The sequence below is a fragment of the Micromonospora sp. NPDC048169 genome (assembly GCF_040652815.1).
Taxonomy (GTDB): Bacteria; Actinomycetota; Actinomycetes; order Mycobacteriales; family Micromonosporaceae; genus Micromonospora.
Window position 1 is genome coordinate 1 of sequence record NZ_JBEZMS010000025.1, and the last position, 55,976, is coordinate 55,976.

Sequence of the window (55,976 nt, forward strand, 5' to 3'; positions counted from 1 at the left end):
GGTCGCGGTTGGCCAGTTCGAGGGCGTCGATCAGGGCTTCGTCCTTGCAGGGGACCTCGCGGGTCTTGCCGTGGTCGTCCTTGCCGTCCTTGCCGCCCTTGTCCGGGCCCCACTCGCCACGGTCGCGGCCCTCCTGGCCACGGTCCTCGCCGTCCTTGCCGTACCCGTCGTCGCCCTTGCCGCCCTCGGCGCGGGAGCCGTCGCCGGCGCTCTGCGGCGCCGCGGCGTGGTTGTCCGCCACCGGCTCGGTGCCGGACTTGTCGTCGCGGGCGGCGAGACCGCCGAGCGCCGCCAGCCCGACGACGCCGGTCAGCCCGGCCACGCCGGTGGCGACCCAGAGCGCCCGCCGCCTGCTCGTCCGCGGCGGAGGCGCCATCGGAGCGCCGCCGTCCGGTGTCGTTACGTCGTTCGACATGAGAGCCCTTTCGGTTCTTCCCAAACGGGTCGCACCGCCCCAGGTCGGGCGACCAGCTACAAACCGGTTGTAGCCTCTGATCGACACCGTATGAGAAGGGTCCTCGCGAAGAGGACGTATCCGAGAAAAGCCCGCATTCCTCCCACTAATGGCGGTCGGTGAGCAACCACGTGTGCGGGACCGCAACGGCCCAGACGGCGGCGGGCCCCGTCACCGGACCATGGAGGCGCGGTGACGGGGCCCGACGAAGATCGCGGCCGCGGGATCAGCCGGGCAGGCGGGGGCCCGCCTCACGCTGCTCGGCCAGCCAGGTCTCCACCTCGGCGGAGGCGCGCGGCAGGCCGGCCGACAGGTTCACCGGGCCGTCGGCGGTCACCAGGATGTCGTCCTCGATCCGCACGCCGATGCCCCGCAGTTCCTCCGGGACCAGCTCGTCCTCCGGCTGGAAGTAGAGGCCCGGCTCGACGGTGAGCACGTACCCCTCGCCGAGCGGCCCCTCGCGGTAGTTCTCCTTGCGCGCGTTGGCGCAGTCGTGCACGTCGATGCCGAGCATGTGGCTGGTGCCGTGCAGCGTCCACCGCCGGTAGACGGTGGAGGCCGGGTCCATCGCCTCGTCCACGCTCACCGGCAGCAGCCCGAGATCCTTCAGCGCCTCCGCGAGGACCCGCATCGAGGCCAGGTGCACGTCCCGGAACGCCACGCCGGGACGGCACATCTCGATGCCGGCCTGCTGCGCGGCGTACACCGCGTCGTACACCTGGCGCTGCAACGGCGTGAACCGGCCGTCGACCGGGAACACCCGGGTGACGTCGGCGGTATAGAGGTTGCGGTTCTCCACGCCCATGTCCATCAGCAGCAGGTCACCGGGACGGGTGGCGCCGTGGTTGTGCACCCAGTGCAGGATCGTGGCGTGCTCGCCGGCCCCGACGATCGAGCCGTAGCCGACGTCGTTGCCGTCGTGCCGGGCGCGCAGCGCGAAGACGCCCTCCAGCAGACGCTCGGAGACCCCCCGGTCGGCCGGCAGCGCCCGCGCCACGTCCTCGAAGCCACGCACCGTGGCGTCGCACGCCTCCTGGAGCTGCGCGATCTCCCACTCGTCCTTGACCAGCTTCAGCTCGGCGATCGCGATCGCCAGCTCGCGGTCGCGGCCGGGCTGCCCCTCGGCGCGCGCGCCGTCGTACCGGCGCACCGCCGCGTCCACCCGGGCGTCGAAACCGCGAAGCACCCGGGTACGCCCCGGCGCCAGCTCGGCCAGCGCCGCGTCCAGCTCGCTCAGGTCGGCCGTCGGCAGGCCCAGCTCGGTGGACTTCTCCCGCAGCGTCGGCCGGCGGCCCACCCACAGCTCGCCGTGGCGGCTGCGGAAGAACTCGTCGGTCGCCCGGGACGACCGGGGCCGCATGAACAGGGTGGACTCGCCGCCCGGCCGCAGCACGAGGACGCTGTCCGGCTCCAGGTCGCCGGTCAGGTACGCGAAGTCGCTGCCCGGCCGGAACCGGTGGTCGGTGTCGTTGGCGCGTACCTTCTCGTTGCCGGTGGGGATGACGAGCGTCTCGCCCGGGAAGGCCTCGGCCAGCGCGGCCCGCCGCTTGGCGTGGTTGGGCACCTCCGGACGCGGGGTGACCGGCAGCTCGGTGTCCCGCCAGCCCTGCCGCATGAACGACAGGAACGCCTCCGGGAAATCCGGGTCGTGCGACTCCGTGCCGTCCGCCGGTTTGCCCTGCCGGGTCCGCTCCTCGGCCATGATCCGCCCTCCCTGAGCCTCATCGCTGGTCCCGACGGTACCGCGCGCACGACAGCGGTAGGTGCCTGCGGTGCCGCGACGACGGCTTCCGGCGCGTGGAAAGATGGCGGCCATGTGCGGACTCCTGGCCTTCTTCAGCGCGCGCGGCGACGCCGCCGCCCACCGCGACCACATCGCCGGCGCACTGGAGTGCCTGCACCACCGTGGCCCGGACGAGACAGGGGTCGAGGTGGTCGGCGACGCCTCCGGCCGGTACGCGGACGGTGTGTTCGCGCACAAGCGCCTGGCGATCATCGACGTGGCGCTGAGCCACGAGCCCCTGCCCTACGCGGGCGGGCGTTACCTGCTCACCTTCAACGGCGAGATCTACAACTACATCGAGCTGCGCGAGGAGCTGATCCGCGACTACGGCGCCCAGTTCGCCACGAACGGCGACGGCGAGGTGATCGTCGCCGGCTACCACTACTGGGGTGAGCAGGTGCTCACCAAGCTGCGCGGCATGTTCGCGTTCGTGATCTGGGACCGGCAGGAGCGGCGGGCCTTCGGCGCGCGGGACTACTTCGGCATCAAGCCGCTGCACTACCTGGAGACCCAGGACGGCCTCTACCTCGCCTCGGAGAAGAAGGCGTTGCTGCCGTTCGCGCACTCGGCGTACCAGGGCGACGCGGGCATCGACACCGCCAACCTGAGCCACTACCTGACCCTGCAGTACGTGCCCGAGCCGGGCACGCTGCACAAGGGGATCAGCCGGATCGGCTCGGGGGAGTACCTGACCTGGACCCCTGGTGGCCGGATCGAGGTGCGCCGCTGGTACCGGCCGGTGTTCCGCCCGGCCCCGGTCTCCGACGAGCAGCGGCTCTACCACGACATCCGGGAGACGCTGCGGGAGAGCGTCCGGATGCACATGCGCTCGGACGTGCCGGTCGGCTCGTTCCTGTCCAGCGGCATCGACTCCACCGCCGTGGTGGCGCTGGCCCGCGAGTTCAACCCGAACATCCTCACCTTCACCGTCGGCTACGACGTGCCCGGCTACTCCGAGATCGACGTGGCCCAGGACTCGGCCCGGCACCTCGACGTGACCACCATCCCGACCAAGATCGGGCCGCAGGACATGATCGACGCGCTGCCGAAGATCGTCTGGCACCTGGACGACCCGGTGGCCGACCCGGCGCTGGTGCCGCTCTACTTCGTGGCGAAGAAGGCCGCCGAGCACGTCACAGTGGTGCTCTCCGGCGAGGGCGCGGACGAGTTCTTCGGCGGCTACACCATCTACCGGGAGCCGCTGTCGCTCAACGCGGTGAACAGCCTGCCCGACGGCGTGCAGAAGGGGCTGCGCGCGGTCTCCAAGGCGATCCCGCAGGGAGTGAAGGGCAAGAGCTTCCTGGAACGCGGCACCACCCCGATCGAGGAGCGCTACTACGGCAACGCCCGGATGTTCACCGAGGAGGAGAAGCAGCGCCTGCTGCGCCGCTACGACCCCTCGGTGCGCTACACCGACGTGACCGCGCCGATCTACGCCGAGTGCACCGAACTGGACGACGTCACCAAGATGCAGTACGTCGACCTCTACACCTGGCTGCGCGGCGACATCCTGGTCAAGGCCGACCGGATCTCGATGGCGCACTCGCTCGAGGTGCGGGTGCCGTTCCTGGACCGGGAGGTCTTCAACGTCGCCGCCGGCATCCCGGTCGACCTGAAGCTGCCGCCCCGCTCCGAGGCCACCAAGTACGCGATGCGCCAGGCGCTGCAGGGCGTGGTGCCGCCGGCCATCGTCAACCGCAAGAAGCTGGGCTTCCCGACCCCGACCCGGGTCTGGCTGCGCGGCGAGATGTACGAGTGGGCGCGGCACGTGCTGTCCACCTCGGGCGCCGGTGACCTGATCGACCTGTCGTACGCGATGCGCCTGCTGGAGGAGCACAAGCGGGAGGAGGCGGACCACTCCCGCAAGGTGTGGACCGTGCTGATCTTCTGCATCTGGCACGCCATCTTCGTGGCCAAGACGCTCGACCCGGGCATCCAGCGCAACCAGTCCGCGCTGCTCACCAAGCCGGTCGTCGGCAGCATGGTCCGCTGACCCGAGCGTGACGAGGAAGGGCCCCCGGGGTGTTCCCCGGGGGCCCTTCCCGTTACGGGATCAGCGACCGGTGCAGGTGACCGTCGGCAGGGAGTTGGTGCCGGAGAAGTTCGCCGTGAAGCCGAACGTGGTGGTGCCCTCCGGCGGGACGCTGCCGTTGTAGGCGGCGTTGGAGACGCTGACCGACGCCCCGCTGCCGCTCAGCGTGCCGTTCCACACCTGGTTGATGGTCTGGCCGCTGGGCCAGGTCCAGTTCGCGGTCCACCCGGAGTAGGTCCGGGTGCTGTGGTTCATGATCGTCACTTCGCCCTGGAAGCCGCCACCCCAGGCGGTGACCACCTTGTACACCGCCATGCAGGAGCCGGCCGGCATGGTCGGGCTGGTCGTCACCGGCGGGGGTGAGGTCGGCGGCGCGGTCGTCGGGGGAGCGGTCGTCGGCGGCGCGGTGGTCGGCGGCGCGGTCGTCGGGGGGGTGCTGCCGCCCGAGCCGATCCCGGTCACCTCGCCGTTACCGCCGTCGAACGTCACGTCCGAGCAGCCGAAGAAGTTCTCCTGGCTGTCCGAGCGGACCCAGCGCGAGTAGATGATGTGCCGGCCGCTCTTGTTCGACGGCAGGTTGCCGGTGAAGTAGTAGTGACCGTCGTTGGTGCCGACCGCGCCGCGCTGCGGCGGGTTGGTCACCTGCAGGAACGGCTGCTCCTCCAGGTCGCTCCAGGCCAGCGGGCGGTTCGGGCTCCAGCTGTCCTTCGTCACGTAGAAGTAGAACGTGCCCGGGTGGTGGGCCCAGTTGCTGTACCGGAACTCCATCGACCGGCCCGCCGTCAGGTGGGTGATCGGCCAGTCGTTGCGCGCCGCGTCGTACCCGCTGAAGTTGGGGTTGCCGCCGCTGCAGAGCTTGCCGTCCGGGATGAACCCGACGGTCCGCCCGCCGGCGTCGGAGCGCAGCACGCTGAACCAGTTGTACAGCGAGTTCGCCCCGTTCGCGGCCACCGCCGACGAGCAGGCGGGGTTGTTCGGCCGGATCTCACCGGTTCCGGTGAGGCCGTCCTTCCAGCACAGGTAGGTGCGGGCGCCCGGCGTCATGGCCGCGCCGTGCGCGGCCGCCGGTCCGGAGTTGGTGGCCAGGGCGAACGCGCCCAGGGCCAGGGTGGCGGCCGCGGTGAGCAACGCGGCCGTACGGGATCGGTGCACGGGGATCTCCTGACTCGCGGAGCGTGGCCTGGTTCGGCCCGCTCCGCTGGGACGAGCGGATGCGGCGATCGCGGTGCCCGCGCCTGCGCGGCCGGGGCCGTCGGCGGGCGCGCACCGTCTGCGATCCGTTGCCCACGGACCGCGTGGATGCCCTCGCGTCGGCTCGACCCGGCGGCCGGTGACGCGGCAGCCCCCGCGTCGTTACCCGGCACCGCCATCCCACCACGTCCGCTCCCCGCCCGCAATAGGCGCTGCTCGATGCCCGGGTCCCGGCGCGGCGTGGCGCCGGCATGCGCCAGGATCGGGGGAGACGACGAGAGGAGCCAGGATGGGGTACGCGGTGGTGCTCGGCGAGGCGCTGGTGGACCTGCTCGACGCCGAGCACGACGGAGAACCCGTCTACCGGCAGGCGATCGGCGGCGGTCCACTGAACGTCGCGGTGGCGGTCGCCCGGCTCGGCGGGGACGCGCGGTTCGTCGGGTCGCTCGGCGACGACGCGCTGGCCGGACGGATCCGCGCCTTCCTCACCGACGCCGGTGTGGACGTGAGCGGGACGGTCACGGTGCCGGCTCCGACCGCGCTGGCGGTGGCCACCTTCGCCGGGCCCGAGCCGGATTTCCGCTTCTACGGCGAACCCCGCTCGTACGCGCTGCTCGGCCCGGACGACCTGGACGTGGCGCTGGTCGAGGGCGCGGACGTGCTCTACTGCGGCTCGATCGTGCTGCTCGACCCGCCGGTGCTGGCCGCCGCCCGCCGCGCCTGGTCGATCGCGGGCGGGTTGCGGGTGTTCGACCCCAACGTGCGGCCCCGCCTGCTCACCGCACCGGGCGCGCTGGACGGGCTGCGGGCGGTCGTCGCCGAGTTCGCCTCCGCCGCGCACCTGGTCAAGCTCAGCAGCGCCGACGCGCGGCTGCTCTACCCGGACGAGCCGGTCGAGGGCGTCGCCGCGTACCTGCGGGAACTGGGCGCGGGCACGGTCGTGGTCACGCTCGGCGCGGACGGTGCCCTGGTCGCCGCCGCCGACGACGTGGTACGCGTCCCCGCCCCGAAGGTGGACGCGGTGGACGCGACGGGCGCGGGCGACTCGGTGATGGGCGCGCTGATCGCCGACCTGCTGGTCGCCGGGGACCCGGCCGACCCGGCCGGGTGGCGGGAGCGGGTCGCGTTCGCGCTGCGGGTGGCGGCTGTGGTGTGCGAGTCACCGGGCGGCGCCACCGCCATGCCCACCCGCGCGCGGGTGTCCGCCCGCTTCCCGTGAACCCGCCGGGGTCAGGCGCGCCGGCGGGTCATCGTCAGGACGGCGGTCAGGGACAGCAGCGACCCGCCGGCCAGGACCACTGCCATCGGCAGCGCGCTGCCCTCGCCGCCCAGCCCGACCAGCGGGGCGGCCAGCGCGCCCACCACCGACTGGATGCCGCCCATCAGCGCGGCGGCGGTGCCCGCGTGCCGGGCGTGCGCGTCCAGCGCCAGCGCGGTGCTGTTCGGCATCACCATGCCGATCGAGCCGACGAAGACGAACAGCGGCACCGCCGTCACGACCAGGCTCCCGGCCAGCGCGCCGGTCAGCACGCCGGCCGCCGCCACCAGGCCGACCACGAGCATGGTGACCAGCAGCCGGCGCGGGGAGAACCGGTCGAGCAGCCGGGCGTTTGCCTGCCCGAGTGCCACCAGGGCGAGCGCGTTGACCCCGAAGATCACGCTGTACACCATCATGGAGACACCGAAGACGTCCTGGAACACGAAGGACGACCCCGAGATGTACGCGAACAGCCCGGCGAACGCGAAGCCCTGTGTCAGCGCGTACCCGAGGTAGACCCGGTCGGCGAGCAGCGACCGCATGGTCCGGAGGGTGCCCCCGAGACCGCCGGTGCTGCGCCGCTCGGCCGGCAGCGTCTCCGGCAGGCGCAGCGCGGCCGCGACCGCGAGCATCGCCCCGATGACGGCCAGGACCAGGAAGACGGCCCGCCACGAGCCGAACCGCAGCACGAGGCTGCCCGCGGCCGGCGCCGCCACCGGCGCCACGCCGAAGACCAGGATGAGCCGGGAGAAGTACTTCGCGGCGGCGCGGCCCGCGTAGAGGTCGCGGACCACCGCGCGGGCGACCACCACACCCATGCCGCCGGCCATACCCTGGGCGAACCGGGCGACGGCGAGCAGCGGGGCGTTCGGCGCTGCGGCGCACGCCAGCGTCAGCACCGTGTACGCGACCAGGCCCACCAGCACCGGGAGGCGGCGCCCCCAGCGGTCGCTCAGCGGTCCGGTGACGAGCTGGCCGAACGCCAGGCCGATCAGGTAGGTGGTGAGCGAGAGTTGGATGCCGGCCTGGTCGGCGCCGAGGTCGCGGGTCATGGCCGGGAACGCCGGCAGGTACATGTCCAGCGACAGCGGGCCGACCGCGGTGAGCCCGCCGAGCAGGAGCAGCAGCGTCACGCCGCCGGTGGGTGCGGTGGACGCGGTGGTGCGATCGGTCGGGCGCGCGGCGGCGGGCGCGGCGTTGCTCACGAGTGGGTACCCCCTGATCCGGTGCTTCGGGGTACCTTACCTCTGTAGTCAGAACTATTGCGATGTGAGGCGGGTGACTCCGTGGCGACGAACGAGCAGGTGGCGCGGTTCGGCGCGGCGCTGGGCGAGGTGCACCGGCTCCTGCGCCGCCGAGCCATGGCGCGCGCCGGGCGGGACCCGCTGCCCGAGGCTCAGGTGGAGGTGCTCCTGCTGGTCCACCAGACGCCGGGGATCAGCGGCAAGGAGGTGGCCCGGCGTCTCGGCACCGCGCCCAACACGGTGAGCACGCTGGTCCGCGACCTCACCGACGCCGGGCTGCTGGCTCGCGACCGTGACCCCGCCGACCGCCGGGTGGTCCGGCTGCGCACCACCGACGCCGCCCGGGCGCGGATCGCCCACTACGCGACCCACCGCGCGGCGCTGCTCGCCGCCGCCCTGGACGCGCTGGACCCGCCGGCGCGGGCGGCGATCCTGGCCGCCGCCCCGCACCTCGACGCGCTGCGCGACGCGCTCGCCGGACCCGTCCGGCCCGAGGGGTCCGAACCCGCGGCGGGAAACCCGGTGGCCGCCGTACCGCCCCTCGGCACATGATCGCGGGGTGCTGCACCAGGACGAGATACCGGTGGACGAGGGCGTGGTCCGCGCGCTGCTGACCGAGCAGCGCCCCGAGTGGGCCGCCCTGCCGGTGACGCCCGCCGGTGGCGGGACCGACAACACGATGTACCGCCTCGGCACCGACCTGCTGGTCCGGCTGCCCCGTACGGCGGAGAAGTCCACTGCCCTGCGCAAGGAACAGCGGTGGCTGCCCCGGCTCGCGCCGCTGCTGCCGGTGCGCGTGCCCGAACCGCTGTACGCGGGCACGCCGGGCGCCGCCTTCCCGCTGCCCTGGTCGGTGCTGCGGTGGATACCGGGCGACGAGGTCCGGCCCGGCACCGTCGGGGACTGGGCCGCCCTCGGCACCGACCTGGCGACGTTCGTCCGGCACCTGCACGCGGCCGACCTGCTCGGCGCGACCCGGGCGGGCCCGCTGGGTGGATACCGCGGCGGCAGCCTGCGTCCCTGCGACACCTGGATCTCCCCGGCGCTCGACGACTGCCGGACCCTGATCGGGGAGGAGGCGGACGTCGGCACGCTCCAGCGGCTGTGGCGCGAGGCCCTCACCCTGCCCGAACCCGCCGGGCCGCACGTCTGGCTGCACGGCGACCTCAAGCCCACCAACCTGCTGGTGCGCGACGGCCGGCTGCGGGCGGTCATCGACTTCGGCGGCCTCGCCGTCGGGCACCCCGACGCCGAACACGCGCCGATCTGGGACCTCCCGCCACCCGCCCGGCACGCCTACCGCGAGGCGCTCGGCGTGGACGACGTGACCTGGGCGCGGGCCCGCGCCTGGGCGCTCGGCGTGGCGGCCAGCGGCGTCTCCTACTACTGGCACACGTTCCCGGCGTTCGTCGCCGAGTGCCGCAACCGTCTCCGCGAGATCCTGGCCGACGCCGGCTGACTTCGGCCTCCGCCGCCGGTCAGGCCGTGCCGTCCAGCTCCGCGTAGCCGCGCCGGGCCGCGATCAGGCCCGGCCGGGCGCCGAACGGCGACTCGGCCGCCACCCGCTCCGGCGGCGCGCCGCCGGTGTGCCCGGCGCGGATCAGCCACGCCTGCCGCGCGAGCTGCGCGTGCTGCTCGCGGACGAAGTCCGCGCCGACCGGCTCGCCGTGGCCGGGCACCACCACCGTCGCGGGCGTGGTCAGCCGCAGCAGGTCGGCCAGCGCGTCCGGCCACTTCAGGGGGTACGACTCCTCGAACGCCGGTGGCCCGCTCTGCTCCACCAGGTCGCCAGCGACGAGCACGTCCGCGTCCGGCACGTGCACCACCAGATCGGCGTCGGTGTGCCCGTGCCCGGGATGGCGCAGCACCACCCGCCGGCCGCCCACGTCGAGCACCGTCTCGGAGACCACCTCGCGCGTCGGCGCCCGCAGCTCGGTCCGCGCCAGCTCCTCGGCCAGCGCCGGATGCCCGGCGCGCATCTCCTCGTACGCGGCCCGGCGCACCGCCTCGGGGCGGTCCCGCAGCGCCGCCGCGGCCTGGGCGTGCGCGTAGATCGCGGTGTCCGGCCCGGCCAGCGTGGCGTTGCCGAAGCAGTGGTCGAAGTGGTGGTGCGTGTTGACGATCGTCCACGGGTGAGGCGTCACCGCCCGCGCCGCCTCCGCCAGCTCCCCGGCCTGCGCGGCGGTGGAGAGCGTGTCCACCAGCAGCGCCGCGCCGTCACCGGCCACCAGCACCACGTTCACCGCGAGCACCGGCTCGCGTCTCACGTACACCCCGGTGGCGACCTCGGTGAACCCGGCGGTCATGACGGGCCGAGAGCCCGCTCGACGAAGCGCTGCCGGTCGACGAGCGCCCGCTCGACCCGGCCCCGCGCCGCCACAGTGGGCCCGTCGGTGACAGTCACGTCGAAGACGAGTCGCTTCCCGTCGACCTTCACCAGCTCGGCGTGGGCGGAAACGGTACGCCCGACCGGGGTGGCCGCGCGGTGCTCCAGCTCGACCCGTACGCCGACGGTGGTGGACCCCGGCGGCATCCGGGTCGCGGTGGCGGCCACCGTGGCCGCCTCGGCCAGCGCCAGCACCCGTGGGGTGCCGAGCACCGGCACGTCCCCGGAGCCGACCGCCTGCGCGGTGTCGGCGTCGGTCACTGTGAGCTCGACCCGGGCGGTCAGGCCCGGCGCGAAGGGCGGCTCCGGCTGCTCCTGCATGCGGCCGAGCCTAGTGCAGCCGGCCCGGGTCCGTCCGGCGTCCGAGCCGCCGCCCCCGCGTCGTTCCCGCCCGCCCGCAGGCCCGCCCGTCGCCCGCCGTTAACCTTGTCCGCGATGGCCGAGCAGACACAATCTCCGACCCCCGCCCCCGACGCGACCACCGAATCGCCCGACGGCGGGCGTCGCCGTGTGATCGCGATGACCATCTGGGGCGTCGCGTTCGTCGCCGCCTGGCTCGCCATCGGCCTGCCCACCGACCCGGCGTACGCGTTCCTGTGGATCTGGGCCGGCACCATCGCCTGGAACTCGGACCGCCCGTGGCGCAGCCACCTGCGCTTCGCCCGGGACTGGATCCCGGTGGTGCTGCTGCTCGCCGCGTACAACCTGTCCCGTGGGTTCGCCGACAACGGCGCCACCCCGCACGCCATGGAACTGATCGTCGCCGACCGGTTCCTCACCGGATGGCTCACCGGCGGCGAGGTGCCGACGATCTGGCTCCAGGAGCGGCTGTACGACCCGGCCGAGGTGCGCTGGTGGGACGTGCTGGTGAGCTGGATCTACTTCTCGCACTTCGTGGCGACGTTCGCCGCCGCGGCGGTGCTGTGGATGCGCAACCGGCGGCGCTGGATCGCGTACATGTCCCGCTGGGGCTTCCTGTGCGCGGCCGGGCTGGTCACCTACTTCGCCTACCCGGCCGCGCCGCCGTGGTGGGCGGCCCAGAACGGCCTGCTCACCGAGGTCGCGCGGATCTCCACCCGGGGCTGGAAGGAGATCGGCATGCACGGCGCGGGCAACCTGCTCAACGCCGGGCAGATCGCCTCCAACCCGGTCGCCGCAATGCCGTCGCTGCACACCGCGTTCGCGCTGTTCGTGGTGCTGTTCTTCATGCGCTCGGTGCGCAAGCGCTGGTGGCCGCTGATGCTGGCGTATCCGCTGGCCATGACGTTCACGCTGATGTACAGCGGTGAGCACTACCTGATCGACGTGCTGGTCGGCTGGGCGTACGTCGGCATGACGTTCCTGGTGGTCGGCCTGGCCGAGCGCTGGTGGGCGGCGCGGCGGGCCCGGCGTGCCGGCGAGCCCGCCGTCGCCGCCGGCGAGCCGCCCGCCGTCGGCGACACCACCGACACCCCGGACCGGGCCGCCGACGACCGGGACGCGGTGCCCGCCGAGCGCCGGTAGGCCCGGCGGGTCAGCGGTCGGTACGGCGGGCGGCCCGCGAGCGCTCGGTCAGCTCCGCGGCCAGCGCCCACGCGTCGGCCAGGTCCCTGTCGACGGCCGCGGCCCCGGCCCCACCGGCGGTGTCCGCGTGCACCGTGGCCAGCCGCAGCAGCCGCTGCACCGGACCCCGGGTGACGCGCACGCTCTGGATCCGGGCGTACGGCACCAGCGTCAACCGGCGGGTCAGCAGCCCGGAGCGGGCCACGAACACCCGATCGTCGAGGCCGGCGCCGACCACCTTGCGGCTCAGCGGGCGCAGCCACCGGGCCCGTGCCGGCGGCGGCGTGGCGGGCAGCGCGTCCAGCCGGACGCCGGGCAGCACCTCCGCCACGACCCGCGCGCCGGTGTCCGCGTCGCCGACCGGCAGCAGGCGGTCCGGGCGGTTGCGGTCGTCCGGCTCACCGGCCGAGTAACCGGCCACCTCCAGCCGCAGCCGCAGCCATCCCTTCATCCGCCAGAGCAGCGGCCAGGTCGCCCGTACGGTCTGCACCCGGTGCAGCGGCACGGTCTGCACCCGCGTCTCCAGCAGCCCGTTGTGCACGCGCAGCGTGCCGTCGTCCCGGTCGAGCCGGAAGCTCCAGTCGTCGAGCACCCGGCGGATCGGTTGCAGCACCACGCCGGCCATCGCGGTGAGCGTGCTCGCCACCGCGATGAACGACCACGAGTCCTCGGAGAGGAACTGCGCGCCGACGAAGACCAGGCCCAGCGGCAGCAGGAACGCCTGCGGCGTGAGCAGCTGGCTGACCAGCAGGTCCTGGTTGCGGACGGTGTGCAGCCGGCGCCCCTCCGGCGCGGGCACGGCCGGGAGGCCGGGTTCGGCAGCCGGTGCGGGCGCCGGACCTGAGCGACCGGCGACCGCGAGCAGCCGCTGCCGCAGCGCGGTGGCCTCGGCCACGCTGAGGTAGGCCAGCGGCGCCTCGGTCTTGCCCCCGCCGACCACCTCCAGCCGCAGCTCGGCCAGGCCGGTGAGCTGGGCCAGCAGGGGCCGGACCACCTCCACCGCCTGCAACCGCTCCAGCGGGATGGCCCGGGTACGCCGCCACAGCAGCCCTTCGTGGACCCGCAGTTCGCGGCCCACCAGGTGGTAGCCGGTGTTCCACCAGCTCACCACGGACAGCACCGTGGCGCCGAGGACGAAGACCGTGACCAGCACCGCGAACCAGCCGAACCCGACCCGCGACAGCGTCGACCAGGAGAGCCCGGCGATCACCACGACAAGCGACTTCGCGCCGTGCAGCGCCGGGCTGAGCGGATGCAGCCGCTGCCGGGGCTCCTCGCCACCGACAGGTCCGGCGGCCGGACCCCACAGTCCCGGGTACGGCGGCAGCGGCGCGGGCCACGGCCCGGGCGCCGCCGGATCGGGGCCGGGCGACGGCCCGTGACCGGGTGCCGCCGAGCCGGGCGGCCCGTAGCCGGGCGGTGGCCCGTAGCCGGGCTGCGGCGGTCCGTATCCGGGCGGCCCAGGGGCGGGCGGCGCGGCGGGCGGACCGTGGCCCGGCGCGGGCGGGCCGGGCGTCGGCTCGGACCGGTCGTCGGGGGGCGGCGGGGCGCCGGGCTCGCTCCGGTCGCTCACAGGCCCTCCGCCCGGTCCTCGCCCAGCGCGGTCAGCCGGTCGCGCAGCCGGGACGCCTCGGCCGGGCGCAGACCGGGCACCCGGGCGTCGCTCGCGGCCGCCGCCGTATGCAATTGCACTGTGGCGAGGTCGAAGGCGCGCTCCAGCGGACCGGCGCTCACATCGACGAACTGCATCCGGGAGTACGGCACGATGGACAGCCGCCGCACCAGCAGGCCGTGCCGCACGAGCAGATCGTCGTCGCGCTCGGCGTACCCCCAGGCGCGGACCGCGCGCACGATGGTGACGGACCGCCAGACGCCCAGCAGCAGCGCTCCGCCCACGGCGGCGCCGAGCAGCCAGTGCCCGGCCAGCGCCCAGGCGGCGCCGAGCACCACGAGCGTCACCGCCAGCCCGATGCCGAGCCGGATCAGCTCCACCCAGATCAGGTCGCGGGAGATCGGCTGCCAGCGGACCGTGTCCGGCCAGGGCTCCAGCGCGCTGCGCGCGGCGGGCGGCGGGCCGGCGGGACCGTCACCGCTCATCGGGGAGACCTGCCGTGTTCGCCGCCGGTACGGGCTCGGATCATCTGCTCGCTCACGCTTCGAGCGTAGGCGATCAGGGCAGCGGGACCACCTCGCGGAGGAAGCCGCGTGCGTCGAGGAAGTCGCCGAGGGACCCCCGGTGCTCCGGGCAGGCCAGCCACGTCTTGCGCCGGTCCGGCGCGTGCAGGCGGGGGTTGTGCCAGCGGAGCTGGTACGCGGCGGGTGCGCGACATCCCCGCGCCGAGCAGATCAGCGTTTCGTCCGGGCTGGTGGGAGTCGTCACCGGGGCGAGTCTAGAGGCCGCACGCCGGGAGTTTTAGCGCCGGGCGGCCACGGGGGGAGCCGCCCGGCGACGGGGTGAATCGTACACACTGCGGACCCCTCGTTGTCCACCCGTGTTCAGCGTTTTCCGCACGCCGGGACGGCGTGGCCGGACGGCGCGGCGAAAATCGTGCCTCTCCCACCCTCGGCTCTCAGGGAGGCATGACAGTCTTGGTACGCACCACGCCGCGACGACGACCCTGCTGTGGAGGACCGGTGGCCCAGCCGACCACACCCGACGTGCCGAACCCGACCGAGGCGGCGCCGGACGCGCCGCCCCCGGCGGGCACCACCCCGGCCCAGGACGCCACGCTGCTGGAGCGGGCCCTGTTCGAGACCAAGCGGGTGATCGTCGGCCAGGACCGGATGGTCGAGCGGATGTTCGTCGCGCTGCTGGCGCGGGGCCACTGCCTGCTGGAGGGCGTGCCGGGGGTGGCGAAGACACTCGCCGTGGAGACCCTGGCGCGGGTCGTCGGCGGCTCGTTCGCCCGGGTCCAGTTCACCCCCGACCTGGTGCCCGCCGACATCATGGGCACCCGGATCTACCGGCAGTCCAGCGAGAAGTTCGACGTCGAGCTGGGCCCGGTCTTCGTCAACTTCCTGCTCGCCGACGAGATCAACCGCGCGCCGGCCAAGGTGCAGTCGGCGCTGCTGGAGGTGATGAGCGAGCGGCAGGTCTCCATCGGCGGCGAGAGCCACCGGGTGCCGGACCCGTTCCTGGTCATGGCCACCCAGAACCCGATCGAGCAGGAGGGCGTCTACCCGCTGCCGGAGGCACAGCGGGACCGGTTCCTCATGAAGATCGTCGTGGGATACCCGACCGATGCCGAGGAGCGCGAGATCGTCTACCGGATGGGCGTGACGCCGCCCGAGCCGGCCCGGGTGTTCGACACCCCGGACCTGGTCGCCCTCCAGCACAAGGCCGACCAGGTGTTCGTGCACAACGCGCTGGTCGACTACGCGGTGCGGCTGGTGCTCGCCACCCGGGCGCCGGCCGAGCACGGCATGCCCGACGTCGCCCAGCTCATCCAGTACGGCGCCAGCCCGCGCGCCTCGCTCGGCCTGGTCCGGGCCACCCGCGCGCTGGCGCTGCTGCGCGGCCGGGACTACGCGTTGCCGCAGGACGTGCAGGACATCGCGCCGGACATCCTGCGCCACCGGCTGGTGCTCAGCTACGACGCGCTCGCCGACGACGTGCCGGCCGACCACATCGTGCACCGGGTGATGTCGACCATCCCGCTGCCCGCCGTCGCGCCCCGCCAGCAGGCCACACCACCGCCGCCGGCCGTGCCGCACAACGGGTGGCCCGGGCAGCGGCCGTGACCTCGCCCACCCCGCTGAGCGCCGCCGGCGACCGCTCGGGGGCCGTGCTGGCCCGGCTCCAGCTCATGGTGACCCGCAAGCTGGACGGCCTGCTCCAGGGCGACTACGCCGGGCTGCTGCCCGGACCGGGCAGCGAGGCGGGGGAGTCCCGGGAGTACCGGCCCGGCGACGACGTGCGCCGGATGGACTGGCCGGTCACCGCCCGCACCACCATGCCGCACGTTCGGCGTACGGTGGCCGACCGCGAGCTGGAGACGTGGCTGGCGGTGGACATGTCGGCCAGCCTGGACTTCGGCAGCGGACGGTGGCTCAAGCGGGACGTGGCGGTGGCCGCCGTCGCCGCGCTGGCCCACCTCACCGTGCGGGGCGGCAACCGGATCGGGGCGGTGGTCGGCACCGGCGGGCCGGGCACGATGCTGCGGCTGCCCGCCCGCTCCGGCCGCAAGGAGGCCCAGGGGCTGCTGCGGGCGGTCGCCGGAGCCGAGATCCGGCCCGGCCGCAGCGACCTCGGCGCGCTCGTCGACATGCTCAACCGGCCGCCCCGGCGGCGCGGCGTCGCGGTGGTGATCTCCGACTTCCTCGCGCCGCCGCAGCAGTGGGGCCGTCCGCTGCGTAAGCTGCGGGTCCGCCACGACGTGCTGGCCGTCGAGGTGGTCGATCCGCGGGAACTGGAACTGCCCGACGTGGGGGTGCTGCCGGTGGTCGACCCGGAGAGCGGGGAGCTGCACGAGGTGCAGACCGCCGACCCGGGCCTGCGCCGCCGGTACGCCGAGGCGGCGGCCGCCCAGCGCGGGGCGATCGCCGCCGAACTGCGTGCCGCGGGCGCGGCCCACCTGCGCCTGCGTACCGACCGAGACTGGCTGCTGGACATGGTGCGTTTCGTCGCCGCGCAGCGGCACGCCCGCACCAGAGGGACGACTCGATGATCCGTTTTCTGCAACCGTGGTGGCTGCTCGCCGTGCTGCCGGTGCTCGCCCTCGCCGCCGCGTACGTCTGGCGGCAACTGCACCGCCGGCAGTACGCCCTGCGGTTCACAAACGTCGACCTGCTGCGTACCGTCGCGCCCAAGGGACTGGGCTGGCGGCGGCACGTGGCGGCCACCGCGTTCCTGCTCTGCCTGCTGGTGCTGGCGACCGGGCTGGCCCGTCCGGCGATCGACACCCGGGAGCCGCTGGAGCGGGCCACCGTGATGCTCGCCATCGACGTGTCGCTGTCGATGCAGGCCGACGACGTGTCACCGAACCGCCTGGAGGCGGCGCAGGAGGCGGCCAAGCAGTTCGTCGGCGAGCTGCCGCAGAGCTACAACCTGGGGCTCGTCTCGTTCGCGAAGTCGGCGAACGTGCTGGTGCCACCGACGAAGGACCGGGCCGCCGTCACCACCGCCATCGACGGGCTGGTGCTGGCCGAGGCAACCGCCACCGGCGAGGCGGTCTTCACCTGCCTGGAGGCGATCCGCTCGGTGCCGGCCGACGGCGCCGCCGGCATCCCGCCGGCCCGGATCGTGCTGCTCTCCGACGGCTACCGCACGTCGGGCCGGTCGGTGGAGGAGGCCGCGGCGGCGGCGCAGGCGGCGAACGTGCCGGTGTCCACCATCGCGTTCGGCACCGACTCCGGGCAGGTCGACATCGGCGGGCAGCTCCAGCGGGTGCCGGTGGACCGCACCGCGCTGTCCCAGCTCGCGGAGACCACGCAGGGCTTCTTCTACGAGGCGGCTTCGGCCAGCGAGCTGAAGCAGGTCTACCAGGACATGGGCAGCTCGATCGGCTACCGCACCGAGCCGCGTGAGATCACCCAGTGGTACGCGGGGATCGCGCTGCTGCTGGCCCTGTGCGCGGGCGGGCTGAGTCTGCTCTGGACGTCCCGGCTGGTCTGAGCCGGGAACCGGCCGGCGGCGGTCAGTGACCGCCGCCGACCAGCACGAACAGGACGGCCACCCAGACGGCGGCGAGGGTGAAGCCCAGCGGGGCGACGTAACGGCTCATGGGTGTGCTCCGTGGCGACGGGCGGCCCGGTGCGGGCCGTTGGGGGTCGGGGCGTACGCGCACGAAGTCGTGACCGGGTGCTCCGCCGCGCGGCAGGCCACACCCCGGCGTGGTCGCCGGAGAGCGAATGCGGTGCGGAGGGCGGGAAGCGGGTCAGCCGCGTCGGCAGAGCCGTGGCTCAGCGGGGCTGACGGTGGGCCCGGCCACGACTGGGAGGATCGCTATCTCGCACAGCGATCACCTCCTGCGGTCGGCGGGGCCCGGCGCGGGCGCAGACCGGCCCGCGAACGCGATCATCGTACACCCGGGGGTGTGGGTGTCGCGCGCGCGGCCGCCGGTCCCGCGGACCCCGGTTGGAGCGGCGCTGTGACCTGCGCGGGTTAGCGCTTACCTGTCGGTAACCCCTAGGCTCCGACCGACCGAGAGATCACTGAGCAGAGGGGGATCCGTGGCCCGAACCGTGCTGGTGACCGGCGGCAACCGGGGGATCGGCCTGGCCATCGCGCAGGCGTTCGCCAAGCAGGGCGACCGGGTGGCGGTGACGTACCGGAGCGGCGAAGCCCTCGAGGGCCTGTTCGGCGTGCGGTGCGACGTGACCGACGCCGAGTCGGTCGACGCCGCGTTCACCGCGATCGAGGCGGAACTCGGCCCGGTGGAGGTGCTCGTCGCGAACGCCGGCATCACCGACGACACGCTGATCATGCGGATGTCCGAGGAGCAGTTCGCCCGCGTCCTCGACACCAACCTGACCGGCTCGTTCCGGGTCGCCAAGCGGGCCTCGACGAAGATGCTCCGCGGCCGCTGGGGCCGCATGATCTTCATCTCCTCGGTGGTCGGCCTCTCCGGCGGCGCGGGCCAGGTCAACTACGCGGCCAGCAAGGCCGGCCTGGTCGGCGTGGCCCGCTCGATCACCCGCGAGCTGGGCGCCCGCAACATCACCGCGAACGTGGTGGCGCCCGGCTTCATCGACACCGACATGACGGCGGGCCTGCCCGAGGAGCGCAAGGCGGAGATCCGCAAGTCGATCCCGGCCGGCCGGATGGCCACCCCGGACGAGGTAGCCGGTGTCGTCACCTGGCTCGCCTCGGACGCGGCCGGATACGTCACCGGCGCCGTCATCCCGGTCGACGGCGGCCTCGGCATGGGTCACTGAGCGAAGCACACGGAGGAGACACGCAATGTCCGGACTTCTCGCCGGTAAGCGGCTGCTTGTCACCGGCGTCATCACCGACGCGTCGATCGCCTTCTCGGTGGCGAAGCTCGCCCAGGAGAACGGCGCCCAGGTCGTGCTCACCGGTTACGGCCGGCTCTCCCTGGTGGAGCGGATCGCCAGGCGGCTGCCCGAGCCGGCGCCCGTGATCGAGCTGGACGTGACGAACGAGGAACACCTGGCCGGGCTGGCCGACAAGGTACGCGAGCACGTCGACGGCCTGGACGGGGTGGTCCACTCGATCGGATTCGCGCCGCAGAGCTGCCTCGGCGGCGGTTTCCTCGACGCCCCCTGGGCGGACGTGGCCACCGCGCTCCAGGTCTCCACCTACTCGTACAAGTCGCTGGCCATGGCCGCGCTGCCGCTCATGTCCGCCGGTGGCGCCGTGGTGGGCCTCACCTTCGACGCCACCAAGGCGTGGCCGGTCTACGACTGGATGGGCGTGGCCAAGGCCGGGCTGGAGTCCGCCTCCCGCTACCTGGCGCTGCACCTGGGCAAGCAGGGCATCCGCAGCAACCTGGTCGCGGCCGGCCCGCTGCGCACCATCGCGGCCAAGTCCATCCCCGGCTTCGACCAGTTCGAGGACGCCTGGACCGAGCGGGCCCCGCTGGGCTGGAGCCTCACCGACCAGGAGCCGGCCGCGCGGGCCTGCCTGGCGCTGCTGTCCGACTGGTTCCCGGCCACCACCGGCGAGATCGTCCACGTCGACGGCGGCTACCACGCCATCGGCGCCTGAGAGGTAAGGAAGGGCCCCTTCTTAACGCCTCGTGCAGCGGAAGGGGCCCTTCTTAACACGCCGCCGCCCGGGTGGTCACCACACCGACCAGGGGGCGTCGCCACGCCGTGACGGCGGGCGAGGAAGAATGGCCCCATGGCGTACGACGCGTTGGTGCTGGTCTCCTTCGGCGGCCCGGAGCGGCCCGAGGACGTTCTCCCGTTCCTGCAGAACGTGACCCGGGGGCGGGGCGTGCCGCCGGAGCGGCTGGCCGAGGTCGCCGAGCACTACCTGCACTTCGGCGGGGTGTCGCCGATCAACCAGCAGTGCCGTGACCTGCTCGCGGCGATCCGCGAGGACTTCGCCGCAAACGGCGTCGACCTGCCGGTCTACTGGGGCAACCGCAACTGGGATCCGATGCTCGCCGACACGGTGGCACGGATGCGCGACGACGGGATCACCCGGGCGCTGGCGTTCGTCACCAGCGCGTACGGCGGCTACTCCTCCTGCCGGCAATACCAGGAGGACATCGCCTCGGCCCGCGCCGCTGTCGGCCCGGACGCCCCGCTGATCGAGAAGCTGCGCCAGTTCTGGGACCACCCCGGCTTCATCGAGCCGCACGCCGACGCGGTCCGGGCCGCGCTGGCCCAGCTCGACCCGGCGAAGCGGGACAGCACCCGGCTGGTCTTCACCGCGCACTCGGTTCCGATGTCCGCGGCCGCCACCGCCGGCCCGCACGGCGGCCGGTACACCGCCCAGCTGGAGGAGGTCGCCCGGCTGGTGCACGCCGCGGCCGCGCCCGACCTGCCGTACGACCTGGTCTGGCAGAGCCGGTCCGGGCCGCCGCAGGTGCCGTGGCTGGAGCCGGACGTCAACGACCACCTGGCCACCCTGCCCGAGCAGGGCGTGACGAGCGTGGTGGTCAGCCCGATCGGCTTCGTCTCCGACCACCTGGAGGTGGTGTGGGACCTGGACACCGAGGCGCTGGAGACGGCCAAGCAGCTCGGCCTCGACTTCGTCCGCGCCGGCACCCCCGGGGTCGACCCGCGATTCGTGGCGATGGTCCGCGAGCTGGTGCTGGAGCGCACCGCCCCGGACGGCGAGCGGCTGCGCCGCCGCCTCGGCGAGCTGCCCGCCTGGGACACCTGCCCGGCGTTGTGTTGCGTACCCCCGGCCCGCCGGCCCTGAGCCCGACCCGACGACACCCCTGGGGACGACACGATGCTTGACCGCAAGCCGGTGCAGAGCTGGCTCACCGACATGGACGGCGTGCTGGTGCACGAGGGGCAGCCGGTGCCCGGCGCTCCGGAGTTCGTCAAGAAGCTGCGTGCCTCCGGCAAGCCGTTCCTGGTGCTGACGAACAACTCCATCTACACCCCGCGCGACCTCCAGGCCCGGCTGGCCCGGATGGGGCTGGACGTGCCGGAGGAGGCGATCTGGTCCTCCGCGCTGGCCACCGCCCAGTTCCTGGCCGACCAGCGGCCGGGCGGCACCGCGTACGTCATCGGTGAGGCCGGCCTGACCACGGCGCTGCACGCGGTGGGTTACGTGCTCAGCGACTTCGCCCCGGACTACGTGGTGCTGGGGGAGACGCGTACCTACAGCTTCGAGGCGATAACCAAGGCGATCCGGCTGATCAACGACGGTGCCCGGTTCATCTGCACCAACCCCGACGCCACCGGCCCGTCGATGGAGGGCGCGCTGCCGGCGGCCGGTTCGGTGGCGGCGATGATCTCGAAGGCGACGGGTGTCGACCCGTACTTCGTCGGCAAGCCCAACCCGATGATGATGCGCTCCGCGCTGAACACCATCGACGCGCACTCCGAGTCGACCGCGATGATCGGCGACCGGATGGACACCGACATCCTGTGCGGGCTGGAAGCCGGGCTGGAGACGATCCTGGTGCTCACCGGCATCAGCAGCCGGACCGAGGCGGAGCGGTACCCGTACCGTCCGTCGCGGATCGTCGATTCGGTGGCCGACCTGATCGACGAGGTCTGAGCCGGGGGTCTGCGGTGTTAGAGCCGCAGCGGCGCGTTGCAGGCGGCCACCAGGGCCTGCCGGCACGCGGTGGTCAGCGGCCGCAGCGCCGCGTCGCGCTGCTGCGCCTCGTAGGTGTTCACCGCGCCGCCGGGCGCGCTCTCCCCGGCCAGCGCCAGCACCCGATCGAGTACGGCGGCGCGCGCGAACAGCCGGCGGGCCCGCGGGTCGAAGCCCGGCGGCAGGTCGGTGCCGCCGTCCGGGCGGCGCAGCGCGGCGAGCGCGCCGGCCAGCTCGGGCCGCCACTGCGCGACGTCCAGCCGGGTCAGCGTGGCGGTGGTCTCGGCCAGCACGGCGGCGAGTTCGGCCTCGGCCTCCGCCGCGCCGGGCGTGGCGAGCGACGCCTTCGGCGCGTCCACCGGCAGCGGGTGGACCCGCCACAGCACCGTCTCCCAGGTCATCCCGGAGCCGGAGGTGTGCGTGCGGACCTCGGGCACCAGCCCCATCCCGCTCGCCACCACCGCCTCGCCCGCCACCAGCGCCGCCCCGGCGAACGCACCCGGGCCGGGCAGGCCGCGCGGGTCGCCGGGCGCGGGCAGCACCAGGCGGATGTCGTCGGGCGAGTGCTTGGCGAGGCTGGGCAGCGCCTCCCGCAGTGACACGTCGGTCCAGGTGCCGGGGGCGTCGGCGACGAGGTGCTCCTCGTCGCCGGTCACGGCGTCGGCCACCTCGTCGAACGGCACCAGGCCGGCTCGCCAGGCACGCACCCAGGCGACGAACCGGCTCGACCGGCGCGGAGCCAGCGTGGCCGCGCCCGCTGCGGGGGAGGACATGCCGAAAGGGTACGTGCTCCGCGCCGCTGCTGTCTCGGCTGCCGCTCCGGCGGCGCTACCTGGTCCCAACTACCCGCTTCGCACCGTTTCGTGCCGACGGATGATCACGCGGTCGGCGCGTCGCCGGGCGGCACTCCGGGACGCTGGTTAGCGTTTCCGGCATGGCGGGGCGATATGACGGCGACGTGCTGGCCGGCGACTGGCGGCGACGGAAGGTGACCCCCGAGGTCGCCGCCGAACCCGACCTGGTGGTCGAGGACGCCGACTCCGGGTTCTGCGGCGCCGTGGTCGGCTTCGACTCCGGCGCGGTGGTGCTGGAGGACCGGCACGGGCGGCGGCGCAACTTCCCGCTGCTGCCTGCCGCGTTCCTGCTCGACGGCAGGCCGGTCACGCTGCGGCGGCCCGCCCGCGCCCCGGTGCCCGCCGCGCGACGCCGTACCGCGTCCGGCTCGATCGCTGTGGACGGCGTCCGGGCGCAGGTCGCCAAGGCCAGCCGGATCTGGGTCGAGGGCGTGCACGACGCCGCGCTGGTCGAGCGGATCTGGGGCGACGACCTGCGCGTCGAAGGCGTGGTCGTGGAGCCGCTGGACGGCATCGACGAGCTCGCCGACGAGGTGCGCGCGTTCGCGCCCGGCCCGGGTCGCCGGCTCGGCGTGCTCGTCGACCACCTCGTGCCCGGCTCCAAGGAGAGCCGCATCGTGGCGCGGGTGAACTCGCCGCACGTGCTGGTCACCGGGCACCCGTACGTCGACGTGTGGCAGGCGGTACGCCCGGCGGCGCTCGGCATCTCCGCGTGGCCTGTGGTGCCACCGGGGCAGCCCTGGAAGGAGGGCGTCTGCGCGGCGCTCGGGGTGGCCGAGCCGGCCGACATGTGGCGGCACATCCTGTCCCGTGTGGACAGTTTCGCCGACGTCGAGACGCCGCTGATCAACGCCATGGAGCGCCTGATCGACTTCGTCACCGAGCCTGGGTGACCGGTTGGGCCTCTGTAGTGGTTGCGGTTGAGGGCCGGGGGCGACCGTGCCCGGCTCCGGGCGGTCAGGCTTGATCCCTGCGCCGGTCACGGTCGCCCCCGGCCCCGCCGTGCACCGGCTCCGCCCGCCCTCAGATCTCCTGTCCCCGCCTCGGTCTCCCTTCAGTCTCCCGTCCTCGTGCCCCTGGCACCCCTCGCCTGGTTGATCAAGGAGTTTGTGGGCGTGCTGGAGATCAACGCCGACACAAACTCCTTGATCACCGGGGTGAAGGGTGGCCGTGTGCGTCGATCATGGAGTTGTGGTCCCAGTGGATCGGGGCATAGCGGGGCGAAAGGGGGGCCACAAGTGCAAGATCGGCGGGGCGGGGGTGGGGGCGAGGGCTGTCAGGGGAGGTCGTCGGGGGTGCGGGTCAGGAGGAAGGTGGCTATGTCCAGGGCTACCGGGGTGCCGGAACGGTCGCGGATCACCGTCAGGATCTCGCCGTCCTGGGGGCCGGAACGGCCGCGCCACCGGTCCGGGCCCTCGGGAGTGAACCGGAGCAGCGGCCTGCCCACCTGACCGCCGACCAGGTCCCCGGCGGCGTCGACGCGGAACTCGTACTCGCCGCCCATCCACCACCAGCGGCCGGTGAGCGCGGCGAGGTCGGCGGCGGGCGGGTCGGCCGGGTGCCAGGGGGCGGGCGCGGCCGGTTCGGCGTCCAGCACCAGCGTGAGCGCCTCGCGGCCGAGCGCGCCGATGTGGTGGCCGCGCATCCCGTACGCGTTGGCGAAGTTGACCACGGCGGTCCGGGTGGGCCGGTGCACGGCCAGGCCGGCGACGTAGCCGGGCATGGAACCGCCGTGCCCGGCGTACACGCGGTCGCCGACCCGGTAGAGCTCGATGCCGAGGCCGTGCCCCCCGGTCCACGAGTCGAGGTCGTTGATCACCAGCGGGGCGCACATCTCGGTGAGGGTGGCGGGGGAGAGCACCGCCGGGTCCGGGTCGGCCAGGAACGTCGCCCAGCGGCCCAGGTCCTCGACAGTCGACCAGAGTTGCCCGGCCGGCGCCATCGCCCCGGTGTCGGTACGCGGCTCCTCCCGCAGCGTCTCGTGCCAGGGGTGGACGACGTAGCCGTGGGCGTACGGCTCGGCCGGGTGGTACGTGGTGCGGCGCAGGCCCAGCGGCGCCAGCAGCCGCTCGGTGAGCAGGTCGGCCCACGGCGTGCCGGTGATCCGTTCCAGCAGGCCGCCCAGCAGCCCGTACGCCAGGTTCGAGTAGTGGTAGACGAAGTGCGGCGGATAGGCGATCTTGCCCGGCGTCAGCCCGGCCAGCAGCGTGTCCAGGTCCATGCCCTCGGCCCGCTCCCACCACTGGCCGTCCGGCTCGCGTTGCAGCCCGCCGGCGTGGCTGAGCAGCTGGCGCACGGTGACCGCGCCGACCGGGGTGCCGGGCAGGTGGGCGTCCAGCGGGTCGTCGAGCGCCAGCCGGCCGGCGTCGCGCTGCTGCATCACCAGCACCGCGGTCATGGTCTTGGTGATCGAGCCGACCCGGTACTGCAGGTCGCCGTCGGGCGGGGGTGTCGCACCGGCCACCGCCAGGTGCGCCAGGTGACCGTCGCGGACCACGCCGAGGGCGAGCGAGGGCGCCCGCCCCTCGGCCTGGGCCCGGGCGACCAGCAGGTCCACTTGACGCGCGGTCTCGGGCAGCAGGGGCATGTCGTCCTCCTCGTCGGCGGGTGACGCGGTACGCCGCGCCGAGCCTAGCGATCATGACAGTTCGATGACACGTGCGTTGACGTGTCAGGATTGTTCTCGTGGACGCCGTGTTCTGGATCGTTCTAGGTGTGGTACTAGCGGTCGCCGAGATCTTCACGACGACGCTCTTCCTGATCATGTTCGGGGTCGGGGCGTTCGCCGCCGCCGGCGCCGCGGCGCTCGGTGCGCCGGTGGCGCTCCAGGTGGCGATCTTCGCGGTGGTGTCGGCGCTGTCGGTGGTGGTGGCCCGTCCGGTGGTCCGGCGGCACGCCCGGCCGGCACTGGAGACCGGGGAGCAGCCGTTCGGGGTCGAGGCGCTGGAAGGGGCCACCGCTGTGGTCCTGGAGGCGGTCGACGCCGAGCGGGGCATGGTCAAGATCGATGGTGAGCTGTGGACGGCCCGCTCGTACGACGCGACGCGCGCGTACGCCGAGGGTGAGCGGGTGCAGGTGATCAAGGTCCGGGGCGCTACTGCCCTGGTGTGGCAGGACGACATTTCCACCCCGGGCGAGCTGCCCGAAGCGAAAAGGTGAACGGTATGGAGTTTCTGGCGATCCTGATGATCGCGGTGGCGTTGATCGGCGTGGTGACGCTGTTCAAGGCGGTGCGGATCGTGCCGCAGCAGCGTCAGGACGTGGTGGAGCGGCTCGGTAAGTACAAGCGCACGCTGAACCCGGGCCTCAACCTGCTGGTGCCGTTCGTCGACGCGGTGCGCACCAAGGTCGACATGCGCGAGCAGGTGGTCAGCTTCCCGCCCCAGCCGGTGATCACCTCCGACAACCTGGTCGTCTCGATCGACACTGTCCTCTACTTCAAGGTGGTCGACTCGGTCCGCGCCACCTACGAGATCTCCAACTTCCTCCAGGCCATCGAGCAGCTCACGGTCACCACGCTGCGTAACGTGATCGGCTCGCTCGACCTGGAGCGCGCGCTGACCAGCCGCGAGGAGATCAACAGGCACCTGTCCGGCGTGCTGGACGAGACCACCGGTCGCTGGGGCATCAAGGTGACCCGGGTCGAGATCAAGGCGATCGAGCCGCCGCCGAGCATCCGCGACTCGATGGAGAAGCAGATGCGCGCCGAGCGGGACCGCCGTGCCGCGATCCTCAACGCCGAGGGCCACAAGCAGTCGCAGATCCTCACCGCCGAGGGTGAGAAGCAGGCCGCGGTGCTGCGCGCCGACGGTGACCGGCAGGCCCGGATCCTCCAGGCGGAGGGCCAGGCCAAGGCGATCCGTACCGTCTTCGACGCGATCCACACCGCCAACCCGAGCCAGAAGGTGCTGGCCTACCAATACCTCCAGGCGCTGCCGCAGATCGCCAACGGCACTGCAAACAAGGTCTGGATCGTCCCGACCGAGCTGACCAGGGCTCTGGAGGGCATGGGCGGCGCGCTGGGCGGGCTCGCGAACATGGTCGGCGACCAGCCGTCGCCGGAGGCCGCCAAGAGCGCCGGCGAGGTCGAGCGGGAGGCCGCCGAGGCCGCCCAGGCCGCGGCCATCGCGGCCCAGGAGATCCACGACGAGGTACGCGTGGCGGAGGCGCAGGCCACCGGCGGTAACACCCCGCAGGGCCTGCCCGCGCCGGAGCCGGTGTCGCCGGCCAGCCTGGTGAACGACCCGGCGGACCAGCGCGAGCGGGGCTGACCGGAAACCCGAGAATCCCTCATACGGCGCTCCGGCGGCTGCCACCATCGGTCTGAGGACTGGTGGTGGCAGGGCCGGAGCGCCGTCGCGCGTCCCGGGCCGCCCGTGGCGCGAACGAGGTGAGGCATGAAGGACCCGGCTAACCGGTTGTTCTCCCGTACCCCCGTCCCCGGCGCGCACGACCCCGCCGGACCGATCGGCTCCCGGCGTACCGGAGGGGGTTTCGGGGTCCTGCCGTTCGTCTCCGAGCCGGGCCCGGGGGCGCCGGCCACCGACGCGACCTGGGCCTGGTCGATCCGCCGGTTCGCCCGCGCGGCGGTCTGGCTGCTCCCGGCGTACGCGGTCCTCTACGGCCTGGTGGCGATGGCCAGCGACGGCGGCGTGGGCAACGACCCGTATCCGGCCGACGGCCGGCCGCTCTACCTGGTCGGCTGGGTCGCGGCGGTGTGGCTCGGGCTGCTCGCCCTGCTCGCGCTGACCGGCCTGCTCGCCGCCACCCGCTGCCGCCGCGTCGCACTGGCCGGGCTGCTCGCGAGCATCGGCGGGATGGTGCTGATGCTGCCGTTCGCCGGGCTGGCCGAGCAGACGCCGGTGTTCGGGGTGACCGCGCGCGGCATCGTGCTGTTCGGCGCCACCCTCTACAGCGCCGGCTGGTTCCTCACCGGCTGGTCGGTCGCCCGGTCCGGGATGTTCTCCTACGGCGACGGGACCATGCTGATGATCGCCGCCCCGCTGCTCGGCCTGGGCGGCGCGCTGATCGGCTCGCTCCAGACGTTCGGTGCGATCTTCGTGCTGGTCGCGGGCATCGGCATCGGCTACCGCAGTGGCCGGCTGGTGCCCGAGACCATCGCCCGGGACGCGGCCGCGGCGAGCGTCGCCGCCGCACCCGTGCCGCCCGCGTCACCGAAGGGCCCACTCGGTGCGGGGTGACCGGTTCTCCAGCTGAACGGTCGCCGTGAGGTAACTGACAGTTGCCTGGCGAGGTGGCCCGTAGGCGGCTTTAGTGGCAATCCTTGCGTCCATGCCGTCTCCCAGGTCGCCGCTGTCGCGGCTGTTCACCGTGCTGCTGGCCGGCCTGCTCGCCGGGCTTGTCCTCGCGGTCGCCGCGCTGCCCGGCGGCCTGCTCGGCGGGTTCGCCGCCCGGGCGGCGCTGGGCGCGTACGCGGACCTGCCGGACGCGCTGCGCACCCCGGTGCAGCCGCAGCGCTCCTACCTCTACGCCAACGACGGCACCACGCTGATCACCACGTTCTACGACGTGAACCGCACCGACGTGCCGCTGGCCGAGATCGCCCCGGTGATGCGGCAGGCGATCATCGCGGCCGAGGACCGGCGGTTCTACTCCCACGGCGGCGCGGACCCGCGCGGCATCGCCCGCGCGCTGGTGGCGAACGTCAGGGGCGGCGGCACCGAGCAGGGCGGCTCCACGCTCACCATGCAGTACGTCCGCAACGTGCTCAAGACCGACCCGAACCGCACCCCGGAGGAGCGGCAGGCCGCCACCGAGCAGACCGTCGGGCGCAAGCTCCAGGAGATCCGGTACGCGAACGCGCTGGAGCAGTCGCTGTCCAAGGACGAGATCCTCAACCGCTACCTCAACATCGCGTACTTCGGTTCCGGCGCGTACGGCGTCGCCGCCGCCAGCCAGCGCTACTTCGGCAAGGCCCCGGCCGACCTGACGCTGGGCGAGGCGGCGCTGCTCGCCGGCCTGGTGCAGTCGCCGGACGCGTACAGCCCGATCGACGGCGACAAGGACCAGGCGCTGGCCCGGCGCGGGTACGTGCTCGACGCGATGGCCGAGACCGGCGCGATCACGGCGCAGCAGGCCGCCGCGGCGAAGACCGAGGCGCTGACGCTGCGCCCGACCGCCCAGCCCAACGGCTGCACCGCCACCGCCCAGGGCCACGACGACTGGGGCTTCTTCTGCGACTACCTGCGCCGCTGGTGGCTCACCCAGCCGGCCTTCGGCAGCACCCCCGAGGAGCGGGAGCAGGCGCTGCGCCGGGGCGGCTACCGGGTCGTCACCACGCTCGACCCGGCGATCCAGCAGACCGCGCAGGAGCAGGCCACGAAGGTCTACGGGTACGGCAACAAGCGCGCGCTGCCGATCGCCGCGGTCGAGCCCGGCACCGGCCGGGTGCTCGCCATGGCGGTGAACCGGCACTACAGCCTCGACGCCAACCCGGACGGGCAGGCCAACCACCCGAACACGGTCAACCCGCTGATCTCCGGCGGCGCCAGCGTCGACGGCTACCAGGCCGGCTCGACGTTCAAGATGTTCACCATGCTGGCCGCGCTGGAGGCCGGCAAGCCGCTGTCCACCGGCTTCGACGCCCCGAGCCGGCTGCCCACCCGGTACGCCTCGGACGACGAGGGCAACTGCGACGGCACGTGGTGCCCGGCCAACGCCAACCCGCAGTGGATGGACGGCTACCGGATGATGTGGGACGGCTTCGGCCGTTCCGTCAACACGTACTTCGTCTGGCTCGCCGAGCAGGTCGGCGAGGACAAGGTGGTGGAGATGGCCCAGCGCCTCGGCATCACCTTCCGGGCCGACTCCGACGCCGCGTTCGCCCGCGACAACGCCGCGAACTGGGGTGCCTTCACCCTCGGCGTCGCCGCCACCACCCCGCTGGACCTGGCGAACGCGTACGCCACTGTGGCCGCCGAGGGCACGTACTGCACGCCGCTGCCGGTGGTCTCGGTGACCGCGCCCGACGGGGACGCCGTCGACGTGGCGCAGCCGTCCTGCAAGCGGGTGCTCGAACCGGACGTGGCCCGCGCCGCCACCGACGCGGCCCGCTGCCCGGTCGGCCAGCAGTCCTCGGTCGGGCAGTGCAACGGCGGCACCGCCACCGCCGTCGACCGGATCGTCGGCCGCCCGGTGGCCGGCAAGACCGGCAGCTCGGAGCGGAACGCCACGGAGACGTTCGTCGGCTACACCCCGCAGATCGCGGTGGCGGGCATCGCCGCCAACCCGGACGACGTCAACGACCTGGTCGGCTCCGCCGTGCAGGCGAAGGTGATCGACGCGGTGGCCCGGACCATCAGGACGGCGCTCACCGGCAAGCCGGTGGCCGGCTTCACCGCGCCGAGCCGCGCGCTGGTCGGCGACCCGCAGCGCCCGCAGCCGCCCCGGCGGACCGAGCCGGACAACCGCCGCGAGCAGCGCCAGGACAGCGAGCTGCCCGCCGACGTGCTGCGCTGGCTGCGCGGCCGCGGGTAAGGAAGGGCCCCTTCTTAACGCCTCCGGTAGAGGAAGGGCCCCTTCTTAACGCCGCGCCCCGCGTCCCGCGCCGCGCCCACGACGGCGCCCACTACCGCGTCGAGGGCGGCGGCCACCTCGTCCGGGGTGCCGTCGCCGTCGAGCGTGACGAACGAGCCGAACTCCGGCAACGCCCGGTAGGCGGCGTCCAGCGCGCGCAGGTGCGCCAGCTCCTCGGTGTCGATGCCGCGCGCTGCCACCCGCCGCTGGGCCACCGCCGGCGAGGTGGACAAGAAGCACACCACCGCCGGGCGGGGGAAGACCGCGTAGACCACGCGCACCACGCGCCGTCCCCGGTCGCCCCGGGCCGCCATGATCACGTCCTGGCACCAGGTCCACCGGTCCAGCACCGCCACCCGGCCGGTCAGGCGGGCCACCGCCACGGTGCGGGTCATCGCCACCGCGCGCACCGTCGCCTCCAGGACCGGATAGAGGGTACGGCCGAACAGCGCCACCCCGTCCGGCCGGCCGAGCGCCCGCGCCAGCCGGTTCCACAGCGGCCGCCCACCGGCGTTCTCGAAGTACCGCGCCCGGACACCCCGCTCGCCCAGCCGCGCCGCGAGCGCCCTGGCCTGGGTGGTCTTGCCGGAACCGTCGACGCCGATCAACGCGATCAGCAGAGGGCGGGCCACAGCCCCGGACGCTAACGCACCCGGGCAACGACGTGTCGGGTCCGGGCCGGCGGCTCCGACCCACCGGTGAGCGCGCCAGACCGGGACGCGCCGCGACGCGGAGGAACACATCATGGGCACTGTCATCTACGGGGTGCACACGTCGGTCGACGGCTTCATCGAGGGGCCGGACGGCGAGTTCGACTGGCCGCAGATGGGGGAGGAGCTGTCCGCGTACTCGATCGGGCTGGCCGCGCGGGCCGACGCCTTCGTCTACGGGCGGCGGGTGTGGGAGATGATGTCCTCCTACTGGCCGCAGGTCGAGTCGATCTCCGACCACCCGCACGACCTGGCGTTCGCGCCGGTCTGGCGGCGTACCCCGAAGGTCGTGGTCTCCCGCACGCTCGCCGAGGCTTCCCACGGCGCCGTGGTGGTCGGCGGCGGCGACCTGGCGAAGGAGTTCGCGCAGGTCCGCGAGCGGTTCCCCGGCGACCTGCTGGTCACCGGCGGCACCGGCGCGGCAACAGCGCTGGCCGCGCTGGGGCTCGTCGACACCTACGAGGTGATCGTGCACCCGGTGGTGCTCGGCGGCGGGCGGCAGGTGCTGCCCGGCCTGGCCCGGCAGCACCTGCGGCTGGTCGAGACGCGCGCCTTCGACGGACGGTCGGTGCTGCTGCGCTACGCGCGGGCCTGACGGCTCAGCGGCCCCGGCGGCGGGGCCGGTACGTGGCGAGCGCGGCCGGCACACCGCGCCGCACGATGCCGGCCCGGTCGCTGTCCCCGCGCAGCACCGCGGCGGCGGTCTTGCGGGCCTGCTCGGCGGTGAAGTGCGGCGGCAGCATCAGCTCGGCCGGGTCCACCACCGCGTTGACCACCACCGGACGGTCCGCGTCGAGCACCCGCTGCCACAGGCCGTCCACCCCGGCGGGGGAGTCGACCAGCTCACCGCCGAGACCCAGCACCTCGGCCCACCTGTGGTACGCCACGTCCGGCAGGTCCTGGCTGTCCGGGAACATCGGCGTGCCCTCGCCGGAGCGCTGCTCCCAGCTGACGAACGCCAGCTGGCGGTTGTTGAGCACGAGCACCACGAACCGGGGGTCCGGCCACTCCCGCCAGTACCTCGCCACCGTGATCAGCTCGTTGACGCCGTTCATCTGCATCGCCCCGTCGCCGAGCAGCGCGATCACCGGCCGGTCCGGGTGGGCGAACTTCGCCGCCAGCGCGTACGGCATCCCGCCGCCCATGGACAGCAGCGTGCCGGAGAGGCTGGCCAGCATGCCGGGGCGGACCCGTACGTGCCGGGCGTACCAGGCGGTGACGGTGCCGCAGTCCACCGCCAGCATGGCGTCGTCCGGCAGCGCGTCGTCGAGCGTGGTGAACAGCGACTGCGGGTTGACCGGGTCGGCCGGCTGGGCGGCGACCTCGCGTTGCGCGGCCCGCCACTTGCCGGTGGCGTCGGCGAGGGTGGCCCGCCAGGCGGTCGGGCCCGGCCCCGGGCCCAGCTCCTTGAGCAGCGCGCGCAGCGTCGGCGCGGCGTCGCCGGTCAGGTTCACCTCGGTCGGGTAGCGCAGCCCCATCCGGGTGCCGTCGATGTCGATCTGCACCGCCCGCGCCTGACCCTCCGGCGGGTAGAACTCCGAGTACGGCATCTGGCTGCCGACGATCAGCAGCCTGTCGCACTCGCGCATGAGCTGCCAGCTCGGGCGGGTGCCGAGCAGGCCGATCGCGCCGGTCACCCAGGGCTGCCGGTGGTCGACGGCGGTGAAGCCGAGCAGCGCTGTGGTGACGCCGGCGCCGAGCCGGTCGGCGATCCGGCGTACCTCGTCCTCGGCGCCGAGCGCGCCCTGCCCGACGAGCATCGCCACGCGCTCGCCGCCGCGCAGCACCTCGGCCGCGCGGCGCACGCCGGCCTCCGGCGGCACCGTCGGCTCGCTGCTCGGCACCACGCTGGTGTGGTAGTAGCCGTGCGCGTGCGGCGGGTCGGGCACCGCCGGCAGGTCCTGCACGTCGGAGGGGAGGACCAGGGCGGTCACGGTACGCCGGGCCAGTGCCGTGCGGCAGGCCCGGTCGACCAGGTGCCGGGCCTGGGACGGGTCGTCGAGCTGGGCCAGGAAGGCCGACGCCACGTCCTTGTAGAGCGCGAGCAGGTCCACCTCCTGGTAGTAGCCGCCGCCCTCGGCGGGCAGCGCGGTGTGCCCGAGCAGCGCCACCACCGGCTGGTGGTCGAGTTTCGCGTCGTAGAGGCCGTTGAGGGCGTGGATCGCGCCCGGGCCGCTGGTCACCACCACGCAGCCGAGCGGACCGCCGCCGTACTTGACGTGCGCGCCGGCCGCGAATCCGGCGGTCTCCTCGTGCCGTACCTGGATGAACCGGGCCCGTCCCTCGGCGCGTTGCAGCGCCGAGGTCATGCCGTTGATCCCGTCGCCCGGGTAGCCGTAGTAGCGGTGCACGCCCCACTGGGCGAGCCGGGCCACCAGGTAGTCGGCGACGGTGGCGTCGCGGGGGAGGTTGCCGTCGTGATCCGCGCCCATCGTGGTCCCCTCCGTCGCGTCGACCTCCCGGCTTGCTTCCCCGCCCGGGGCGGCGGAAACCCGGCCCGTGCCGGGGCGGCCGGGTGGGCCGGGCAGAATCGCCTGGTGCCCGTCCACGAGATCACCGACCCCGACGACGACCGGATCGCCGACTACCGCGCGCTCACCGACGTGGAGCTGCGTACCCGCTGGGAACCGCCGCACGGGCTGTTCATCGCCGAGGGGGAGCTGGTGCTGCGGCGGGCGCTGCGGGCCGGTTACCCGGCCCGGTCGTACCTGGTCGACGCCAAGCGGGTCGACCAGCTCGCCGACCTGGACACCGGCGACACGCCGGTGTACGCGGCCACGCCGGACGTGCTCCAGCGCGCCACCGGCTTCCACGTGCACCGGGGCGTGCTCGCGTCGTTCCACCGCAAGCCGCTGCGCCCGGCCGACGAGGTGCTGGCCGCCGCCCGGCGGGTGGTGGTCCTGGAGGACGTGAACAACCACACCAACCTGGGCGCGATCTTCCGGGGCGCCGCCGCGCTCGGCGTCGACGCGGTGCTGCTGTCGCCCACCTGCGCCGACCCGCTCTACCGGCGCAGCGTACGGGTCAGCATGGGCGAGGTGTTCGCGGTGCCGTACGCCAAGCTCGACAGCTGGCCCGAAGGGCTGGACCAGGTCCGGGCGGCCGGTTTCACGGTGCTCGCGATGACACCGGCGCCTGATGCCGTACCGATGCAGCGGCTGACCCCGGCGCAGCGGGAGCGGGCGGCGCTGCTGCTGGGCGCGGAGGGGCCCGGCCTGACCGCCGCGGCGCAGGCGGCCAGTGACGTGCGGGTGGTGATCCCGATGCGGCGCGGCGTGGACTCGCTGAACGTGGCCGCCGCGGCGGCGGTGGCGTTCTGGGAGCTGGGACGCGAGGACGCGCTCTGACCAACGGGCTTGCATGACCATGCGAGACCGTGCATAATCTTCCTTGTGTCCAAGGTTCTCACCTCCCTGCCCATCGGCGAACGTGTCGGCATCGCCTTCTCCGGCGGCCTCGACACCTCGGTAGCCGTCGCGTGGATGCGCGACAAGGGTGCCGTCCCCTGCGCCTACACCGCCGACATCGGCCAGTACGACGAGCCCGACATCGCCTCGGTGCCCGGCCGCGCGCTCAGCTACGGCGCCGAGGTCGCCCGCCTGGTCGACTGCCGCGCCGCCCTGGTCGAGGAAGGGCTGGCGGCGCTCACCTGCGGCGCCTTCCACATCCGCTCCGGCGGGCGGGCCTACTTCAACACCACGCCGCTGGGCCGCGCCGTCACCGGCACGCTGCTGGTGCGCGCGATGATCGCCGACGACGTGCAGATCTGGGGCGACGGCTCGACGTTCAAGGGCAACGACATCGAGCGGTTCTACCGGTACGGCCTGCTGGCCAACCCGCAGCTGCGGATCTACAAGCCGTGGCTGGACACCGACTTCGTCACCGAGCTGGGCGGGCGCACCGAGATGTCGGAGTGGCTGCTGGAGCGCGGCCTGCCCTACCGGGACAGCACCGAGAAGGCGTACTCCACCGACGCCAACATCTGGGGCGCCACGCACGAGGCCAAGACGCTCGAACACCTGGACACCGGCATCGAGACGGTCGAGCCGATCATGGGCGTCAAGTTCTGGGACCCGTCCGTGGAGATCCCTGCCGAGGACGTCACCATCGGCTTCGACCAGGGCCGCCCGGTGACGATCAACGGCAAGGAGTTCGGCAGCGCCGTCGACCTGGTGCTGGAGGCCAACGCCATCGGCGGCCGGCACGGCCTGGGCATGTCCGACCAGATCGAGAACCGGATCATCGAGGCCAAGAGCCGGGGCATCTACGAGGCGCCCGGCATGGCGCTGCTGCACGCCGCGTACGAGCGGCTCGTAAACGCCATCCACAACGAGGACACGCTGGCGAACTACCACAACGAGGGCCGGCGCCTCGGCCGCCTCATGTACGAGGGCCGCTGGCTGGACCCGCAGGCGCTGATGCTGCGCGAGTCGTTGCAGCGCTGGGTCGGCACGGCGGTCACCGGCGAGGTCACGCTGCGGCTGCGCCGGGGCGAGGACTACTCGATCCTGGACACCACCGGCCCGGCGTTCAGCTACCACCCGGACAAGCTGTCGATGGAGCGCACCCAGGACTCGGCGTTCGGCCCGGCCGACCGGATCGGCCAGCTCACCATGCGCAACCTCGACATCGCCGACTCGCGGGCCAAGCTGGAGCAGTACGCCTCCGTCGGCATGGTCGGCGGCGGCACCCCGCAGCGGGTCGTCGGCGCCGCCCAGGCGGCCTCGACCGGGCTGATCGGCGCCATGCCGCAGGGCGGCGCGGAGGCCATCGCGTCCCGGGGCGTGCCCACCGCCGAGGACGAGGCGCTCGACCGCGCCGCGATGGAGTTCGGCGTCGACTGACCGCCGCTTGTGTCTGACCGCCCGCCGGTCCCGCCTCTCCGGTGGGCCGGCGGGCGGTGTGGCTTTCGGCGACGGTGGTGACGCAGGGTAGCGTATCGCCCGTGTTCCCTACCGTGCGTGAGGTGCTGGACCTGGTGCCCGTGCGTCACGGCGCGCCCCGCCTGGTCGCCGGGAACGCCGGACTGGACCGGTCGGTGCGCTGGGTGCACATCGCCGAGGTGCCGGACATCGCCACCCTGCTCGGCGGCGGGGAACTCGTCCTGACCACCGGGATCGGGCTGCCGGCCGACGACGCCGGTCTCCGCGAGTTCATCGGCACCCTGGCCGACGTCGGGGCCTCCGGGCTGGTGGTCGAGCTGGGCCGCCGCTACCTCACCGGAGTGCCCCGGGTGATGGCCGCCGCCGCCGAACGCCGCGGCCTGCCCCTGATCGAGCTGCGCCGGGGCACCCCGTTCGTCCGGATCACCGAGGCGGTGCACGCGCTGATCGTGGACGCCCAGCTCACCGAGCTGCGCGCCACCGAGGAGATCCACCAGCGGTTCACCGAGCTGTCGGTGGAGGGTGCCGAGCCGGCCGAGGTGCTGCGGCAGGCCGCCGAGCTGGCCGGCTGCCCGATGGTGCTGGAGAACCTCTCCCGGCAGGTGCTCGCGTACGACCCGGCGGGGGAGAACGCCGAACTGCTGCTGGACGGCTGGGAGCGGCACTCGCGGCAGATCCGCCCGCCCGGGCGGACCGCGTACGACCCGGACAGTGGCTGGCTGGTCACCACCGTCGGCGCGCGGGGACAGGACTGGGGACGGCTGCTGCTGCGCTGGCCGGCGACCGAGTCGCCCCCGCCGACCCGGCTGACCATCCTGATCGAGCGGGCCGCCTCCACGCTGGCCCTGGGCCGGCTGATCCGGCGCGACGCCGAGGGCCTGGAACGACAGATCCACCGCACGCTGCTGACCGCCCTGATCGACCACACCCGCCCGGTGGACGAGGTGGCGCTGCGGGCCAAGGCGCTCGGCGTCGTTCTGGACCGACGGCACCTGGTCGGCGTCGTGGTCCGGCACCGCGCCGACGAACTCGCCGGTGATCCGGGCACCCCCGACGACGAGGCCACCCCCGCCCGGCGCGGCACGCGCCGCGACGCCGACGCCGAAGGTCCGCAGGCCGGCCCGGCCCGCCTGCGCGACCTCGCCGAGGCGGTCAGCCAGGCCGTCCGGGACGCCAAGCTCACCGCGCTGACCAGCCCGCTCGACGACCAGGCGGTCGGCGCGCTGCTGGCGCTGCCCGACCCGGCCGCCGAGGAGAAGGCCCTCGCCGCGTTCGCCACGGCGTTGCGCCGGGTACGCCTCGACGCCGTCCCCGCCGCCCGCTCGGCTCGACCGGCCGACGCTACCGACCGGCCCGGCGGTAGGGCTGTGGCGTCCGGGAACGGGCGGCCCGTCGACGCGCCGCCCCGGGCGGCGATCGTGGTGGCGGCCGGGTCCGGCGTGGGCAGCCTGCGCGAGGCACGCCGGTCGCTGATCGAGGCGCGGCAGGTCGCCGAGGCGGCCCGGCGGGATCCCCGGGATCTGCCCTGCTACCGGCTGCCGCACGTCGGGCTGGCCGGGCTGCTGCACCTGCTGCGTGACGAGCCCCGGTTGCAGACGTTCGTCGAGCGTGAACTCGGGCCACTGCTCGCCCACGACGCCCGGCATCCGCGGGAGCAGTTGCTCGGCACCCTGCGGGCGTACCTGGAGCAGGGGCGCAACAAGTCGGCCGCGGCGGCTGCCGCGCACCTGTCCCGGCCGGCGTTCTACGAGCGGCTGGCCCGCATCGGCCGCATCCTCGACGCCGACCTCGACTCGGTCGACAGGTGCCTGTCCCTGCACGTCGCCCTGCTGGCCCTGGACGCCGTCCGCACCCCCTGACCCCGCCCACCCTCCTCGCCCCGTCGGGCCTGCCCGCGTCGATCATGAAGTTGACGGTGCCGATCCCGGACAAACCGCCGGTCCAACCTCATGATCGACGCGGCTGGGTGGAGCGGGGTGGGGTGGGAGGGGGAGGGGTCAGGTCAGGACGGTGAGGGTTTTGGCGTACAGGGCGGGGACGTAGTTGTCGCCGCCGGGGGTGAACACGTCGGAGGTCGCGGCCGCCTGCCAGGCGGCGTCGGGCAGCGCCGCCACCAGGGCGCGTACCACCGGGGCGTCACGCCACTGGTCCTGCTGGGCGAGCAGGCTCAGCGCGACCACCGACTCCTCCACCTCGCCCACGCACTCGAACGGCTTGTGCCCGTCGATGCCGAGCAGCTCCCGGTAGCCGGGGACCTGGGACTCGTCGGCCAGCAGGTCGCCGCCGAAGATGCCGGTCAGCCGCTCGCGCGGCATGAACGGCGCCATGGCCAGGAACACGAACCGGCACTTCGGGCAGTCGCGGCACCAGCGCTCGGTCGCGTCGCGCAGCTTGAACGCGGCGTTGCAGCTCGTCACCACCGCGTCGTACCTGTCGATCTCGGCGAAGAGACGGGCGATGTGCAGCTCGGACAGGGAGCGCAGCAACGAGAAGTACGGCTCGGTGAGCCCGGCGTGCTCGGCCAGCGCGGCTCGCAGCAGCCCTTCCGCCTCGACGCCCTTCGACCACTGGTGGTTGATCTCGTGGCCGTTCCAGATCAGGTTCGGGTCGGAGGCGGAGCGCTCGTTCGACATCACCACCGGACCGAGCCCGTGCAGGACGGCGGTGGCCACCGCGATCAGCGAGTTGATCGCGGTGACCGGGATGTGCCCGTTGCGCGCGCCGGCCGCGTTCAGCTCGAACAGCACCGGGTCCAGCCGTCGCCGGGCGGCGAGCGGCACCAGGTCCGACGCCTCGTTCACCGACACGATCACGTGGTTCGGGTTGACCGAGAACGGCACCGGGTCGAGGCCGGCACGGCGCAGCGCCTCCAGCGTGACGATGGAGTCCTTGCCGCCGCCCACCGCGGACAGCGGGCGGCGGTCGGAGTTGTCCACCGGCACTGCCGGATCCACGGCGCCGGACGGCACCTCGGGACGCAGTTCCAGCACGTGCGGCAGCTCGTTGCGGTACGCGTACTCGGCGAGGCCCTTTGTGTAGACGGCGGTGACCAGCTCGACGGCGGCGGCGCCCAGCGGCGCCGGCAGCACCAGCCGGGGCGGCGCGGCGGCCTTGTAGTAGCTGACGCCGGCCACCACGTGCAGCAGCTCCAGCACCCGGGCCAGGGTGGCCGCCGTGGCGTCGGTGACCGGCTCGGCCGGCAGCGGAAGCGTGATCACCTCGGTGAATCGCTGCTCGCCGTCGGGACCGGTCAGGGCGTAGTCGAACAGGACCTCGCCGGTGGCGAAGTCGATCGAGTAGGACGGGAACGTGAAGGCGTCCATCCGCCGCAGCTGCTCGTTGGGCACACGCCATACTAGGCCCTGGTTCGTCCGGCCGTGTCCGGCTGGGCCGGACCCTGCCCGCCGTGCGTCGACCGAGTCCGAGGAGAGCCCGTGCGTCTGTCTGATCTGCGCGGACGTCATGTCGCCGTCTGGGGCGCCGGCCGCGAGGGCCGGGCCGCGGTGACCGCGATCGCCGCGCACGGGCCGGCCGGCCTGGTCGTCGTCGACGACAGCGCGAACTTCCTCACGCTGCCCTGGGACGGTCCGCTCGCCGCCGCGGCGCCGCTCGTCACCGGCGAGGAGGGCTTCGCGCGCCTGGCCGCCGCCGACGTGGTGGTCCGCTCGCCGGGTGTGCCGAACACCCACCCGTGGATGGTGGAGCTGCGCCGCCGGTCCGTGCTCGTCACGCAGGGCAGCGCGCTGTGGATGGCCGACCACGCGGACCGGACCGTGGGGGTGACCGGCAGCAAGGGCAAGAGCACCACGTCGAGCCTGATCAGTCACCTGCTCACCGCGATGGACCGGCCGAACGTGTTCGGCGGCAACATCGGGGTGCCGTTGCTGGACCTGCCCGAGGCGGAGCTGTACGTGCTGGAGCTGTCCAGCTACCAGTGCTCCGACCTGACCGACTCGCCGCGGGTGGCGGTGGTGACAGCGCTGTTCCCCGAGCACCTGGACGCGCACGGCGGCGAGCGGGAGTACTACCGGGACAAGCTGAACCTGATCGCGCACGGCCCGCACGCCGTGGTCGTCAACGGCGCCGACCCGCGCCTGACGGCGGAGCTGGGTGACCGGGCCGCGATCCGGGCCGGCGCGCCGGACACCACGCACGTCGCCACCGGGCCGGACGGCACGCGGTGGTTCCACCTGCGGGACACGCCGCTGTTCCCGCGCGCGGTGCTGCCGCTGGTCGGGCGGCACAACGAGGGCAACCTCTGCGTCGCGCTCGCCGTGCTGGAGGCGCTCGGCGTCGACGTGGTGGCGCGCAAGGACAGCCTCGCCGTGGCGGTGGCCGAGTTCCAGGGCCTGGCGCACCGGCTCACCGAGATCGCCGACCCGTCCGGGCTCACCTTCGTCGACGACACGCTCGCCACCAGCCCGTATGCGGCCATGCACGCGATCGACGCGTACGAGGGGCGGCCGTTGACCGTGATCGTCGGCGGCGCCGACCGGGGGCTGGACTACAGCCCGCTGCGTGCCCACCTGGCCGGCCGGGAGATCACCGTGATCGGCGTGCCGGACAGCGGCCCCCGCATCGTGGAGGCGCTGTCCGGCTTGCCGTCGGTGCGTACCGAGCTGGCCGACGACCTCGTCGCCGCCGTCGGGCTGTCCCGCGATCTCACCCCGGCCGGCGGGGTGGTGCTGCTGTCCCCGGCCGCGCCGAGCTACGGCCGGTTCCGCAACTTCGAGCACCGCTCCGAGGTGTTCGCACAGGCGGTCGCGGACACCGCCCGCTGAGTCAGCCGCGGTCGGCCCGGGCGTTCCCCGGCGGCCCCGGCTCGGCCGACAGGAGCGCGTCGAGCGACTCGGTGGGTGCCGCACTGTCCACCGGCTCGCGCGGCGCGGGCGCCGTCTCAATGGGCACCGTGTCAGTCGCGGCGGGCGCCGTCGCCGGGCCGGCGTGTGTCGCCCGTCGCTTGACCGGCGTCCAGGCGAACGCGAGCGCGCCGCCGACGAGCGCCAGCAGCATGCCGATCAGGAAGCCGCCCAGGTTCGAGGTGAGCCAGGAGACCAGCCCGAGCACGAGGGAGACCACCGCGTAGAAGACGCGTTGCTGCGGCGTGGTGATCAGCAGTACGCCGCAGATGACCAGGACGAGGGGGACCAGGTACGCGGCCAGCCCCTGCGGCCCGACGTGCAGCAGCACCCCGAGCGGCGCGCGCAGTGTCACGAGCATCTCCGCGCCGCCGAGCGCGATGAGCAGCCCGGCGGTGAACGGCCGGGCCTGGCGCCAGCGCCGCCAGCGTGTGCGTACGCCGGCGGCGGGCGCCGAGTGCTGTCCCGCGCTCACCTCAGCACCCTTCGGAGCTGAAGCCCATGCGCAGGTTGGGCAGGGTGAACACGGCGGCCGTGGTGGCGTAGTTGTTCTGCCGCAGGTTGGTGATGGTCACGCTGTCGGCCTGCTGGGCGAACACACCCGGGTTGCCCTTGACCCCGGGGACCTTGTCGACGGTGCTGGCGTCCTGGCCCACGTCGATGTTCTTGAAGGAGGCGTTACCGGCGACCTCGTCGCCGTCGACCACGAGCGTGCGGGCGGTCACCGGCTTTCCGGAATTGCCGGCGGTGATCCGCAGATTCGTCCCGCCCAGGTTGATGCTCTGGCAGAGATTCGTCAGTTCGGCCTTGTCGATGGCCGAGACGATCACAAGTACCTGCCCGCCGGTGTCGCCCTGGTTGGGGCTGTCCGGGATCATCTGGTCGAGCGTGGCGAACTGCTCGAAGCCGGTGCCCTCCAGCTTGTCGGCGGTGACCGTGAACGGCATGCCCGAGATGGCGAACTGCGCGCCGAGCACACCCTGCGCGGTCAGCACCACCATGCCGGCCGCGCCGGCCGCCACGGCGCCGAGCGTGACGGCGAACCGGCGCCAGCGCACGCCACTCCGCGGTTGATCGGTCTCGATCTGCTCGATCTGCTCCGACATGCCGGCCCCTTTCGAGATCAATTCATTCGCGACGATGCGAGTGGGATTCGCAAGATGTGCGCGCCGAGGGCGCAGGCCGAAGTTACCGCTGAGTAAAGATGCGGTCAACTGTCTGTAGCAGATGGTTGGGCGGCATTTGCCAAAAGCGGCCAAAGTGAAAAACCGCTGCGGTTTTCCACCGCTCAGGGCTGAACGCAGGGCGCGGTGGCGGCCGGGCCGTCGTCCGTCCGGGCCACCCGGGCGACGCGGCTCGCCTCTCCGGGGCCGAGGAACGGCGCGGTCGCCGCGTACGTGAGCGCCGGCAGCAGCAGCGGCAGCTCGTCGGCCCGCCCCTGCGCCACCCGCTCCCGGATGGTGGCGTGTATGCCGCCGACCACTGTGGACAGCAGTGCCTCCCGGTCCACCTCGGCGGGTGCCGGCCCGGCGTCGGCGAAGAACCGGCGGAAGCTGTGCAGCAGCGCGTCGCGCTCCCGGCGGGCGTCCGGGCCGGCCGCGTCCACCTCGACGAGCGCCATCCGGGCGAAGGCGGGCACGCTCGCCAGCACGTCGAGCAGCGTGCGCAGCGCTGCCCGGGCGGCCTGCGGCCAGTCCGGTCCCGCGTCGCGGTAGGCGTCCTCCATCAGGTGCGAGACCACAGCGATCCCGTGCCGGTACGCGGCCAGGAACGCGTCCTGCTTGCCGTTGAACAGCGCGTAGAAGGCGGGCCGGGTGACCCCGGCGGCGTGGCAGATGTCGCTGACCCGCGCGTTGTCGTACCCCCGGGTGGCGACCTCCCGGACCAGCCCGTCGAAGAGGCGGTCGCGCTGGGTCGCCGCCACCTCCTCGGCCGGCACGCGGCGCGGACCGCGCTTGATGGCGCGATCCGGGTCGCGGCCGTGGCGGGCGCCCGGCAGTGGCGCGGGCGCCGGCGGCGGCGGGCTCGGCACTGTCACTCATCGACCTTTCTTGATTCGTTGACTTTACGACCCTCCGAGGTTTATAACTTTCGACACGCTCAGTTTACGCCTCGTCACCGCTGGTGATCACTTCTCGTCGGTCACCCCGTACGCGTCGAAGGAGGGCCGGATGGCTGCCATTATCGCCGCGCGGACCCGTCCCCCCAAGGCCGGAGAGACCCAGGTGACGCGGCGACGCCGCACTGCGCCACGCCGCCCGGCCCGCTGAGGCCGCGACGGCGCACCACCACCATCGGCGGCCCGATCCCGGCCGCCGCATCCCACCGGCTCCGTCCAATCGGGACGCCGCCGGCACCTGTCCCACCGCCGGAAGGAACAACCATGCCCAGGTACGGACGCATCGGCGCGGGCCTCGCGGCCCTGACGCTGCTGACCGGTCTGGTCGGCGCCGCTCCCGCCACCGCCGCCCCCGCCACCTCGCTCGCCAGTGCCGTGCTGACCTACCCGACCGTCGGCGGCACCGCCGTGTCGGTGGGCGACGTCATCCAGGCCAGCCTGCGCAGCGGTACGAACGCCACGTTCTACTCCTCGACCAGCGGCACCACCGGCATCAAGTGCGCCGCGTCCACCTTCAGCGCCAAGGTGCTGACCAACCCGACCGCACCCGGCACCGCGACCGAGAGCCTCACCGCACAGTCGTTCACCAGCTGCACGACAAACGTCATCGGCACCACCGGCGTAAAGAGCGTGACCGTCAACAACCTGCCGTACACCACCTCGGTGACCAGCGCCGGCGTGGTCAAGATCTCCGGGACGGCGGCGGCGCCGATCCAGAGCACCGTCGTGCTCAACTCGCTGCTCGGCGCGATCACCTGCGTCTACCGCACCAGCACGAACTCGCTCACCGGCACGGCGTCGAACGCCACCAACTCGATCAGCTTCACCAACCAGCCCCTGACCAAGTTCTCCGGCCCGTCGCTGTGCTTCGGCACCGCGTACTTCACCGCGTCGTACTCGCCGGTGAAGGACACCAGCAAGACCGGCAGCCCGGCGGTCTACGTCAACTGACACCCGGCTCCCGGGCCGGTGCGCGGCGGATTCGCCGGGCACCGGCCCATGAGCCGGTCAGCCGGTGGCCAGCGTCGCGTGCAGCGCTCGCATCGACCGCAGCGCCGACCGGATCTCCTGGAGGTAGCGGCCCGGCGTCAGGGCCGGCTCCGGCAGGTCGACGACGGCGCGTGCGGCCGGATCCACCCCGACGGTCTCGACGCCGCAGCCGTACGGCACGGCGAGCGTCCGCAGCGCGTCGCAGTGCTGGAACGGCACGTAGATCGGGGCGGTCACCATCAGCACCGGGTCGTCCGCGCGCAGCCGCACGTGCTCGGCCCAGAACCGTTGCGTGTCGGCGGTGTGCGCGCGACGGCGGTCCGGCTCGCTGGACGGCGCGGCGAGCACCCGTACCGGGGGCGACCCGGCCGGCCGGTAGGTGCGCGAGGACCAGGCCCGGTGCGGATGACCGCCCGGCTCGCCACGCTCGTCGTCCGGCCCGGTCACGCCGAACGCCAGCCGCACACCGGCGTCGAGGACGTCCACCTCGGTGGCACAGCCGGACAGCCCGGCGGCGTCCAGCGTGTGGGACTCGGCCGCCGACAGCGGCCGGAAACTGCCCAGCACCGCCACCTCGCCGGACACCTCGGCCACCGTCCGGGCCAGCACCGCCGCGTACGCGGTGCGCCGCAGGCAGGCGTGCGCCAGCCCGCCGAGCACCAACAGGTGCGCGTACCCGGATCGGGCCGGCGCGACCGAGCGGACCAGGCCCAGCGATTCGGCGGCGCTCAGCACCAGTGCGGCGGTGGCCGGATCGAACGCCGGCTCCCGGGCGTCCGGGCGTTCCCGGCCCTGGCGGAAGTCCCAGCGGCGGGCGGAGAACGCGTCCAACCCGGCCAGCACCGCCGCCAGATCACCGCCGGGCCAGTCGCCGCCGAAGTGCGACACCAGACGCCGCACCGGCGCCGACTCCACCCAGGACCGGACCTCGGCCAGCAGATGCGCGCGCGTCGCGCCGCCCGGCAGTGTCACCTGATCCGTACGCACCCGGCGGATGCTACCGCCGGACCGCTCCCGCACCGGCCGGGACGCGGATCGGACGGGCCTCCCGTCCGTCGCCTGTTGTCCCGGCCCCGGTGGTGGTGGGAACGTGCGGGGATCCACCTCCGCTGAAGGGTGCGCCGATGACCTCCGACGACCTGCTGGCCCGGCACCGCGCCGTGCTCCCGTCCTGGATGCCGCTCTACTACGCCGAACCGCTGGAACTGGTGGCCGGTTCCGGCCGCCGGGTCACCGACGCGGCCGGCCGGACCTATCTGGACTTCTTCGGCGGGGTGCTGACCACCATGGTCGGTCACGACATCCCGGAGATCCGGGAGGCGGTCGAACGGCAGCTGCGGACCGGGCTCGTGCACACCTCCACGCTCTACCTGATCCGGCAGCAGGTCGAGCTGGCCGAGAAGATCGCCCGGCTCTCCGGCATCCCGGACGCCCGCGTCTTCTTCACCAACTCGGGCACCGAGGCGAACGAGGCGGCGCTGCTCGTGGCCACGAACCACCGGCGCTCGCACCAGATCCTCGCGGTGCGCAACAGCTACCACGGCCGGACGTACGCGACAATGGGCGTCACCGGCAACCGCGGCTGGTCGGCCAGCGCCCTGAACCCGTTGCAGGTGGCCTGGCTGCACTCCGGTGAACGGCTGCGCGGGCTGCTGGCCCGGCTCGACGCCGCCGACCGGGTCGACGCGGCGGTCGAGGACCTGCGCGAGGTGCTCGCCACCCAGACCACTGGCGACGTGGCCTGCCTGATCGCCGAGCCGGTCCAGGGCGTGGGCGGCTTCGTGCACGGCCCGGACGGGCTGTTCGCCGCCTGGAAGAAGGTGCTCGACGAGCACGGCATCCTGCTGATCAGCGACGAGGTGCAGACCGGGTGGGGCCGTACCGGCGAGCACTTCTGGGGCTACCAGGCACACGGCGTGACGCCGGACCTGCTCACCTTCGCCAAGGGCGTCGGCAACGGCTTCGCGCTGGCCGGTGTGGTCGGTCGCGCCGAGGTGCTGGAGTCGGTGCCGGCGATCAGCTTCTCCACCTTCGGCGGCAACCCCGTCTCCACCGCCGCCGGCAACGCGGTGCTCGACTACCTGCTCGACCACGATCTCCAAGGCAACGCCGCCCGCGTCGGCGCGATCCTCGGCGACGGCCTGCGCGCGGCCACCGCCGGACTGGCCCAGGTCGCCGAGGTACGCGGCAAGGGGCTGATGCTCGCCGTCGAGTTCGTCCACCCGGGCACCGTCGAGCCGGACCCGGCGCTGACCACAAGCGTCTTCGAGGCGTGCCGCGCGGGCGGCCTGCTGGTGGGCAAGGGCGGCCTCTACGGCAACGTGATCCGGATGGGCCCGCCGCTGACGCTCACCGAGGACGAGGCCCGGGAGGGCCTGGCGATCCTGGTCGACGCGATCAGCGCCGCGATCGGGGCGTGAGCGTCAACCCGGCCGGCGCCGACCCGCCCGCCCCGACCTGAGCAGCCGCAGCAGACCCGCCCCGGCCAGGTACGCCACGAGCGCCGGGGCGGGCAGGCCCAGCGGCTCCTGGGCGGCCTTGGGCACGAGGCTGTTCAGCAGCAGACCGGCCAGCACGCCCGCGTACCCGGCCACGGCCAGGGTGGCCCGCAGCCGCCGGCCATTCGCCCCGGCCGGCCCGGTCGGGGCCGGGCGGCGGGTGCGGGCCTCGACCGGCCCGAAGACGGCGACCAGCACGGCCAGCACCGCGGTGAGCGCGAGCAGCCACGGCACGCGCCACGCCCACCAGGCCGCCGAGCCGACCGGGGGAGTGGGCAGCACGCCGAGCGCGTCCAGCAGGCCGACGAGGAGCACCGCGGCGGTCAGGTGCCAGAGGAAGAGGGTGAGCACCACGGCGTTCACCGCGAGTACCGCCTGCCACGGGCCGGACCGGCGCAGCCAGCGCCCGGCCGGGCCGCGCAGCAGCAGGATCAGGCCGAGCTGTGCGGCGGCGGTGGCCATCAGCGCCAGGCTCGGCGGCGCCGCGTTGTCCAGCCGCTCGCCCGGCACGTGCAGCATCGCCACCGGGTACGGCCCGAGCACCGTGAGCAGCAGCAGCGCGACAAGACCGCCGCCGAGCAGGACCGCGCCCGAGCGGCGGGACAGCGGCAGCCGGCGGCGGAACAGGCCCCGGGTTCCGCCGCCGGTCCGGCGGGTGTCCGCCCGGGCGGCGTCGTACCAGGCGAAACCGAGCTGGTGGACGACCAGCCAGCCGAACAGGTAGTTGCCGTCGGCGAGCGCGGCCGGGCCGAGGAGCCGGCCGAGGTCGCCGAGCGCGACGAGGACCACGAGCGCCACCGGCACGGCGAGCCCGAACCGGCGGTGCAGCGCGTACATCGGCGGGGTCAGCGCCACCACCGCGACGTAGGCGACCAGGAACCACAGCGGGATGGTGGCGAACCAGACCACCGCGCGCACCTGCGCCGGGTCGGCGCCGCGCAGCGTGGCGACTCCCGCCCCGGCGGCCAGGACGAGCAGCAACACGGTGGTCGGCCGGACCAGCCGGGCGCTGCGGTCCACCAGCCACCCGGCCGCCGACCCGCCCCGGCGCCGGCGCGCGGCCAGCGAGGCGGCATTGGCGTAGCCGCCGACCAGGAAGAACACCGGCATCACCTGGGCCACCCAGGTCAGCGGCCAGGCCCAGCGCAGGTCGCCCAGCGCGGAGTGGCCGGCGGGGCGGCCGTGGTCGTACCCGATTACTGTCACGCCCCAGTGGCCGAGCACGACCATGGTGATGGCGAGCGCCCGGAGCAGGTCGATGTAGCGCTCCCGCCCCGGCGGCGTGCGTTGCGCGAGCTGCCGCAGGCGGCGCATGGGCTCAGGTTAGGCCAGCCGGCCCGGACCGGTACGGATAACGGATCGGTCGAGAGGGCTTGTGGTCCCCGCCGCACTGTCGTAGAAATTCTTCATTGCAAATGCGTCTTGTGAAGACAAGCGACAGGGTGCTCACCGCGCGTACCCGGACCGAGGAGATGCGATGAACAGGCGTGAGATCCTACGGCGCAGCGCCGCCGCCGGTCTGCTGGCCACCCCCGCCGCCGGCCTGCTCGCCGGCTGCGCCACCTCCGGTGGCGACGACGCGGGCGACAAGGACGCGTACAAGGGCACCAAGAGCGAGCAGAACCCGCTCGGCGTCGCCGAGGACGCCCCGCTGGAGGTGGTGATCTTCAACGGTGGCTTCGGCGAGGACTACGCCAAGGCACACGAGGCCATGTACAAGGAGCGGTACCCGAAGGCGCAGATCAAGCACTCGGCCACCGCGGAGATCAGCAAGACCCTCCAGCCCCGCTTCGTCGACGGCAGCCCGCCCGACGTGGTGAACAACTCCGGCGCCGGCCAGATCGACTTCAACGGCCTGGTCTCCCAGAACGCGCTCGCCGACCTGGGCGAGCTGCTCGCCGCGCCGAGCCTCGACACGCCCGGCAAGACGGTCAAGGACACGCTGCTGCCCGGCACCGTCGAGGTCGGCTCCTACGACGGCCGGTTCCTGGTGCTGAACTACACCTACACGGTGTACGGCATCTGGCACTCCACCAAGCTGTTCGCCGACCGCGGCTGGGAGGACGCCAAGACCTGGGACGACCACATCGCGCTCTGCCGCCGGATCAAGGCCGCGGGCATCGCCCCCTGGACGTACGCCGGAGTGCACCCCCGCTACATGAGCTGGCCGCTGATCTCCACCGCGATCAAGCTCGGCGGGCCGTCTGTGGCGCTGGCCATCGACAACCTGGAGCCGAACGCCTGGAAGTCGGACGCCATGAAGACCGCCGCCGACGCCTGGCACCAGATCGTCAAGGACAAGTTCATCCTCGACGGCTCCCCGGGCCTGGACCACAAGCAGTCGCAGACCGCCTGGTGCCAGGGCAAGGCCGCGTTCATCTCCTGCGGCTCCTGGCTGGAGAGCGAGCAGAAGGACGTCACGCCGCCCGGCTTCAACATGACAGTCGCGCCGACGCCGAGCCTGGGCAGCGGCGACAAGCTGCCGTACGAGGCGATCCGGGGCACCGCGGGCGAGCCGTTCATGGTGCCGGCGAAGGCGCGCAACGTCGCCGGTGGCCTGGAGTACTTCCGGACCATGCTCTCCCGCAAGGGCGCACAGGACTTCACCAGGAAGGTCGCCAGCCTGCCGGTGGTCGCCGGCGCCACCGAGGGCATCGACCTGCCGTACGGGCTCAGCACCGTGGTCAAGGCGCTCGACGCGTCCGGGTCCAACGGCTTCAACTGGGTCTACAACAACTACTACCGGAAGCTGGAGCGCAACCTGGTCGACGCGGCCTGTGGCGAGTTCTTCAGCGGCCGGATCTCCCCGGCCGAGTTCCTCGACCAGTGCCAGAAAAGCGCCGACTCGATCGCGCAGGACAGCTCGGTCAAGAAGTACAAGCGGTCGGCGTGATGCGACAGGGCCGCTACCCCCTGATCCTCACGTTCCTGCTGCCCCCGCTGGCGTTGTACGGCATCTTCGTGCTCTCGCCGTACCTCCAGGCGTTTCAGATCTCCACCACCGACTGGATGGGCTACTCCGCGCAGGCCGACCCGGTCGGCCTGGCGAACTTCCGCACGCTGCTGAACGACGGGTACGTGTGGAACGCGTTGAAGAACAACGCGATCCTGCTCGCCGTGGTGCCGGTGGTGACCATCGCGCTGGGCCTGTTCTTCGCCAGCATGCTCACCATGGGCGGACGCAAGGGCCGGGCCGGGGTGACCGGGGTGCGGGGCACCTCGGTCTACCGGCTCGTCTACTTCTTCCCGCAGGTGCTCTCGGTGGTGATCATCGCGCTGCTCTGGAAGGAGATCTACAGCCCGACCAGTGGCCTGCTCAACGGCGCCCTGCGCGCCGTCGGGCTGGCCACGCCGGCCTGGCTCGGCGACCCGCGTTTCGCGTTCTGGTGCGTGCTGGCCGTGATGGTGTGGAGCAACGTCGGCTTCTACGTGGTGCTCTTCGGCGCCGCCATGCAGGCGATCCCGCGCGACATCTACGAGGCGGTGCTGCTCGACGGCGCGTCCCGCACCACGATGCTGCGGAAGATCACCATTCCGCTGCTCTGGGACACCATCCAGGTCGCCTGGATCTACCTGGCCATCGCGGCGCTGGACGGTTTCATCCTGGTCCAGCTCATGACGAACGGCGGGCCGAACTTCTCCTCCGACGTGATCGGGCTGCGGATGTACGACACGTCGTTCGGCAGCGAGAACAAGTTCGGGTACGCCTCGGCGATCGGCGTGGCGATGTTCTTCCTGACCCTCTCGGTGGCGGTGCTGGCGCTGCGCACCGCCCGGCGTGATCGGATCGAGTACTCGTGACCACAGTGGATCCCGGTACGACGACCGCCGGTGCTCCCGTCCCGGCCGGCGCCGCACGACCGGGCGACCGGCCGCCGCGCCGCGAGCTGGGCGTGGCGAACGTCTTCTCGCACGGCTTCCTGCTGCTCTGGGCGGCGATGACGGTCCTGCCGCTGGCCTGGATGGTGCTCAGCTCGCTCAAGACCAACGGCGAGATCGTCGCCGAGCCGTGGGGCCTGCCGGAGGCGCTGCGGTTCGACAACTGGACGCGTGCCTGGACCACCGCCCACATCGGCCGGTTCTTCTTCAACAGCCTGGTGGTGGTGGCCGGCTCGCTGAGCCTGACCATGCTGCTCGGCGCCACCGCCGCGTACGTCTTCGCGCGCTACGAGTTCCGCGGCCGGCAGGTGGTCTACTACCTGTTCGTCGGCGGCATGATGTTCCCGGTCTTCCTGGCCCTGGTCCCGCTGTTCTTCGTGGTCCGCAGCGTCGGCATGCTCGGCACCTGGCCCGGCCTGATCCTGGTCTACACCGCGTACTCGCTGCCGTTCACCGTGTTCTTCCTGACCGCGTTCTTCCGGACGCTGCCGACGTCGGTGGCGGAGGCCGCGCTGATCGACGGGTGCGGGCACTTCCGGCTCTTCTTCCGGGTGATGCTGCCGATGGCGCGACCGGGATTGATCAGTGTGGGGATCTTCAACTTCCTCAGCCACTGGAACCAGTTCCTGCTGCCCCAGGTGCTGCTGCCCGGCGACGGGCAGGACCGGATGCTCGCCCAGGGGCTGAGTTCGCTCGCGGTCAGCCAGGGCTACGCCGGTGACTACGCCCAGTTGTTCGCCGGCCTGACCATCGCGGTGCTGCCGGTGCTCGTGGTGTACGTGGCGTTCCAGCGTCAGGTCCAGTCCGGACTGACCGCCGGGCAGCTCAAGTGAGGTGGTTGCCACAGGCAACGGGGCAGTGGGAGAGATCGAGCTGACCTAGGGTGAGCCGGCACGCTCGTCTATCGACAGGAATATCATGTTCTTCCTCCTCTACACGCTGTTGCTGATGCTCGGCGGCATCGCGATGGTCGTCGTCGGCGCGGTGGTCAAGGAACAGGGGACCGGCTCCCGGATCCTCAACGTGGTCATCGGCCTGGCCTTCTTCGGGTACGGCTTCTACCTGCTCTTCCTCTTCGACGGCGACAGCTACCGGATCTTCTTCTACGTCTTCGTGCTGCCGATCCTGCTGATCGTGCGCGCGGTGAAGGCGCGCAAGGAGGCACGCGAACAGGCCGCCGCACAGCAGTTCGCCGGTGGGCAGCAGTTCGCCGGCGCGCCGCAGCAGCCGGGCACGTACCCGGCGGCGGGGCACGGTCAGCCCGGCCCGGCGTTCGGGCCCGCCCACGGCCAGCCGGCACCGTACGGCGCCGCGCCGCAGGGGCAGCCGGCGCAGTACGGCGCGCCGCAGGGACAGTCCGCGCAGTACGGCGCGCCGCAGGGGCACCCCGGTCAGGTGCCGCAGCAGCGTGCGGCGTACCCGCCGCATCCGGGGCAGCAGGCTCCGCAGGGCTGGCACCCGGGGCAGCCGGGCAATCCGAACGCCTGAGCATGCGACGCGGGCCGGCCGGGTCGAGCCGGCCGGCCCGCGTGCCGCTTGACCGGTAGGAAATCTCCTACCTATTCTGGCGGCATGTCCGTCACCCACGTGCAGATCCTCTCGGTGCCCGTCAGCGACCAGGACCGGGCGCGTGACTTCTACGTCGACGTTCTCGGTCTCGACCTGGTCCGGGACAATCCGATGCCCGCCGGTCGCTGGGTCCAGGTGGCCCCCGCGGGCGCCACGACCACGCTCACGCTTGTCACCTGGTTCGACAGCATGCCGGCCGGTTCGCTGCGCGGGCTGGTGCTGGAGACCGACGACCTCGACGCGGACGTGGCCCGGCTGCGCGAGCGGGGCGTGGCGTTCGCCGAGGACGGCGTCCAGGTCGCGCCCTGGGGGCGCTACGTCACCTTCGCCGACCCGGACGGCAACGGGCTCGTCCTGCAGGAGACGCATGTCTGAGCCGGACGTGTTCACGGCGCTGGCCAACCCGACCCGGCGGGAACTGCTGCGGCTGCTCCGCGACGAGGGGGAGCAGCCGGTGCGGCGGCTCGCCGACCGCTTCGAGATGCGTCGTCCCAGCCTGTCGGAGCACCTGCGGGTGCTCAAGGACGCCGGGCTGGTGACCGAGCAGCCCGTCGGGCGGCAGCGGGTCTACGCGCTGCGCCCGGAGCCGCTTCGGGAGCTGGCCGACTGGCTCACCCCGTACGAGCGGTTCTGGCGGCAGCGGCTGGCGAGCCTGGGCGACGTGCTGGACACGATGCCGGATGAGTGAGCCGACCCGCATCGCGGTGGACCGGTTCCTGCCTCACCCGCCGGCCAAGGTGTGGCGTGTGCTGACCGATTCCGATCTGATCGAGCGCTGGCTCATGCCGAACGACTTCCGGCCCGTGCCCGGGCACCGGTTCACGCTCCGGACCGAGCCGCGACCCGGCCGGCGGTTCGACGGGCTGGTCCACTGTGAGGTGCTGGAACTGGACGAGCCGCGCCGGATGCGGTGGGCCTGGCGTGGCGGCACGCTCGACACCGTGGTCACCTGGACGCTGGTGCCCGAGGGGCGGGGCACCCGCCTGTTCCTGGAGCACGCCGGGTTCGACCCGGACGACCCGCTTCAGCGCCGCACCTTCACGGTCCTCGACGGCGGCTGGCGTACCCGGGTCTGGACGCGCCTCGCCGGCACCCTGGCCGCGCTGCCCTGACCCTTCGCGTGGGTGCTCGCGGTCGCCTGTCGAGCTGAGCGCGGAAGCGACCGAACCCGCAGGACGGCGCGGCAGATGTCCTGAGCCGTCGTCACTCTCCGCTCGGCAGGAAGCCCGACGCCGCGCACCGCCCGCCGGACGACAACTCGCCGAGGCCGTCCGCGGGCAGCCACGGGGCGGGTGGAACACCACGGTGTCAAACCGGGGCCTTGGCGCCCTTGGTGTTCCACCCGTCGGCCGGTCCAGCGGCAGCGCGGGCGATCCGGCGGCAGCGCGGGGCGGTCCGGCGGCGGCAGGCGGCAGGGCGAGCCAGGCGGGTCAGGGGCGTGCCGGGCGGGTCAGGCGGGTGGGGGGACCAGGCGGGCGTGCAGTGCGGCCGGGTCGGCGACCTCGGGCAGGTCGCGGGCGGCCAGCCAGGCCGCGGCGGCGGCACCGTCCCCGGCACCGTGCAGCGGTGCGCCGGGCCAGCGTGCGGCCAGTTCCGCGCGTACCGCGCCGGCCAGCGGCGTGTCGCCGGTGAGCAGTCCGCCGCCGAGCACCACGGCGTCGGTCGCGCCGGGTGGGCGGATACGGGACACGCTCTCCGCCAGCAGTGCCGCCGCCTCGGCGATCAGCGCGACGGCGGCCGGCTCCCCGTCGCGGGCCGAGGACACCACGAGCGGCGCGAGCCGGGCGAGTTCCACCGGCGGTCGCCGGGTGACCGCCTGCACGACGGCTGCGGCGGTGGCGCGGGGCGCGTCGTCCACCTCGGTCGTGCCGGTCAGCTCCGCCAGCACCCGGCGGCCCAGGTTACCGGGCGGTTCGGCACGATCCAGGTCGGTCAGCAGCCGCCGGACCGCCTCACGGCCGAGCCAGAACCCGGAGCCGGCGTCGCCGAGCAGCCAGCCGTGGCCGTCGGCGGTGCGGTCCAGCCGCAGGTCGCGTACCTGGGCGGCGATCGCGCCGGTGCCGGCGACGAGCACCGTTCCGTCCGGCGCGGCGGTGCCGGAGGCGTAGGCGACGAGCGCGTCGCCGTGCACCGCGTACGGGCATCGCAGCCCCGCCTCGGCCCACGCCTGGTCGAACGCGTCCCGGCCGCGCGGGTCGGCCAGGAGGCGGCCGGCCCCGGCGAGGCCGATCACGCCGGCGCGTACCCGAGCCGGGTCGATGTCGGCGAGCGCCGCGCGCAGGGCGGCGAGCAGCTCGGCGGCGGCCCGCTCGGCGCCGTGGCTGGTGGGGTTGCCGCCGCCGGCGCGGCCGGCGCCCAGTCGCGTGCCGTCGAGGCTCAGCGCTGCCGCGCGGGTGGAGGTGCCCCCGACGTCGAGGCCGACCACGACGGTGTCCGACATGGAACTCATGCTGGTCGGCCGCGTCGCCGGACGCAAGATCGCGGCCTCGCGGGAGGTAACAGTTTGAAAACTTCACCCACGCCCTTGACACGGAGGGGCCTTCAGTAAGAACTTTTACCACTAACAGTTAACACTCTTTTCCGAAAGGCTTACGCCGATGGCCGAGCACGAGGTGGAGACTTCCGCGGCGACCGCGGTGGTCGATGCCGGCCCGGCCGACCGGCTGGGCGCCGACGGGGTGCTGGCCAGGGTCCGGGCCGGCACGGGGGAGCTGACCGGGGCGCTGCGCCGGGTCGCCGAGCACGTGCTCAGCGACCCGGAGGCGGCGGCCCGTGCCACCATCGTCGAGCTGGCCGAGCGCAGCGGCACCTCACCGGCTACCATCACCCGGTTCTGCCGGGCGATGGGCTTCGAGGGGTACGCGGACCTGCGGCTCGGCATCGCCGCCGAGACCGGCCGGGCCCGCTCGGCGGGCTGGACCGTCGACATCGGACGCGAGATCCAGCCCGGAGACCCGCTCTCCCGGGTGCTCGACCAGATCATGGCCGCCGACACGCGCGCCATGCACGACACCGCCGCGCTGCTCGACCTGGCCGAGGTGGAACGCGCGGCGCTCGCCATCGCCGCGGCCAGCCGGGTGAACATCTTCGGCGCCAGCGGCAGCGCGCTCGTCGGCGAGGAGATGCAGTTCAGCCTGCACCGCATCGGCGTCGCCGCGTGGGCCTGGAGTGACGTGCACGAGGGACTCGCCAGCGCCGCGCTGCTGGGCGCCGGGGACGTCGCCCTCGGCATCTCGCACACCGGGCAGACCCGGGAGACGATCGAGCTGCTCGCCGAGGCCGGCAGCCGCGGTGCCACCACCGTCGCGCTCACCGGCTTCCCCCGCTCGCCGCTCGCCGAACTGGCCGACATCGTGCTGGTCACCGCCAGCCAGGCGACCACGTTCCGGCCGGACGCGCTCTCCGCCCGGCACCCGCAGCTCGTCGTCCTCGACCTGCTCTACATCGCGGTGGCGCAGCGCACCCACGACCGTGCCCACGCGGCCTTCCGGCGTACCGCCCAGGCCGTCGACGGGCACAAAGCCGCGAAGGGGTCCCTCTCATGATCAGCGCCCAGCGGTACGCCGAGGCGGTCCGCCCGGTCCTCGACCGGCTGGTGGACAGCCAGGCCGTCGCGGTGGACCGGGCGGCCGACCTGATCGCCTCCGGACTGCGCGCCGGCGGCGTCCTCCAGGCGTTCGGCGCCGGCCACTCGGAGGCGTTCGCCGCCGAACTGGTCGCCCGGGCCGGCGGCCTGGTCCCCGCCAACCGGATCTCCCTGCACGACCTCGTGCTGCACGGCGACGCGCCCCGCGACGTGCTCGCCGACCCGAAGCTGGAACGCGACCCGGCCGTGGCGCACCAGCTCTACGCGCTGGCGGCGCCGCAGCCGGAGGACGTGTTCGTGGTCGCCTCGCAGTCCGGCATCAACGGCTCGGTGGTCGAGCTGGCGACGCTCGTCAAGCGCGGCGGCCATCAGTTGATCGCTGTCACCTCGGTCGAGCACACCGCCCGGGTAGCTCCTCGGCACCCCTCCGGGCACCGGCTCGCCGACCTCGCCGACGTCGTGCTGGACAACGGCGCGCCGTACGGCGACGCACTGCTGCCGCTCGAGGGCGGCGGCGCGGTCTGTGCGGTCTCCTCGGTCACCGCGGCGCTGCTGGCGCAACTGCTGACCGCCGAGGTCGTACGACGGTTCCACCAGGCCGGAGAGGTACCCCCTGTCTACCTCTCCGCCAACGTCCCCGGTGGGGACGAGCACAACCTCGCCCTCGAGTCGCGGTACGCCGGGCGTCTCCGGCGGACCGCCTGACCCGACCCACAAGGAGAGACAACATGTCGGTTTCCCCCGAGAAGTTCGGCGACGTCAGCCGGCGGACCCTGCTGCGGCGCGCCGCGGCGGCCGGTCTGCTGGCCGTACCGGCGGCGGGTCTGCTGAGCGCCTGCGCCGGCAGCGAGCCGAGCAAGTCCGACGGCGGCGGCGCGGCCAAGAGCAAGGACAACCCGTTCGGCGTCAAGGACG

53 protein-coding genes and 1 pseudogene (1 of these 54 running past the window's edge) are annotated in these 55,976 nt (G+C 73.4%); 34 read left to right on the forward strand and 20 right to left on the reverse strand.

The window, feature by feature from the left end:
* Both AB0D28_RS20705 and AB0D28_RS20710 read right to left on the reverse strand, forming a co-directional pair.
* Positions 1-415: pseudogene (locus tag AB0D28_RS20705) on the reverse strand (hypothetical protein); the annotation flags it as partial.
* Between the two features lie 265 nt (positions 416-680).
* A complete protein-coding gene (locus tag AB0D28_RS20710) occupies positions 681-2,156 on the reverse strand; it encodes an aminopeptidase P family protein (protein WP_357387990.1) in 1,476 nt (491 codons plus the stop codon).
* 112 nt (positions 2,157-2,268) lie between these two features.
* Between AB0D28_RS20710 and asnB the strand changes: the two genes are divergently transcribed.
* On the forward strand, positions 2,269-4,230 hold the full coding sequence (asnB, locus tag AB0D28_RS20715) for an asparagine synthase (glutamine-hydrolyzing) (RefSeq protein WP_357387992.1): 1,962 nt from the start codon (positions 2,269-2,271) through the stop codon (positions 4,228-4,230).
* Between the two features lie 60 nt (positions 4,231-4,290).
* Here the strand turns inward: asnB and AB0D28_RS20720 are convergent, their stop codons facing one another.
* Entirely contained in the window at positions 4,291-5,427 is a 1,137-nt protein-coding gene (locus tag AB0D28_RS20720; protein WP_357388127.1) for a lytic polysaccharide monooxygenase, read from the reverse strand.
* Positions 5,428-5,749: 322 nt separating this feature from the next.
* Here AB0D28_RS20720 and AB0D28_RS20725 point away from each other — a divergent pair, with 322 nt between their 5' ends.
* On the forward strand, positions 5,750-6,679 hold the full coding sequence (locus AB0D28_RS20725; protein ID WP_357387994.1) for a carbohydrate kinase: 930 nt from the start codon (positions 5,750-5,752) through the stop codon (positions 6,677-6,679).
* Between the two features lie 11 nt (positions 6,680-6,690).
* On the opposite strand, the gene AB0D28_RS20730 is transcribed toward AB0D28_RS20725, so the two are convergent.
* Positions 6,691-7,851 carry a multidrug effflux MFS transporter gene (locus tag AB0D28_RS20730; protein ID WP_357388129.1) on the reverse strand — a complete coding sequence of 387 codons (1,161 nt, stop codon included), beginning with the start codon at positions 7,849-7,851 and terminating at the stop codon, positions 6,691-6,693.
* A gap of 153 nt (positions 7,852-8,004) precedes the next feature.
* Here AB0D28_RS20730 and AB0D28_RS20735 point away from each other — a divergent pair, with 153 nt between their 5' ends.
* Both AB0D28_RS20735 and AB0D28_RS20740 read left to right on the forward strand, forming a co-directional pair.
* A complete protein-coding gene (locus AB0D28_RS20735) occupies positions 8,005-8,514 on the forward strand; it encodes a MarR family transcriptional regulator (protein ID WP_357387996.1) in 510 nt (169 codons plus the stop codon).
* A 7-nt stretch (positions 8,515-8,521) separates the two neighbouring features.
* Positions 8,522-9,421 (forward strand): aminoglycoside phosphotransferase family protein, encoded by a 900-nt coding sequence (locus AB0D28_RS20740; RefSeq protein WP_357387998.1) that lies wholly within the window; start codon positions 8,522-8,524, stop codon positions 9,419-9,421.
* 19 nt (positions 9,422-9,440) lie between these two features.
* Here AB0D28_RS20740 and AB0D28_RS20745 read toward each other — a convergent pair whose 3' ends face one another.
* Together AB0D28_RS20745 and AB0D28_RS20750 are read right to left on the reverse strand one after the other, a co-directional pair.
* Positions 9,441-10,268: an MBL fold metallo-hydrolase gene (locus tag AB0D28_RS20745; protein ID WP_357388000.1), complete on the reverse strand. Its 828-nt coding sequence runs from the start codon at positions 10,266-10,268 to the stop codon at positions 9,441-9,443.
* Positions 10,265-10,669: a hotdog domain-containing protein gene (locus AB0D28_RS20750; protein WP_357388002.1), complete on the reverse strand. Its 405-nt coding sequence runs from the start codon at positions 10,667-10,669 to the stop codon at positions 10,265-10,267. Before AB0D28_RS20750 ends, AB0D28_RS20745 begins: the two co-directional genes overlap by 4 nt.
* Before the next feature lie 114 nt (positions 10,670-10,783).
* On the opposite strand from AB0D28_RS20750, the gene AB0D28_RS20755 reads away from it, so the two are divergent.
* A complete protein-coding gene (locus AB0D28_RS20755; RefSeq protein WP_357388004.1) occupies positions 10,784-11,851 on the forward strand; it encodes a phosphatase PAP2 family protein in 1,068 nt (355 codons plus the stop codon).
* 10 nt (positions 11,852-11,861) lie between these two features.
* Here AB0D28_RS20755 and AB0D28_RS20760 read toward each other — a convergent pair whose 3' ends face one another.
* The 3 genes from AB0D28_RS20760 to AB0D28_RS20770 form a co-directional block, all read right to left on the reverse strand.
* A complete protein-coding gene (locus AB0D28_RS20760; protein WP_357388131.1) occupies positions 11,862-13,217 on the reverse strand; it encodes a PH domain-containing protein in 1,356 nt (451 codons plus the stop codon).
* Positions 13,218-13,459: 242 nt separating this feature from the next.
* Positions 13,460-13,987 (reverse strand): PH domain-containing protein, encoded by a 528-nt coding sequence (locus AB0D28_RS20765; protein WP_357388006.1) that lies wholly within the window; start codon positions 13,985-13,987, stop codon positions 13,460-13,462.
* A 73-nt stretch (positions 13,988-14,060) separates the two neighbouring features.
* Positions 14,061-14,270 carry a hypothetical protein gene (locus tag AB0D28_RS20770; RefSeq protein ID WP_357388008.1) on the reverse strand — a complete coding sequence of 70 codons (210 nt, stop codon included), beginning with the start codon at positions 14,268-14,270 and terminating at the stop codon, positions 14,061-14,063.
* 254 nt (positions 14,271-14,524) lie between these two features.
* Between AB0D28_RS20770 and AB0D28_RS20775 the strand changes: the two genes are divergently transcribed.
* The 7 genes from AB0D28_RS20775 (at position 14,525) to AB0D28_RS20805 (ending at position 21,539) form a co-directional block, all read left to right on the forward strand.
* Positions 14,525-15,631 (forward strand): MoxR family ATPase, encoded by a 1,107-nt coding sequence (locus tag AB0D28_RS20775; protein WP_357388010.1) that lies wholly within the window; start codon positions 14,525-14,527, stop codon positions 15,629-15,631.
* Positions 15,610-16,557, forward strand: a complete 948-nt coding sequence (locus AB0D28_RS20780) for a DUF58 domain-containing protein (protein WP_357388012.1) — start codon at positions 15,610-15,612, stop codon at positions 16,555-16,557. The genes AB0D28_RS20775 and AB0D28_RS20780 overlap by 22 nt, the downstream gene beginning before the upstream one ends.
* Entirely contained in the window at positions 16,554-17,504 is a 951-nt protein-coding gene (locus tag AB0D28_RS20785) for a VWA domain-containing protein (RefSeq protein WP_302907890.1), read from the forward strand. Before AB0D28_RS20780 ends, AB0D28_RS20785 begins: the two co-directional genes overlap by 4 nt.
* A 557-nt stretch (positions 17,505-18,061) precedes the next feature.
* Positions 18,062-18,766 (forward strand): beta-ketoacyl-ACP reductase, encoded by a 705-nt coding sequence (locus tag AB0D28_RS20790; RefSeq protein ID WP_357388014.1) that lies wholly within the window; start codon positions 18,062-18,064, stop codon positions 18,764-18,766.
* A 25-nt stretch (positions 18,767-18,791) separates the two neighbouring features.
* Positions 18,792-19,559 (forward strand): enoyl-ACP reductase FabI, encoded by a 768-nt coding sequence (fabI, locus tag AB0D28_RS20795; protein ID WP_357388016.1) that lies wholly within the window; start codon positions 18,792-18,794, stop codon positions 19,557-19,559.
* Between the two features lie 135 nt (positions 19,560-19,694).
* A complete protein-coding gene (locus AB0D28_RS20800; protein WP_357388018.1) occupies positions 19,695-20,726 on the forward strand; it encodes a ferrochelatase in 1,032 nt (343 codons plus the stop codon).
* A gap of 33 nt (positions 20,727-20,759) precedes the next feature.
* Positions 20,760-21,539 (forward strand): HAD-IIA family hydrolase, encoded by a 780-nt coding sequence (locus tag AB0D28_RS20805; RefSeq protein WP_091048117.1) that lies wholly within the window; start codon positions 20,760-20,762, stop codon positions 21,537-21,539.
* A 17-nt stretch (positions 21,540-21,556) separates the two neighbouring features.
* Here the strand turns inward: AB0D28_RS20805 and AB0D28_RS20810 are convergent, their stop codons facing one another.
* Positions 21,557-22,351: a hypothetical protein gene (locus AB0D28_RS20810; protein WP_357388020.1), complete on the reverse strand. Its 795-nt coding sequence runs from the start codon at positions 22,349-22,351 to the stop codon at positions 21,557-21,559.
* 161 nt (positions 22,352-22,512) lie between these two features.
* Here AB0D28_RS20810 and AB0D28_RS20815 point away from each other — a divergent pair, with 161 nt between their 5' ends.
* Positions 22,513-23,325, forward strand: coding sequence for a DUF3097 domain-containing protein (locus AB0D28_RS20815; protein ID WP_357388022.1), 813 nt, complete (start codon positions 22,513-22,515; stop codon positions 23,323-23,325).
* Between the two features lie 383 nt (positions 23,326-23,708).
* Here the strand turns inward: AB0D28_RS20815 and AB0D28_RS20820 are convergent, their stop codons facing one another.
* On the reverse strand, positions 23,709-25,019 hold the full coding sequence (locus AB0D28_RS20820) for a serine hydrolase domain-containing protein (protein WP_357388024.1): 1,311 nt from the start codon (positions 25,017-25,019) through the stop codon (positions 23,709-23,711).
* Between the two features lie 98 nt (positions 25,020-25,117).
* Between AB0D28_RS20820 and AB0D28_RS20825 the strand changes: the two genes are divergently transcribed.
* The 4 genes from AB0D28_RS20825 (at position 25,118) to AB0D28_RS20840 (ending at position 29,929) form a co-directional block, all read left to right on the forward strand.
* Positions 25,118-25,591, forward strand: a complete 474-nt coding sequence (locus tag AB0D28_RS20825; protein ID WP_357388026.1) for an NfeD family protein — start codon at positions 25,118-25,120, stop codon at positions 25,589-25,591.
* A 5-nt stretch (positions 25,592-25,596) separates the two neighbouring features.
* Positions 25,597-26,703 carry an SPFH domain-containing protein gene (locus tag AB0D28_RS20830; protein WP_357388028.1) on the forward strand — a complete coding sequence of 369 codons (1,107 nt, stop codon included), beginning with the start codon at positions 25,597-25,599 and terminating at the stop codon, positions 26,701-26,703.
* A 126-nt stretch (positions 26,704-26,829) separates the two neighbouring features.
* Positions 26,830-27,633, forward strand: a complete 804-nt coding sequence (locus AB0D28_RS20835) for a hypothetical protein (RefSeq protein WP_357388030.1) — start codon at positions 26,830-26,832, stop codon at positions 27,631-27,633.
* A gap of 91 nt (positions 27,634-27,724) precedes the next feature.
* A complete protein-coding gene (locus tag AB0D28_RS20840) occupies positions 27,725-29,929 on the forward strand; it encodes a transglycosylase domain-containing protein (protein ID WP_357388032.1) in 2,205 nt (734 codons plus the stop codon).
* Positions 29,930-29,943: 14 nt separating this feature from the next.
* Here the strand turns inward: AB0D28_RS20840 and AB0D28_RS20845 are convergent, their stop codons facing one another.
* A complete protein-coding gene (locus AB0D28_RS20845) occupies positions 29,944-30,600 on the reverse strand; it encodes a thymidylate kinase (protein ID WP_357388034.1) in 657 nt (218 codons plus the stop codon).
* 112 nt (positions 30,601-30,712) lie between these two features.
* Here AB0D28_RS20845 and AB0D28_RS20850 point away from each other — a divergent pair, with 112 nt between their 5' ends.
* On the forward strand, positions 30,713-31,273 hold the full coding sequence (locus tag AB0D28_RS20850; RefSeq protein WP_357388036.1) for a dihydrofolate reductase family protein: 561 nt from the start codon (positions 30,713-30,715) through the stop codon (positions 31,271-31,273).
* Between the two features lie 4 nt (positions 31,274-31,277).
* Here AB0D28_RS20850 and AB0D28_RS20855 read toward each other — a convergent pair whose 3' ends face one another.
* Positions 31,278-33,110 carry a thiamine pyrophosphate-requiring protein gene (locus AB0D28_RS20855; RefSeq protein WP_357388038.1) on the reverse strand — a complete coding sequence of 611 codons (1,833 nt, stop codon included), beginning with the start codon at positions 33,108-33,110 and terminating at the stop codon, positions 31,278-31,280.
* Between the two features lie 102 nt (positions 33,111-33,212).
* On the opposite strand from AB0D28_RS20855, the gene AB0D28_RS20860 reads away from it, so the two are divergent.
* From AB0D28_RS20860 to AB0D28_RS20870, 3 genes are all read left to right on the forward strand, one after another.
* Entirely contained in the window at positions 33,213-34,025 is an 813-nt protein-coding gene (locus AB0D28_RS20860) for an RNA methyltransferase (protein ID WP_357388133.1), read from the forward strand.
* 45 nt (positions 34,026-34,070) lie between these two features.
* Positions 34,071-35,522 (forward strand): argininosuccinate synthase, encoded by a 1,452-nt coding sequence (gene argG, locus AB0D28_RS20865; protein ID WP_349876091.1) that lies wholly within the window; start codon positions 34,071-34,073, stop codon positions 35,520-35,522.
* Between the two features lie 101 nt (positions 35,523-35,623).
* The gene (locus AB0D28_RS20870) at positions 35,624-37,420 is read left to right on the forward strand and encodes a PucR family transcriptional regulator ligand-binding domain-containing protein (protein ID WP_357388040.1); all 1,797 of its coding nucleotides are present in this window, start codon (positions 35,624-35,626) and stop codon (positions 37,418-37,420) included.
* A gap of 138 nt (positions 37,421-37,558) precedes the next feature.
* Here the strand turns inward: AB0D28_RS20870 and AB0D28_RS20875 are convergent, their stop codons facing one another.
* On the reverse strand, positions 37,559-38,908 hold the full coding sequence (locus AB0D28_RS20875) for a hypothetical protein (RefSeq protein ID WP_357388042.1): 1,350 nt from the start codon (positions 38,906-38,908) through the stop codon (positions 37,559-37,561).
* An 87-nt stretch (positions 38,909-38,995) separates the two neighbouring features.
* Here AB0D28_RS20875 and murD point away from each other — a divergent pair, with 87 nt between their 5' ends.
* Complete coding sequence (murD, locus tag AB0D28_RS20880; protein ID WP_357388044.1) at positions 38,996-40,342, forward strand: UDP-N-acetylmuramoyl-L-alanine--D-glutamate ligase; 1,347 nt, start codon at positions 38,996-38,998, stop codon at positions 40,340-40,342.
* Between the two features lies 1 nt (position 40,343).
* Here the strand turns inward: murD and AB0D28_RS20885 are convergent, their stop codons facing one another.
* The 3 genes from AB0D28_RS20885 to AB0D28_RS20895 form a co-directional block, all read right to left on the reverse strand.
* Positions 40,344-40,895, reverse strand: a complete 552-nt coding sequence (locus AB0D28_RS20885; RefSeq protein WP_357388046.1) for a DUF6114 domain-containing protein — start codon at positions 40,893-40,895, stop codon at positions 40,344-40,346.
* Position 40,896: 1 nt separating this feature from the next.
* Positions 40,897-41,526, reverse strand: a complete 630-nt coding sequence (locus AB0D28_RS20890; protein ID WP_357388048.1) for a DUF6230 family protein — start codon at positions 41,524-41,526, stop codon at positions 40,897-40,899.
* A gap of 182 nt (positions 41,527-41,708) precedes the next feature.
* Positions 41,709-42,458 carry a TetR/AcrR family transcriptional regulator gene (locus AB0D28_RS20895; protein ID WP_357388050.1) on the reverse strand — a complete coding sequence of 250 codons (750 nt, stop codon included), beginning with the start codon at positions 42,456-42,458 and terminating at the stop codon, positions 41,709-41,711.
* Between the two features lie 345 nt (positions 42,459-42,803).
* Here AB0D28_RS20895 and AB0D28_RS20900 point away from each other — a divergent pair, with 345 nt between their 5' ends.
* Entirely contained in the window at positions 42,804-43,490 is a 687-nt protein-coding gene (locus AB0D28_RS20900; protein WP_357388052.1) for a Tat pathway signal sequence domain protein, read from the forward strand.
* Between the two features lie 57 nt (positions 43,491-43,547).
* Here the strand turns inward: AB0D28_RS20900 and AB0D28_RS20905 are convergent, their stop codons facing one another.
* Positions 43,548-44,501, reverse strand: a complete 954-nt coding sequence (locus AB0D28_RS20905) for a hypothetical protein (protein ID WP_357388135.1) — start codon at positions 44,499-44,501, stop codon at positions 43,548-43,550.
* Positions 44,502-44,653: 152 nt separating this feature from the next.
* Between AB0D28_RS20905 and AB0D28_RS20910 the strand changes: the two genes are divergently transcribed.
* Positions 44,654-45,949: an aspartate aminotransferase family protein gene (locus AB0D28_RS20910; RefSeq protein ID WP_357388054.1), complete on the forward strand. Its 1,296-nt coding sequence runs from the start codon at positions 44,654-44,656 to the stop codon at positions 45,947-45,949.
* A 3-nt stretch (positions 45,950-45,952) separates the two neighbouring features.
* Here the strand turns inward: AB0D28_RS20910 and AB0D28_RS20915 are convergent, their stop codons facing one another.
* On the reverse strand, positions 45,953-47,341 hold the full coding sequence (locus tag AB0D28_RS20915; RefSeq protein ID WP_357388056.1) for an acyltransferase: 1,389 nt from the start codon (positions 47,339-47,341) through the stop codon (positions 45,953-45,955).
* Positions 47,342-47,504: 163 nt separating this feature from the next.
* Here AB0D28_RS20915 and ngcE (AB0D28_RS20920) point away from each other — a divergent pair, with 163 nt between their 5' ends.
* From ngcE (AB0D28_RS20920) to AB0D28_RS20950, 7 genes are all read left to right on the forward strand, one after another.
* Positions 47,505-48,920 (forward strand): N-acetylglucosamine/diacetylchitobiose ABC transporter substrate-binding protein, encoded by a 1,416-nt coding sequence (ngcE, locus tag AB0D28_RS20920; RefSeq protein ID WP_357388058.1) that lies wholly within the window; start codon positions 47,505-47,507, stop codon positions 48,918-48,920.
* A complete protein-coding gene (locus AB0D28_RS20925; RefSeq protein ID WP_357388137.1) occupies positions 48,920-49,828 on the forward strand; it encodes a sugar ABC transporter permease in 909 nt (302 codons plus the stop codon). Before ngcE (AB0D28_RS20920) ends, AB0D28_RS20925 begins: the two co-directional genes overlap by 1 nt.
* A complete protein-coding gene (locus tag AB0D28_RS20930; protein ID WP_357388060.1) occupies positions 49,825-50,739 on the forward strand; it encodes a carbohydrate ABC transporter permease in 915 nt (304 codons plus the stop codon). The genes AB0D28_RS20925 and AB0D28_RS20930 overlap by 4 nt, the downstream gene beginning before the upstream one ends.
* Positions 50,740-50,824: 85 nt before the next feature.
* Positions 50,825-51,394 (forward strand): hypothetical protein, encoded by a 570-nt coding sequence (locus AB0D28_RS20935; RefSeq protein WP_357388062.1) that lies wholly within the window; start codon positions 50,825-50,827, stop codon positions 51,392-51,394.
* 84 nt (positions 51,395-51,478) lie between these two features.
* Positions 51,479-51,850, forward strand: coding sequence for a glyoxalase superfamily protein (locus AB0D28_RS20940; protein ID WP_357388064.1), 372 nt, complete (start codon positions 51,479-51,481; stop codon positions 51,848-51,850).
* The gene (locus AB0D28_RS20945) at positions 51,843-52,163 is read left to right on the forward strand and encodes a metalloregulator ArsR/SmtB family transcription factor (protein WP_357388066.1); all 321 of its coding nucleotides are present in this window, start codon (positions 51,843-51,845) and stop codon (positions 52,161-52,163) included. Before AB0D28_RS20940 ends, AB0D28_RS20945 begins: the two co-directional genes overlap by 8 nt.
* Positions 52,156-52,587, forward strand: coding sequence for an SRPBCC domain-containing protein (locus AB0D28_RS20950; RefSeq protein WP_357388068.1), 432 nt, complete (start codon positions 52,156-52,158; stop codon positions 52,585-52,587). The genes AB0D28_RS20945 and AB0D28_RS20950 overlap by 8 nt, the downstream gene beginning before the upstream one ends.
* A gap of 338 nt (positions 52,588-52,925) precedes the next feature.
* Here the strand turns inward: AB0D28_RS20950 and AB0D28_RS20955 are convergent, their stop codons facing one another.
* Entirely contained in the window at positions 52,926-53,915 is a 990-nt protein-coding gene (locus tag AB0D28_RS20955) for a BadF/BadG/BcrA/BcrD ATPase family protein (protein WP_357388070.1), read from the reverse strand.
* A gap of 157 nt (positions 53,916-54,072) precedes the next feature.
* Between AB0D28_RS20955 and AB0D28_RS20960 the strand changes: the two genes are divergently transcribed.
* The 3 genes in view from AB0D28_RS20960 to ngcE (AB0D28_RS20970) are tightly spaced (at most 23 nt apart) and all read left to right on the forward strand, a layout consistent with a single transcriptional unit that may run on beyond the window.
* On the forward strand, positions 54,073-55,020 hold the full coding sequence (locus tag AB0D28_RS20960) for a MurR/RpiR family transcriptional regulator (protein ID WP_357388072.1): 948 nt from the start codon (positions 54,073-54,075) through the stop codon (positions 55,018-55,020).
* Complete coding sequence (locus AB0D28_RS20965) at positions 55,017-55,766, forward strand: SIS domain-containing protein (protein WP_357388073.1); 750 nt, start codon at positions 55,017-55,019, stop codon at positions 55,764-55,766. Before AB0D28_RS20960 ends, AB0D28_RS20965 begins: the two co-directional genes overlap by 4 nt.
* Positions 55,767-55,789: 23 nt before the next feature.
* Positions 55,790-55,976 carry the start of an N-acetylglucosamine/diacetylchitobiose ABC transporter substrate-binding protein gene (gene ngcE, locus AB0D28_RS20970; RefSeq protein WP_357388075.1) on the forward strand. Its footprint extends 1,226 nt past the window's final position, so the window shows 187 of its 1,413 coding nt (coding positions 1-187); its start codon is at positions 55,790-55,792; its stop codon lies off the right edge, out of view.

What these genes read in the sequence shown, in the direction of transcription:
- AB0D28_RS20710 (WP_357387990.1), bottom strand. Translation starts at nt 2,156, where the DNA reads ATGGCCGAGGAGCGGACCCGGCAGGGCAAACCGGCGGACGGCACGGAG.
- asnB (WP_357387992.1), top strand. Translation starts at nt 2,269, where the DNA reads ATGTGCGGACTCCTGGCCTTCTTCAGCGCGCGCGGCGACGCCGCCGCC.
- AB0D28_RS20725 (WP_357387994.1), top strand. Translation starts at nt 5,750, where the DNA reads ATGGGGTACGCGGTGGTGCTCGGCGAGGCGCTGGTGGACCTGCTCGAC.
- AB0D28_RS20745 (WP_357388000.1), bottom strand. Translation starts at nt 10,268, where the DNA reads ATGACCGCCGGGTTCACCGAGGTCGCCACCGGGGTGTACGTGAGACGC.
- AB0D28_RS20750 (WP_357388002.1), bottom strand. Translation starts at nt 10,669, where the DNA reads ATGCAGGAGCAGCCGGAGCCGCCCTTCGCGCCGGGCCTGACCGCCCGG.
- AB0D28_RS20755 (WP_357388004.1), top strand. Translation starts at nt 10,784, where the DNA reads ATGGCCGAGCAGACACAATCTCCGACCCCCGCCCCCGACGCGACCACC.
- AB0D28_RS20765 (WP_357388006.1), bottom strand. Translation starts at nt 13,987, where the DNA reads ATGAGCGGTGACGGTCCCGCCGGCCCGCCGCCCGCCGCGCGCAGCGCG.
- AB0D28_RS20785 (WP_302907890.1), top strand. Translation starts at nt 16,554, where the DNA reads ATGATCCGTTTTCTGCAACCGTGGTGGCTGCTCGCCGTGCTGCCGGTG.
- fabI (WP_357388016.1), top strand. Translation starts at nt 18,792, where the DNA reads ATGTCCGGACTTCTCGCCGGTAAGCGGCTGCTTGTCACCGGCGTCATC.
- AB0D28_RS20800 (WP_357388018.1), top strand. Translation starts at nt 19,695, where the DNA reads ATGGCGTACGACGCGTTGGTGCTGGTCTCCTTCGGCGGCCCGGAGCGG.
- AB0D28_RS20805 (WP_091048117.1), top strand. Translation starts at nt 20,760, where the DNA reads ATGCTTGACCGCAAGCCGGTGCAGAGCTGGCTCACCGACATGGACGGC.
- AB0D28_RS20810 (WP_357388020.1), bottom strand. Translation starts at nt 22,351, where the DNA reads ATGTCCTCCCCCGCAGCGGGCGCGGCCACGCTGGCTCCGCGCCGGTCG.
- AB0D28_RS20815 (WP_357388022.1), top strand. Translation starts at nt 22,513, where the DNA reads ATGGCGGGGCGATATGACGGCGACGTGCTGGCCGGCGACTGGCGGCGA.
- AB0D28_RS20820 (WP_357388024.1), bottom strand. Translation starts at nt 25,019, where the DNA reads ATGCCCCTGCTGCCCGAGACCGCGCGTCAAGTGGACCTGCTGGTCGCC.
- AB0D28_RS20830 (WP_357388028.1), top strand. Translation starts at nt 25,597, where the DNA reads ATGGAGTTTCTGGCGATCCTGATGATCGCGGTGGCGTTGATCGGCGTG.
- AB0D28_RS20835 (WP_357388030.1), top strand. Translation starts at nt 26,830, where the DNA reads ATGAAGGACCCGGCTAACCGGTTGTTCTCCCGTACCCCCGTCCCCGGC.
- AB0D28_RS20840 (WP_357388032.1), top strand. Translation starts at nt 27,725, where the DNA reads ATGCCGTCTCCCAGGTCGCCGCTGTCGCGGCTGTTCACCGTGCTGCTG.
- AB0D28_RS20850 (WP_357388036.1), top strand. Translation starts at nt 30,713, where the DNA reads ATGGGCACTGTCATCTACGGGGTGCACACGTCGGTCGACGGCTTCATC.
- AB0D28_RS20855 (WP_357388038.1), bottom strand. Translation starts at nt 33,110, where the DNA reads ATGGGCGCGGATCACGACGGCAACCTCCCCCGCGACGCCACCGTCGCC.
- AB0D28_RS20890 (WP_357388048.1), bottom strand. Translation starts at nt 41,526, where the DNA reads ATGTCGGAGCAGATCGAGCAGATCGAGACCGATCAACCGCGGAGTGGC.
- AB0D28_RS20900 (WP_357388052.1), top strand. Translation starts at nt 42,804, where the DNA reads ATGCCCAGGTACGGACGCATCGGCGCGGGCCTCGCGGCCCTGACGCTG.
- AB0D28_RS20910 (WP_357388054.1), top strand. Translation starts at nt 44,654, where the DNA reads ATGACCTCCGACGACCTGCTGGCCCGGCACCGCGCCGTGCTCCCGTCC.
- AB0D28_RS20915 (WP_357388056.1), bottom strand. Translation starts at nt 47,341, where the DNA reads ATGCGCCGCCTGCGGCAGCTCGCGCAACGCACGCCGCCGGGGCGGGAG.
- ngcE (WP_357388058.1), top strand. Translation starts at nt 47,505, where the DNA reads ATGAACAGGCGTGAGATCCTACGGCGCAGCGCCGCCGCCGGTCTGCTG.
- AB0D28_RS20925 (WP_357388137.1), top strand. Translation starts at nt 48,920, where the DNA reads ATGCGACAGGGCCGCTACCCCCTGATCCTCACGTTCCTGCTGCCCCCG.
- AB0D28_RS20935 (WP_357388062.1), top strand. Translation starts at nt 50,825, where the DNA reads ATGTTCTTCCTCCTCTACACGCTGTTGCTGATGCTCGGCGGCATCGCG.
- AB0D28_RS20940 (WP_357388064.1), top strand. Translation starts at nt 51,479, where the DNA reads ATGTCCGTCACCCACGTGCAGATCCTCTCGGTGCCCGTCAGCGACCAG.
- AB0D28_RS20945 (WP_357388066.1), top strand. Translation starts at nt 51,843, where the DNA reads ATGTCTGAGCCGGACGTGTTCACGGCGCTGGCCAACCCGACCCGGCGG.
- AB0D28_RS20950 (WP_357388068.1), top strand. Translation starts at nt 52,156, where the DNA reads ATGAGTGAGCCGACCCGCATCGCGGTGGACCGGTTCCTGCCTCACCCG.
- AB0D28_RS20955 (WP_357388070.1), bottom strand. Translation starts at nt 53,915, where the DNA reads ATGTCGGACACCGTCGTGGTCGGCCTCGACGTCGGGGGCACCTCCACC.
- AB0D28_RS20960 (WP_357388072.1), top strand. Translation starts at nt 54,073, where the DNA reads ATGGCCGAGCACGAGGTGGAGACTTCCGCGGCGACCGCGGTGGTCGAT.
- AB0D28_RS20965 (WP_357388073.1), top strand. Translation starts at nt 55,017, where the DNA reads ATGATCAGCGCCCAGCGGTACGCCGAGGCGGTCCGCCCGGTCCTCGAC.